52 protein-coding genes (2 of these 52 only partly in view) are annotated in these 55751 nt (G+C 74.0%); 22 read left to right on the forward strand and 30 right to left on the reverse strand.

What is annotated here, in order from left to right; all coding sequences use genetic code 11:
* Together ACLWS4_RS05680 and ACLWS4_RS05685 are read right to left on the reverse strand one after the other, a co-directional pair.
* Positions 1-89, reverse strand: partial view of a hypothetical protein gene (locus tag ACLWS4_RS05680; protein WP_380738746.1) — the 5' end (the start) only. It extends 193 nt beyond the left edge of the window; only the first 89 of its 282 coding nucleotides appear in the window; the start codon lies at positions 87-89; its stop codon lies beyond the left edge, outside the window.
* Between the two features lie 361 nt (positions 90-450).
* Complete coding sequence (locus tag ACLWS4_RS05685; RefSeq protein ID WP_387966478.1) at positions 451-933, reverse strand: SRPBCC family protein; 483 nt, start codon at positions 931-933, stop codon at positions 451-453.
* Between the two features lie 65 nt (positions 934-998).
* On the opposite strand from ACLWS4_RS05685, the gene ACLWS4_RS05690 reads away from it, so the two are divergent.
* The 3 genes from ACLWS4_RS05690 (at position 999) to ACLWS4_RS05700 (ending at position 2865) form a co-directional block, all read left to right on the forward strand.
* Positions 999-1589 (forward strand): TetR/AcrR family transcriptional regulator, encoded by a 591-nt coding sequence (locus ACLWS4_RS05690; RefSeq protein WP_416873498.1) that lies wholly within the window; start codon positions 999-1001, stop codon positions 1587-1589.
* A 9-nt stretch (positions 1590-1598) separates the two neighbouring features.
* Positions 1599-2219 carry a formylglycine-generating enzyme family protein gene (locus ACLWS4_RS05695; RefSeq protein ID WP_416873499.1) on the forward strand — a complete coding sequence of 207 codons (621 nt, stop codon included), beginning with the start codon at positions 1599-1601 and terminating at the stop codon, positions 2217-2219.
* Between the two features lie 124 nt (positions 2220-2343).
* Positions 2344-2865 (forward strand): GNAT family N-acetyltransferase, encoded by a 522-nt coding sequence (locus ACLWS4_RS05700; RefSeq protein WP_074000991.1) that lies wholly within the window; start codon positions 2344-2346, stop codon positions 2863-2865.
* 19 nt (positions 2866-2884) lie between these two features.
* Here the strand turns inward: ACLWS4_RS05700 and ACLWS4_RS05705 are convergent, their stop codons facing one another.
* The gene (locus tag ACLWS4_RS05705) at positions 2885-3808 is read right to left on the reverse strand and encodes a phosphotransferase family protein (RefSeq protein WP_416873500.1); all 924 of its coding nucleotides are present in this window, start codon (positions 3806-3808) and stop codon (positions 2885-2887) included.
* 100 nt (positions 3809-3908) lie between these two features.
* Positions 3909-4457, reverse strand: coding sequence for a redox-sensitive transcriptional activator SoxR (gene soxR, locus ACLWS4_RS05710; protein WP_074000993.1), 549 nt, complete (start codon positions 4455-4457; stop codon positions 3909-3911).
* A gap of 57 nt (positions 4458-4514) precedes the next feature.
* Here soxR and ACLWS4_RS05715 point away from each other — a divergent pair, with 57 nt between their 5' ends.
* Together ACLWS4_RS05715 and ACLWS4_RS05720 are read left to right on the forward strand one after the other, a co-directional pair.
* Positions 4515-5228 (forward strand): thiamine pyrophosphate-dependent enzyme, encoded by a 714-nt coding sequence (locus tag ACLWS4_RS05715; RefSeq protein WP_049654931.1) that lies wholly within the window; start codon positions 4515-4517, stop codon positions 5226-5228.
* Positions 5229-5299: 71 nt separating this feature from the next.
* Positions 5300-6193 (forward strand): transketolase family protein, encoded by an 894-nt coding sequence (locus ACLWS4_RS05720; protein ID WP_049654926.1) that lies wholly within the window; start codon positions 5300-5302, stop codon positions 6191-6193.
* A gap of 34 nt (positions 6194-6227) precedes the next feature.
* Here the strand turns inward: ACLWS4_RS05720 and treZ are convergent, their stop codons facing one another.
* The 3 genes from treZ to glgX all read right to left on the reverse strand — a co-directional run bounded on the left by treZ (position 6228) and on the right by glgX (position 12739).
* On the reverse strand, positions 6228-7961 hold the full coding sequence (gene treZ / locus ACLWS4_RS05725) for a malto-oligosyltrehalose trehalohydrolase (protein WP_416873501.1): 1734 nt from the start codon (positions 7959-7961) through the stop codon (positions 6228-6230).
* A complete protein-coding gene (gene treY, locus ACLWS4_RS05730; RefSeq protein WP_416873502.1) occupies positions 7961-10405 on the reverse strand; it encodes a malto-oligosyltrehalose synthase in 2445 nt (814 codons plus the stop codon). Before treY ends, treZ begins: the two co-directional genes overlap by 1 nt.
* Before the next feature lie 126 nt (positions 10406-10531).
* Positions 10532-12739: a glycogen debranching protein GlgX gene (gene glgX, locus ACLWS4_RS05735; protein ID WP_416873503.1), complete on the reverse strand. Its 2208-nt coding sequence runs from the start codon at positions 12737-12739 to the stop codon at positions 10532-10534.
* A gap of 408 nt (positions 12740-13147) precedes the next feature.
* On the opposite strand from glgX, the gene ACLWS4_RS05740 reads away from it, so the two are divergent.
* From ACLWS4_RS05740 to ACLWS4_RS05760, 5 genes are all read left to right on the forward strand, one after another.
* On the forward strand, positions 13148-14422 hold the full coding sequence (locus ACLWS4_RS05740) for an SAV2148 family HEPN domain-containing protein (protein WP_063780326.1): 1275 nt from the start codon (positions 13148-13150) through the stop codon (positions 14420-14422).
* A 60-nt stretch (positions 14423-14482) separates the two neighbouring features.
* Positions 14483-15001, forward strand: coding sequence for a GNAT family N-acetyltransferase (locus ACLWS4_RS05745; RefSeq protein WP_416873504.1), 519 nt, complete (start codon positions 14483-14485; stop codon positions 14999-15001).
* Positions 15002-15099: 98 nt separating this feature from the next.
* Complete coding sequence (locus ACLWS4_RS05750) at positions 15100-15843, forward strand: ABC transporter ATP-binding protein (RefSeq protein ID WP_416873558.1); 744 nt, start codon at positions 15100-15102, stop codon at positions 15841-15843.
* Positions 15840-17780: an FtsX-like permease family protein gene (locus tag ACLWS4_RS05755; protein ID WP_416873505.1), complete on the forward strand. Its 1941-nt coding sequence runs from the start codon at positions 15840-15842 to the stop codon at positions 17778-17780. The genes ACLWS4_RS05750 and ACLWS4_RS05755 overlap by 4 nt, the downstream gene beginning before the upstream one ends.
* Positions 17781-17963: 183 nt before the next feature.
* Positions 17964-18665 (forward strand): exonuclease domain-containing protein, encoded by a 702-nt coding sequence (locus ACLWS4_RS05760; protein ID WP_049659490.1) that lies wholly within the window; start codon positions 17964-17966, stop codon positions 18663-18665.
* A gap of 40 nt (positions 18666-18705) precedes the next feature.
* On the opposite strand, the gene ACLWS4_RS05765 is transcribed toward ACLWS4_RS05760, so the two are convergent.
* The 4 genes from ACLWS4_RS05765 to ACLWS4_RS05780 form a co-directional block, all read right to left on the reverse strand.
* A complete protein-coding gene (locus tag ACLWS4_RS05765; RefSeq protein ID WP_416873506.1) occupies positions 18706-19464 on the reverse strand; it encodes a DUF3592 domain-containing protein in 759 nt (252 codons plus the stop codon).
* A 99-nt stretch (positions 19465-19563) separates the two neighbouring features.
* The gene (locus ACLWS4_RS05770; protein ID WP_416873507.1) at positions 19564-20577 is read right to left on the reverse strand and encodes a polysaccharide deacetylase family protein; all 1014 of its coding nucleotides are present in this window, start codon (positions 20575-20577) and stop codon (positions 19564-19566) included.
* A 173-nt stretch (positions 20578-20750) separates the two neighbouring features.
* Positions 20751-21659, reverse strand: a complete 909-nt coding sequence (locus ACLWS4_RS05775) for a phosphotransferase enzyme family protein (RefSeq protein ID WP_241852726.1) — start codon at positions 21657-21659, stop codon at positions 20751-20753.
* Between the two features lie 184 nt (positions 21660-21843).
* Positions 21844-24078: an MMPL family transporter gene (locus ACLWS4_RS05780; protein ID WP_416873559.1), complete on the reverse strand. Its 2235-nt coding sequence runs from the start codon at positions 24076-24078 to the stop codon at positions 21844-21846.
* Positions 24079-24714: 636 nt separating this feature from the next.
* On the opposite strand from ACLWS4_RS05780, the gene ACLWS4_RS05785 reads away from it, so the two are divergent.
* From ACLWS4_RS05785 to ACLWS4_RS05810, 6 genes are all read left to right on the forward strand, one after another.
* Positions 24715-26847 carry an MMPL family transporter gene (locus ACLWS4_RS05785; protein ID WP_416873508.1) on the forward strand — a complete coding sequence of 711 codons (2133 nt, stop codon included), beginning with the start codon at positions 24715-24717 and terminating at the stop codon, positions 26845-26847.
* A 338-nt stretch (positions 26848-27185) separates the two neighbouring features.
* Positions 27186-27392: a cold-shock protein gene (locus tag ACLWS4_RS05790; RefSeq protein ID WP_049657493.1), complete on the forward strand. Its 207-nt coding sequence runs from the start codon at positions 27186-27188 to the stop codon at positions 27390-27392.
* 163 nt (positions 27393-27555) lie between these two features.
* Positions 27556-29223 (forward strand): DEAD/DEAH box helicase, encoded by a 1668-nt coding sequence (locus ACLWS4_RS05795; protein ID WP_074001000.1) that lies wholly within the window; start codon positions 27556-27558, stop codon positions 29221-29223.
* Positions 29224-29516: 293 nt separating this feature from the next.
* Positions 29517-30230, forward strand: a complete 714-nt coding sequence (locus ACLWS4_RS05800; protein WP_053112563.1) for a ricin-type beta-trefoil lectin domain protein — start codon at positions 29517-29519, stop codon at positions 30228-30230.
* A 149-nt stretch (positions 30231-30379) separates the two neighbouring features.
* A complete protein-coding gene (locus tag ACLWS4_RS05805) occupies positions 30380-30601 on the forward strand; it encodes a type II toxin-antitoxin system VapB family antitoxin (protein ID WP_388043539.1) in 222 nt (73 codons plus the stop codon).
* Complete coding sequence (locus ACLWS4_RS05810; protein ID WP_388043537.1) at positions 30598-31008, forward strand: PIN domain-containing protein; 411 nt, start codon at positions 30598-30600, stop codon at positions 31006-31008. Before ACLWS4_RS05805 ends, ACLWS4_RS05810 begins: the two co-directional genes overlap by 4 nt.
* 15 nt (positions 31009-31023) lie before the next feature.
* Here ACLWS4_RS05810 and ACLWS4_RS05815 read toward each other — a convergent pair whose 3' ends face one another.
* From ACLWS4_RS05815 to ACLWS4_RS05865, 11 genes are all read right to left on the reverse strand, one after another.
* Positions 31024-31752: a sirohydrochlorin chelatase gene (locus ACLWS4_RS05815; RefSeq protein WP_416873509.1), complete on the reverse strand. Its 729-nt coding sequence runs from the start codon at positions 31750-31752 to the stop codon at positions 31024-31026.
* Between the two features lie 10 nt (positions 31753-31762).
* Positions 31763-32695, reverse strand: a complete 933-nt coding sequence (locus ACLWS4_RS05820; RefSeq protein WP_074001002.1) for an ABC transporter permease — start codon at positions 32693-32695, stop codon at positions 31763-31765.
* Positions 32682-33485 carry an ABC transporter ATP-binding protein gene (locus tag ACLWS4_RS05825; RefSeq protein ID WP_416873510.1) on the reverse strand — a complete coding sequence of 268 codons (804 nt, stop codon included), beginning with the start codon at positions 33483-33485 and terminating at the stop codon, positions 32682-32684. The genes ACLWS4_RS05820 and ACLWS4_RS05825 overlap by 14 nt, the downstream gene beginning before the upstream one ends.
* A 142-nt stretch (positions 33486-33627) precedes the next feature.
* Positions 33628-34791 (reverse strand): aliphatic sulfonate ABC transporter substrate-binding protein, encoded by a 1164-nt coding sequence (locus ACLWS4_RS05830; RefSeq protein WP_416873511.1) that lies wholly within the window; start codon positions 34789-34791, stop codon positions 33628-33630.
* A gap of 246 nt (positions 34792-35037) precedes the next feature.
* On the reverse strand, positions 35038-36351 hold the full coding sequence (locus ACLWS4_RS05835; protein ID WP_074001004.1) for a sulfate adenylyltransferase subunit 1: 1314 nt from the start codon (positions 36349-36351) through the stop codon (positions 35038-35040).
* On the reverse strand, positions 36351-37310 hold the full coding sequence (gene cysD, locus ACLWS4_RS05840) for a sulfate adenylyltransferase subunit CysD (RefSeq protein WP_259316546.1): 960 nt from the start codon (positions 37308-37310) through the stop codon (positions 36351-36353). The genes ACLWS4_RS05835 and cysD overlap by 1 nt, the downstream gene beginning before the upstream one ends.
* Complete coding sequence (cysC, locus tag ACLWS4_RS05845; protein WP_049655048.1) at positions 37307-37888, reverse strand: adenylyl-sulfate kinase; 582 nt, start codon at positions 37886-37888, stop codon at positions 37307-37309. Before cysC ends, cysD begins: the two co-directional genes overlap by 4 nt.
* A 62-nt stretch (positions 37889-37950) precedes the next feature.
* Entirely contained in the window at positions 37951-38652 is a 702-nt protein-coding gene (locus tag ACLWS4_RS05850) for a phosphoadenylyl-sulfate reductase (RefSeq protein WP_117487354.1), read from the reverse strand.
* Positions 38633-38815, reverse strand: coding sequence for a hypothetical protein (locus ACLWS4_RS05855; protein ID WP_030060859.1), 183 nt, complete (start codon positions 38813-38815; stop codon positions 38633-38635). Before ACLWS4_RS05855 ends, ACLWS4_RS05850 begins: the two co-directional genes overlap by 20 nt.
* A gap of 100 nt (positions 38816-38915) precedes the next feature.
* Positions 38916-40640, reverse strand: coding sequence for a nitrite/sulfite reductase (locus tag ACLWS4_RS05860; protein WP_416873512.1), 1725 nt, complete (start codon positions 40638-40640; stop codon positions 38916-38918).
* Between the two features lie 198 nt (positions 40641-40838).
* Entirely contained in the window at positions 40839-40922 is an 84-nt protein-coding gene (locus tag ACLWS4_RS05865) for a putative leader peptide (protein WP_310593185.1), read from the reverse strand.
* A gap of 213 nt (positions 40923-41135) precedes the next feature.
* On the opposite strand from ACLWS4_RS05865, the gene ACLWS4_RS05870 reads away from it, so the two are divergent.
* Positions 41136-42539: a YihY/virulence factor BrkB family protein gene (locus ACLWS4_RS05870; protein ID WP_416873513.1), complete on the forward strand. Its 1404-nt coding sequence runs from the start codon at positions 41136-41138 to the stop codon at positions 42537-42539.
* A gap of 120 nt (positions 42540-42659) precedes the next feature.
* Here the strand turns inward: ACLWS4_RS05870 and ACLWS4_RS05875 are convergent, their stop codons facing one another.
* Positions 42660-44270 carry an FtsW/RodA/SpoVE family cell cycle protein gene (locus ACLWS4_RS05875; protein ID WP_416873514.1) on the reverse strand — a complete coding sequence of 537 codons (1611 nt, stop codon included), beginning with the start codon at positions 44268-44270 and terminating at the stop codon, positions 42660-42662.
* Positions 44271-44566: 296 nt separating this feature from the next.
* Between ACLWS4_RS05875 and ACLWS4_RS05880 the strand changes: the two genes are divergently transcribed.
* Both ACLWS4_RS05880 and rsgA read left to right on the forward strand, forming a co-directional pair.
* A complete protein-coding gene (locus tag ACLWS4_RS05880; RefSeq protein WP_416873515.1) occupies positions 44567-45703 on the forward strand; it encodes a cytochrome c oxidase assembly protein in 1137 nt (378 codons plus the stop codon).
* Positions 45704-46081: 378 nt separating this feature from the next.
* A complete protein-coding gene (gene rsgA / locus ACLWS4_RS05885) occupies positions 46082-47215 on the forward strand; it encodes a ribosome small subunit-dependent GTPase A (RefSeq protein ID WP_074001009.1) in 1134 nt (377 codons plus the stop codon).
* A gap of 59 nt (positions 47216-47274) precedes the next feature.
* Here the strand turns inward: rsgA and ACLWS4_RS05890 are convergent, their stop codons facing one another.
* On the reverse strand, positions 47275-47733 hold the full coding sequence (locus ACLWS4_RS05890) for an ASCH domain-containing protein (RefSeq protein WP_117487350.1): 459 nt from the start codon (positions 47731-47733) through the stop codon (positions 47275-47277).
* Between the two features lie 445 nt (positions 47734-48178).
* Here ACLWS4_RS05890 and ACLWS4_RS05895 point away from each other — a divergent pair, with 445 nt between their 5' ends.
* Both ACLWS4_RS05895 and ACLWS4_RS05900 read left to right on the forward strand, forming a co-directional pair.
* Positions 48179-49777, forward strand: a complete 1599-nt coding sequence (locus ACLWS4_RS05895; RefSeq protein WP_416873516.1) for a DNA-3-methyladenine glycosylase 2 family protein — start codon at positions 48179-48181, stop codon at positions 49775-49777.
* Positions 49774-50283: a methylated-DNA--[protein]-cysteine S-methyltransferase gene (locus tag ACLWS4_RS05900; RefSeq protein ID WP_049656108.1), complete on the forward strand. Its 510-nt coding sequence runs from the start codon at positions 49774-49776 to the stop codon at positions 50281-50283. Before ACLWS4_RS05895 ends, ACLWS4_RS05900 begins: the two co-directional genes overlap by 4 nt.
* A gap of 43 nt (positions 50284-50326) precedes the next feature.
* Here the strand turns inward: ACLWS4_RS05900 and ACLWS4_RS05905 are convergent, their stop codons facing one another.
* Both ACLWS4_RS05905 and ACLWS4_RS05910 read right to left on the reverse strand, forming a co-directional pair.
* Positions 50327-50836, reverse strand: a complete 510-nt coding sequence (locus ACLWS4_RS05905) for a GNAT family N-acetyltransferase (protein ID WP_117487347.1) — start codon at positions 50834-50836, stop codon at positions 50327-50329.
* Positions 50837-50940: 104 nt separating this feature from the next.
* The gene (locus ACLWS4_RS05910) at positions 50941-51459 is read right to left on the reverse strand and encodes a MarR family winged helix-turn-helix transcriptional regulator (protein WP_416873517.1); all 519 of its coding nucleotides are present in this window, start codon (positions 51457-51459) and stop codon (positions 50941-50943) included.
* Positions 51460-51650: 191 nt separating this feature from the next.
* Here ACLWS4_RS05910 and ACLWS4_RS05915 point away from each other — a divergent pair, with 191 nt between their 5' ends.
* A complete protein-coding gene (locus tag ACLWS4_RS05915; protein WP_416873518.1) occupies positions 51651-53147 on the forward strand; it encodes an MFS transporter in 1497 nt (498 codons plus the stop codon).
* Here the strand turns inward: ACLWS4_RS05915 and pth are convergent.
* The 4 genes from pth to ACLWS4_RS05935 form a co-directional block, all read right to left on the reverse strand.
* On the reverse strand, positions 53144-53734 hold the full coding sequence (gene pth, locus ACLWS4_RS05920) for an aminoacyl-tRNA hydrolase (RefSeq protein ID WP_388043520.1): 591 nt from the start codon (positions 53732-53734) through the stop codon (positions 53144-53146). The two genes, ACLWS4_RS05915 and pth, sit on opposite strands and share 4 nt — an antisense overlap.
* Positions 53735-53911: 177 nt before the next feature.
* Positions 53912-54586, reverse strand: coding sequence for a DUF305 domain-containing protein (locus ACLWS4_RS05925; RefSeq protein ID WP_375874006.1), 675 nt, complete (start codon positions 54584-54586; stop codon positions 53912-53914).
* Positions 54587-54621: 35 nt separating this feature from the next.
* Positions 54622-55287: a DUF3105 domain-containing protein gene (locus ACLWS4_RS05930; RefSeq protein WP_074001014.1), complete on the reverse strand. Its 666-nt coding sequence runs from the start codon at positions 55285-55287 to the stop codon at positions 54622-54624.
* 101 nt (positions 55288-55388) lie between these two features.
* Positions 55389-55751, reverse strand: the 3' portion of a protein-coding gene (locus tag ACLWS4_RS05935; protein ID WP_074001015.1) for a hypothetical protein. The gene runs 105 nt beyond the window's last position; only the last 363 of its 468 coding nucleotides appear in the window; its start codon lies off the right edge, out of view; the stop codon is at positions 55389-55391.

Below are 55751 nucleotides of genomic sequence, written 5' to 3' on the forward strand. Positions count from 1 at the left end.
ACGATCTCCGCGGCTTCGTCTTCGAGCCAGACTGTCGGAGAGCCACCGTTCGGCGAGTCCGGGTCGATCCCGATGAAGCGAAGTGTCATGACTGCCCCTTCCGCGAAGTTGGCTGCAAGTCCGTGTGGGTAACACCGTGTCGTGACACCGCTACAGACGTCAAGTGAGGGTGGCCTCGTGTTCGGTACGAGGCCACCCGAAAACTGACGGTCGGATACCTGCTTGAAATTCGCAACCCAAGACACAACCCGCCTCGTGGCCGGGCGTTGAGCCCACGGTGCGGTTGGCGGTTGGACCGAGGTGGGCAGCCCCGCGTTGGGCGCGGGGCTGCTTGAGGAGACGGGGCACTGGGCGGTGGGAAACCGTGCCCGCGCACGCGTTCACGTGCGCGGGCAGGCAGGGGAAGCCAGGGCCGCCTCCGGCTTCGGGCCTCGGTCGGGCAGGCGCCGGTCAGTGGGGGATCAGGCGGTGCAGGAGGCGGACGTACGGGCTCCAGTGGGCGGGGTGGGGGACGGTGCCGCCGACTGCACGTACCGCCCGGTCGAGGCAGTCCTCCAGGAGGGCGTCGTGCAGCCAGCGGAAGGCGAGGGGCCAGGCGAGCAGGGCCGGGCCGTGCAGGCGCATGGCGATGGTGTGGCGGAGGACGGTGGTGTCGCCCGCCGGGTGGACGGTGAACTCGTGGTGGCCGTCGAAGCCGCGCGGGCCGTCGAAGCGGAAGCGCACCCACTGGCCCGGTGCGTAGTCGGAGACGGTGTAGCGGACCGGGCCGTGGCCGCCGGTGGCGCCGGGGGCGAGCGGGCGGTCGAACCGCATCCGGGGCCAGCGCGGGCCCGGCCAGAGCCGGTCGTCCGGGCTCGCGAGGCTGTCGATGAGGGCGCCGACGGTCTCCGCCGGTGCCGGGACGGTGCGTTCGTGGATGTTGAGCACGGCCATGCCGGGGCTCCCCTCCTGGTTTTGGATGATCCCCTCCAATTGAATTGGAGAGTACTCTCTACTACATGCCCAGGCCACCCCGCCATGACGAATCCGCCCTCCTCGACGCCGCCGTACGGCTCGCGGCCGCCGGTGGACCGGCCGCCGTCACCATGTCCGCCGTCGCCCGGGAGAGCGGCGCGCCCAACGGGTCCGTCTACCACCGCTTCCCCCAACGCGCCGCGCTGCTGGCCGAGTTGTGGCTTCGGACGGTCGAGGAGTTCCAGGACGGCTGCCTGCCCGCCATCGACGCGCACGAGGAGCCGCACCTCGCGGCGGGCGCGGTCGCCCGGCAGGTCGTCGCCTGGTGCCGGGCCCACCGGGAGCGGGCCGTCGTCCTGCTGCACGGCCCGGATGCCTTCGGTCGGGCGGAGTGGTCCGAGGAGCAGCGGCTGCGCGACCGGCAGGGCGGCCTCCGGGTGCGGGAGGCCCTGGCCGGGCTGGCCGGGCGGCTCGGCGCCGCCACGCCGCTGGACCTCGACCGGGTCACCCTGGCCGTCACCGGCCTGCCGCTCGCCGTCGTCCGTGGCCCCCTGCACGCGGGTGCGCCGCTGCCGCCGCATGCGGAGGAGCTGGCCGAGCAGTCCGCGATCGCCCTGCTGCGGGGCGCCGCCTAGGATCGGTGGATGATCACCGTTCCGGCCGGCCGCGTCACCCTCTCCGACCGTCGTACCCAGCGCAGTTGGGCCGTCGACGTGGCCGCGTACGAGCTGGCGGCCTGTCCGGTGACCCGTGAGCAGTACGAGGGGGTGGGCGGCGACCGGCGGCCCGCGCACAGCGTCTCCTGGTTCGACGCCGTCCACTACTGCAACGAACTCTCCCGGCGCGAAGGCCTCGCCCCCGCCTACCGGGTGGACGGCGAGGAGGTCTCCTGGGACCGCGCCGCCGGCGGCTACCGGCTGCCCACCGAGGCCGAGTGGGAGCACGCCTGCCGCGCCGGTACGGACGGCCCGCGCTACGGCCCGCTGGACGAGATCGCCTGGCACCGCGGCAATTCGGACGAGCGGCCGCACCCGGTGGGCGAACTGCTCCCCAACGCCTACGGGTTGTACGACCTGCTCGGCAACGTCTGGGAGTGGTGCTGGGAGCGCTACGACCCCGAGGTGTACGGCGACTACCGCGTCCTGCGCGGCGGCGGCTGGTTCGACGAGCACTGGAGCTGCCGCGCCTCCGTCCGCCGCCGCAGCCACCCGACCCTGCGGATCGACGACGTCGGATTCCGGCTCGCCCGCTCGATCGTCCTGTGAAGGCGGCGCCGACGTCGTGCCCGGCGCGGTGAATCGCGAGGCGATGGGATGGGCGCGGGGCAGGCGCGCGGAATTTCCGGCGGAATGAGGAACCGGTGCCACCGGATCCTGCGTTGACGCCGACATGAGCGAAGAAAGCGTCACCCTGCGCCCGATGGTCGAGGCCGACCTCGGCGCCCTCGAGGAGCTGGTGAACGATCCGCAGGCGCTGGGTGAATTCCAGTGGTACGGCTGGCGGGACCCGCAGCGGCACCGTCGTCGCTGGGCGGCGAGCGGGCTGCTGGAGGACGAGCAGGTGATGCTCGCGGTCGTCGTCGACGGCGGGTTCGGCGGCTTCGTCGCCGCCAACCGCAGCGGGGTGCGGCCGTCCGCCCCGTACTGGAGCCTGGGTGTGCAGCTGGTGCCGGGGGCGCGCGGGCGGGGGATCGGTACCCGGGCCCAACGGCTGCTGGTGGACTACCTGTTCGCGCACTCGCCGGTGATGCGGCTGGAGGCGGACACCGAGGCGGGCAACCTGGCGGAGCAGCGCGTGCTGGAGAAGCTCGGCTTCACCCGGGAGGGCGTGCAGCGCGCGGTGACCTTCCGCGGCGGCGAGTGGCGCGACGTCGTCCGGTACAGCCTGCTGCGCACCGACCCGCGTCCCTGACCCGCGTCGCAAAACGTCCCTAGGAAACCCCGAACCACTCCTCGGCGAGGGCGTCCAGCGTCCGCGCCGAGGGCTTCAACTCCCGGAGGTACCACGGCAGGTTGCTGTAGACGTGGAGCAGCGTGTACGCCATCAGCAGGCGCGGGTCGACGGCGCGGCCGTAGGCGTCCAGCAGGTGGCCGAGCAGGTGCGGGTCGGCCCGGGTGGTGAAGAGGCCGACGGCGACCAGGTCGTAGGCCGGGTCGCCGATCATCGCGGGCTCGAAGTCGAGCAGGCCGGTGAGGCGCCAGTCGTCGGCCGGGTCGGTGAGCAGGTGCTCGCGCATGAACTCGGTGTGCAGCAGTGCGCGGCCGGGGGCGGTGGGGAGCGGGGCGGCGGCGAGGAAGTCCGGGATCTGCTCCAGCCACTCCTCGGCCAGCCCGCGCTCGCGCTGGCGGTCCACCGCGCCCGCCCGTTGGCGCGCGAGGAAGGCCGGCCAGTCGCCGGGACCGAGGGTGTCGGCGAGCGGTTCGGGGTCGAGGACGTGCAGGGCGGCGAGCGCCTCGCCGCAGCGGCGGGCGATCCGTTCGCGGTCGGGCCGCGGGATGCGCGGCCAGGCGAGTGCGAGGCCCTGCCCGGGCAGCCGGGACATCAGGAGGTAGCGCCAGCCGTTGGCGTCCTCGCCGGCCTGGTGGAGGGTCGGGGTGGGGATCGGCAGGGCGCCGTCCAGTTGGGTGAGCACGCGCTCCTCGACGATGCCGTCCCGGGCGCCGGCCGCCGGGAACAGCTTGAGTACGAGCGCGTCGCCGACCGCGTACACCGGGACGGAGCCTTCCGGGAACCGCTCCAGGGGTAGGCCGGCGAGGCCCAGCCGGGCGCAGAGCGCCTCCGCGCCGGGGCGCATCACCGTCTCGTCGAGGACGACCGCGTCCCACTCCTCGTCCGTCAGCACCAAGGGCAGCACGGCGGCACCGTAAGCAGGCGGGCGCCCGCAGCGCAAAGGCTTTTCAGCGCCCGCTCCGGCGGTCAGCACCGGCTCCGGCGGTCAGCGCCCGCTCCCGTGGTCAGCGCCCGCTCCGGCGGGTGCCGCAGGTCTCGACGGCCGGCGGGACCGGCTCGGGCCCGGTGTCCGGGTCGCGGGTGAGCAGGTAGCGGGCGCCGGGGCCGGCCTCGCCGGCGCGGTCGGCGGCGTTGTAGAGGGCGCAGCGGGTCAGCGAGAGGCAGCCGCAGCCGATGCAGCCGGTGAGCTTGGCCTTCAGCCGCTCCAGTTCGGCGATCTGCTCGTCGATCCGGCTCTGCCAGGACCCGGCGACCCGGTCCCACTCGGTGCCGCTGGGGGCCGGGCGTTCGGGGAGGCGGTCGAGGGCGACCCGGGCCTCGTCCAGGGAGAGGCCGACCCGCTGGGCGGCGCGGATGAAGGCGATCCGGCGCAGCGTGCCGCGGGTGTAGCGGCGCTGGCCGCCGGTGGTGCGGGTGGCCTGGATCAGGTCGAGGCTCTCGTAGTAGCGCAGCGCGGAGGGGGCGAGGCCGCTGCGGTCGGCGAGTTGGCCGATGGTGAGCAGGTCGGTGTGGTGCGGGCCGGGGGTCCGACGGCCGTCGGAATGGGCGGTCATGGGAGCCCACTGTAACCGCTTGACCTCAAGCTGGCTTTAAGTTGCACCATCGTGGTCATGACGACGAACGCGACTGCGGGCACCGCCACCGGGGCCCGGTTCGAGGACCTTTCGGCCCTGATGGGCCTGATGACCGGCGACGAGAAGCACGGCCCCGCCGCCACCTCCACCCTGGACGCGCTCTGGGTGCTGTACGACCGGGTGCTGCGGGTCACCCCCGCCACCGCCGAGGCCCAGGACCGGGACCGCTTCCTGCTCTCCAAGGGCCACGGCCCGATGGCCTACTACGCGGTGCTGGCGGCCAAGGGCTTCATCTCCCCGGAGGTGCTGCCGAGCTTCGGCGGCTACGACTCGCCGCTCGGCCACCACCCGGACCGCACGCTGGTCCCCGGCGTGGAGATCGCCTCCGGCTCGCTCGGGCACGGCCTGCCGCTGGCCGTCGGCACCGCGCTCGGGCTGCGGGCGCAGGGCCTGACCGACCCGGCGGTGTGGGTGCTGGTCGGCGACGCGGAGTTCGACGAGGGCTCCAACGCCGAGGCGGTGGCCTTCGCCGGGGCGTACGGACTGGACCGGCTGCACGTGGTGGTGATCGACAACTCCTCGGCCACGCACGGCTGGCAGGGCGGCCTTGCCCAGCGGTTCGCGGCCGAGGGCTGGTCGACCGCGACGGTGGACGGCCGCGACCACGAGGCGCTGCACCGCGCCTACACCGCCGAGCACCCGGGCCGCCCGCACGTGGTGGTCGCCCGGGTCGAGCCCAAGGACTCCTGAGCGGGCGGCCCGCCCCCGCCGGACCCGACCACCGACCGCCGACCACCCCAGTAACGAAAGGCACTTCACCGATGGACACCATGCGCGACCGCTTCGTGGACGTCACCACCCGCCTGCTGGACGAGGACCCCCGGCTGGCCGTGGTGCTCGCCGACATCACCGCGGCCGCCTTCGCCCCGGCCCAGGAGCGCCACCCCGACCGGGTCGTCAACGTCGGCATCCGCGAGCAGCTGCTGGTCGGCGCGGCCGGCGGCCTGGCCCTCACCGGGATGCGCCCGATCGCCCACACCTTCGCCAGCTTCCTGATCGAGCGGCCCTTCGAGCAGGTCAAGCTGGACCTCGTCCACCAGGGCGTCGGCGCCGTGCTGGTGAGCGCGGCGGGCTCGTACGACTGGCCGGCCGGCGGCCGTACCCACATGTCCCCGGGCGACGTCGCCCTGCTGGACACCCTGCCGGACTGGACGGTCCACGTCCCCGGCCACCCGGACGAGGCCGAGCGGCTGCTGCGCCACGCCTACGCGGACGGCGACCGCAACGTCTACGTGCGGCTCTCGGGGCACCAGAACGCGGCCGCGGTGCCGGTCGAGCCGGGCCGCTTCGCCACCGTCCGGACGGGCTCGCGCGGCGTGGTGCTCGCCGTCGGGCCGATGCTCGACGCGGTGCTCGCGGCCACCGGGGGCCTGGACGTCACCGTGCTGTACGCGGCGACCGTGCGCCCCTTCGATGCCGCCGGGCTGCGCGCGGCGCTCGGCGACCGGGCGGACGTGGTGCTGGTCGAGCCGTACCTGGCGGGCACCTCCGCCAACGAGGCGCACGCGGCGCTCGCCGACCGCCCGCACCGGGTGCTGGGCCTGGGCGTGCCGCGCGAGGAGCACCGGCACTACGGCTCGATCGAGGAGCACCTGGCCGCCTACGGCCTGGACGCCCCGTCGCTGCGGGAGCGGATCGGCACCTTCCTCTGGTAGCCGGCCGGGTGAGCCGGTCGGGTCGGCCGACGGCTCAGGTCAGCACGATCGCCACCGCGTCCGCCGCCACCCGCACCGCCGTCCCCTCCAGTTCCGCCGCCCCGAAGGCCGCGACCACCTCGCGCCCGGCGGCCCCCAGCGGCAGTGCGGCCTCCCGCGGCCCGAGGTTGACGGCGATCCGGTACGGCCCCCGGTGCACCACGAGCAGGCCCGCCGCCTCGTCGTACGTCACCCGCACCGCGCCGAGGTCGGGGTCGGACAGTTCCGGCCGCTCGCGCCGCAGCCGGATCAACTGCCGGTACCAGGCCAGGAGTTCGCTGTGCGGGGCGCGCCGGAGCTCGGTCCAGTCGAGGACCGAGCGCAGTACGGTGGCGGGTTCCTGCGGGTCGGGGACGGCCTCGGCGGCCCAGCCGTGCTCGGCGAACTCCCGCCGCCGGCCCTGTCGGACGGCCTCGGCGAGGTCCGGGTCGGTGTGGTCGGTGAAGTACTGCCAGGGGGTGGCGGCGCCCCACTCCTCGCCCATGAAGAGCATCGGGGTGAACGGAGAGGTGAGCACCAGGGCCGCGCCGCAGGCGAGCCGGCCGGGGGAGAGGCCGGCCGAGACGCGGTCGCCGAGCGCCCGGTTGCCGACCTGGTCGTGGGTCTGGAGGTAGCCGAGCAGCCGGTGGCCCGCGTCGAGCGGGGTGAACGGGCGCCCGTGGGTACGGCCGCGGAAGGAGGACCAGGTGCCGTCGTGGAAGAACCCCCGGGTGAGCGTCCGGGCGAGGGCGGCGAGCGGCTCGCGGGCGAAGTCCCGGTAGTAGCCGTGGGATTCGCCGGTGAGCGCGCAGTGCAGGGCGTGGTGGAAGTCGTCGCTCCACTGGGCGGTGAGGCCCTGCCCGCCCGCCTCGCGCGGGGTGGTGGTGGCCGGGTTGTTGCGGTCGGACTCGGCGACCAGGAACAGCGGCCGGTTGGTGGCAGCCGCCAACTTCCCTACCTCGGTGGAGAGTTCCTCCAGGAAGTGGACGGCCCGGTCGTCCGCGAGGGCGTGCACGGCGTCCAGCCGCAGCCCGTCGATCCGGTAGTCGCGCAGCCAGGCCAGCGCGCTGCCGATCAGGTAGGCGCGCACCTCGTCCGAGCCGGGCGCGTCCAGGTTGACCGCCGCGCCCCACGGGGTGTGGTGCCGGTCGGTGAAGTACGGCCCGTACGCGGGAAGGTAGTTGCCCGACGGGCCGAGGTGGTTGTGGACGACGTCCAGCACCACCCCGAGGCCCTTGCGGTGGGCGGCGTCGACGAAGCGCTTGAGCCCCTCGGGCCCGCCGTAGGGCTCGTGGACGGCCCAGGGCGAGACCCCGTCGTAGCCCCAGCCGTGCTTGCCGGGGAACGGGCAGACCGGCATCAGCTCGACGAAGTCCACGCCCAACTCGACCAGGTGGTCCAGGTGTTCGGCGGCGGCCTCGAAGGTGCCGCGGGGGGTGAAGGTGCCCACGTGCAGCTCGTACAGCACCGCGCCGGGCAGTGCCCGGCCGTGCCAGCCGGTCCGCGACCAGCGGAACCCGGCGTGGTCCACGGCGCGGCTGGGCCCGTCCGGGCCGTACGGCTGCCGGGCCGAGCGCGGATCGGGCAGCGGCGGGCCGTCGTCCAGCCGGAAGGCGTAGTCGCCCGCCGGGGCCTCGCCGGACCACCAGCCGTCCCGGTCCGGGCGGCGGGCCAACTCGTGGGCCGTGCCGTCGACTTCGACCCGTACCCGGGTGGCGGCGCGGGGCGCCCACACCTGGTAGACCGGCATCAGCCCCTCCTCGTCAGCAGCGCCACCGGCAGCGCCGTCAGCAGCTCCGCGGCCGGCACCGCGCCCGCCGGGAAGCCCCGCCCGGTCAGCTCGTCCGTCCACGGCCCGCCCGCCGGCAGCTCCAGCACGGTGTCGCGCCAGCCGCCGGCCCGCTCCAGCCCGTACGGCAGCCGGGTGACGGCGGTGACCACGTCCGCGCCCCGGGCGAAGGCCAGCAGGTGGTCGGCGGCCGGGCCGGCGGCGGGCAGCGGGCGGTAGGAGCCGAGCGGCCGGGAGCGGCGCAGGTGCAGCGCGGTGGCGGTGAGGTGCAGCTTCTCCCGGGCGAGGTCGCCGGGGCGCGGCGCGGCCGCGTCGGTGAGCCGCACGGCCAGCGCGCCGAGGTCCACCACGCCCCGGTTGTCCGGGTCCACCAGGGTGTACAGCGGCTCCTCGCCGCCCTGGTAGAGGTCCGGCACGCCCGGCACGGTGAGGTGCAGCAGCGCGGCGGCCAGGGTGTTGGCGCGGGCGTACGGGGCGAGGGCGTGCACGGCGCCCTCGACCCGGGGGAGCAGTCCGGGGTTGCCGTGGACGGAGCGGGCGCGCTGCTCCAGGGCCCGCTCGTAGCGGGGGGCGGGGGTGGTCCAGGAGGTGTGCAGCTTGGCCTCGCGGACGGCCTTGAGCAGGGCGGCGGCCAGCCGGTCCGGGTCGATCGGCCAGGCGGCGACCAGGGTGTGCCAGAGCAGCCAGTCGGCGTCCCGGTCGAGGCCGGGCGCGGCGGGGCCCGCCGCGGTGGACCAGGCGTCGACCTCGGCGGCCCAGGCGTCCGGCCGCTCGGCGAGCACGGCGAGCCGGGCCCGGGCGTCGGCGCTGCGCTTGGTGTCGTGGGTGGAGAGCACCGTCATGCCGTGCGGCCAGGTGCGCTCCTGGGCGCGGCACCAGTCGTGGAACTCCGCCGGGTGCAGTCCGGGCCGGGCCGGCTCGCCGCCGACCTCGTTGAGGCCGGGCAGGGCGTTCCAGCGGTAGAAGGCGGTGTCCTCGACGCCCTTGGCGGCCACTGCGGCGGCGGTCTGGGCGAAGCGCGCGCAGAACTCGTCCTTGTCCGCGCCGCGGCCCAGCTCCCCGAGCGCGAGCGCGGCCACCAGCCGGTCGGTCGGGTCGGCGGAGTCGTCCAGGGCGGCCCGCAGCTGCCGCGCCGAGGCGGCCGGGACGGCCTCGCCGGGCCGGGCGTACGGCCGGTACGCCGGGTAGCCGGTGAGCAGCCGGCCGAGCGCCGCGCGCAGCTGCCCCGGCGCGTGGTCGGCGTGCGCGGGCTCGGCGGCGCCGATCCGCAGCGCGATCCGGACCAGCCGCTCGACCTCGGCGGCGAGTTCGCCGTCCGGCCCGGTCATGTCGGCCCGCCCGCGCCGGGCCTCGGCGACCGCGGGGTGCGGGTCCGCGCAGAGGTCCCGGACCGGGCCGCCGTGCAGGAAGGACTCGTACGCCCCGGCCAGCCGGCAGGCGCCCGCGTGGTCGAGGAGCACGCCGTCGATCCGGCGCAGCGCGTCGTAACCGGTGGTGCCGGCCACCGGCCAGTCCTCGGGCAGCCGCTCCTCGCCGGTGAGGATCTTCTCGACCACCACGTACGCGCCGCCGGTGGCGTCGGCCAGACGCCGCAGGTAGCCGCGCGGGTCGGCGAGCCCGTCCGGGTGGTCGATCCGGAAGCCGTCCAGGACGCCGTCGGCGTGCAGGGCGAGCAGGACGGCGTGGGTGGCGGCGAACACCTCCGGGTCCTCGGCGCGCAGCGCGATCAGCTCGTTGACGGTGAAGAAGCGCCGGTAGTTGAGCTCGGTGCGGGCCAGGCGCCACCAGGCGAGCCGGTACCACTGGCGGGCGAGCAGCCCCTCCAGCGGGAGCCCGGAAGTGCCGGGGCGCAGCGGCAGCTCGTGCTCGTGGTAGCGCAGGGTGTCGCCGTCCACGGTGAGCCGGTCCAGCACGGCGCCGAGCCGGTCGCCGAGCAACGGCAGCAGCACCCGTCCGCGCCCGGGGGCGTCGGCGGGGCCCGGCTGGGCGGTCCAGTCGATGTCGAACCAGTGCGCGTACGGCGAGTCGGGCCCGTCGCGCAGCACCTGCCACAGCGGCCGGTTGAGCCGTTCGGGGGCGGGCACGGCCATGTGGTTGGGCACCACGTCGGCGATCAGGCGCAGGCCGTGGCGGTGCGCCTCGGCGGCCAGCGCGCGCAGCGCCGGTTCGCCGCCGAGCTGCTCGCTGATCCGGGTGTGGTCGACGGTGTCGTAGCCGTGGGTGGAGCCGGGGACGGCCTCCAGCAGCGGGGAGAGGTGCAGGTGGGAGACGCCGAGGGCGGCCAGGTAGGGGACGGCGGCGGTGGCGTCGCGGAGGGTGAAGCCGGGCTGGAGCTGGAGGCGGTACGACGACGAGGGGACGGCGGCGGCCGGGCGGGGCTGCGCGGGCTCGGCGGCGGGGGTCATAGCTCCATAGGTACCCGGGGGAGGCCGCCGCCAAGACCCGCTGCTGACCCGAACAGGTGACCGCCCCGGCCGTCCGACGGCCTCACGCGCCCCCGTACGAGCCGGTCCGGGGCCGCCGTCACCGTGCTACGCGGGCCGTTGCAGCACCATCAGCGAGCGGTCGGTGAGCCAGAGGGAGTCCCCGGCCTTGACCCGGGCGCCCGTCCCCGGGGCGGGCAGCCGGGACCGGGCGGTGTCGACCACGACCTGCCACTCCTGCCCGTGGTCGGCGGGCACGGTGAACTCCAGCGGCTCGAAGTGGGCGTTGAACAGCAGCAGGAAGGAGTCGTCGACGATCCGCCCGCCGCGCCGGTCCGGTTCGGAGATCGCGTAGCCGTTGAGGAAGACGGTCAGCGACTTGGCGTAGCTGGCGCCCCAGTTGCGCTTGGTCATCTCCTCGCCGGCCGGGGTGAACCAGGCGATGTCGGTGAGGTCGTCGAACCCGCCGACGGCCGGCCCGCCCGGGCCTTGCGCGCCGGGGCCGTGCCCGCCCCGGCCCAGTACGGCGGAGGCGGGCCCGGCCGCCCCCGGCCGCCCGGACACCGGCCGGCCGTGGAAGAACCGCCGCCGCCGGAACACCGGGTGGTCGCGGCGCAGCCAGATCATCCCCTGGGTGAACTCCAGCAGCCGCGCCTGCGGCCCGTCGTCCTGCGGCCAGTGCACCCAGGTGAGCTCGTTGTCCTGGCAGTAGGCGTTGTTGTTGCCCAGCTGGGTGCGGCCGAGCTCGTCGCCGTGCGAGAGCATCGGCACGCCCTGGGAGAGCATCAGGGTGGCGATGAGGTTGCGCTGCTGGCGCGCCCGCAGCTCCTCGACGGCCGGGTCGGCGGAGGGGCCCTCGACGCCGCAGTTCCAGGAGCGGTTGAAGGACTCGCCGTCCCGGTTCTCCTCGCCGTTGGCCTGGTTGTGCTTCTCGTTGTACGAGACCAGGTCGCGCAGGGTGAAACCGTCGTGGCAGGTCACGAAGTTGATCGAGGCGATCGGTCGGCGGCCGTCGTCCTGGTAGAGGTCGGAGGAGCCGGTGAGCCGGGAGCCGAACTCGGCGAGGGCGGCGGTCTCGCCGCGCCACAGGTCCCGCACGGTGTCCCGGTACATGCCGTTCCACTCCGTCCACAGCGGGGGGAAGTTGCCCACCTGGTAGCCGCCCTCGCCGAGGTCCCAGGGCTCGGCGATCAGCTTGGCCTGGGAGACCACCGGGTCCTGCTGGACCAGGTCGAAGAAGGAGGAGAGCCGGTCCACCTCGTGGAACTGCCGGGCGAGGGTGGCGGCGAGGTCGAAGCGGAAGCCGTCGACGTGCATCTCGGTGACCCAGTAGCGCAGCGAGTCCATGATCAGCTGGAGCACGTGCGGGCTGCGCATCAGCAGGCTGTTGCCGGTGCCGGTGGTGTCCTCGTAGAAGCGCTGGTCCCGGGCGAGGCGGTAGTAGGAGACGTTGTCCAGGCCGCGCAGCGACAGTGTCGGCCCCAGGTGGTTGCCCTCGGCGGTGTGGTTGTAGACGACGTCCAGGATCACCTCGATCCCGGCCGCGTGCAGCGCCTTGACCATGGACTTGAACTCCTGCACCTGCTGGCCGCGGTCGCCGGTGGAGGAGTAGGAGGAGTGCGGGGCGAAGAAGCCGACGGTGTTGTAGCCCCAGTAGTTGGCCAGGCCCAGGTCCCGCAGCCGGTGGTCGCGGACGAACTGGTGCACCGGCATCAGCTCGATCGCGGTGACGCCGAGCTTGGCCAGGTGCTCGATCACCGCCGGGTGGGCCAGGCCCGCGTACGTCCCGCGGATCTCCTCGGGGATGCCCGGGTGCAGCCGGGTGAGGCCCTTGACGTGGGCCTCGTAGATGACGGTGCGGTGGTAGTCGGTGCGCGGCGGGCGGTCGGTGCCCCAGTCGAAGTACGGGTTGATGACCACCGAGTGCATGGTGTGCGGGGCGGAGTCGAGGTCGTTGCGGCGCTCGGGGGCGCCGAAGTGGTAGCCGTAGACCGACTCGTCCCAGTCGATGTGCCCGCTCATCGCCTTGGCGTACGGGTCCAGGAGCAGCTTGGCGCTGTTGTGCCGCTGGCCCAGGCCCGGGTTGTACGGGCCGTGCACGCGGAAGCCGTAGCGCTGGCCGGGCTGGATGCCCGGGAGGTAGGCGTGCCGGACGAAGGCGTCCGTCTCGCGCAGCTCGACGGCCGTCTCGGAGCCGTCCTCGGCGATCAGGCACAGCTCGATCCGGTCGGCGCTCTCGGAGAACACCGCGAAGTTGACGCCGGCCCCGTCGTAGGTGGCGCCGAGCGGGTAGGGAGTACCGGGCCAGACCTGCATGACTCCTCAACTTCCTTGCTGCCGACGGAAACTGACGTGTAGTCCGATGAATGGCCCGGCCGTCCGCCCGGACCCGGACGCTCTCTTCCCGGCCGGACGGCCGGGCATGTGCGCAAGCGTGCGCCGTGACGCACAGCACAGTCGCCGTGACGCGCGGCACAGCGCATACTCCCCGAGCCCTCCCCCGGCGTCCGGGAGATCCGGCCCGGGTTGGGCCGAACGAGCGCCCGTCGGGCATTCGTGTGAAGAGTGCTCCCGGTGGTGCGGGAGAGCCCCCGGGCATCCGGCTGCGGGCGGCTCGCGACGGGCAGTACCCTTGATCGTCCGGCCGCCTGGGCCGACTCCCGACAGCCCGTCAACGGTCCCCGCGCCCGCGGGGGTCGGTGCGGCGACCAGATGAGGTGGCGCATGGTGTTCCCCGCCGGCGGCCGCGGCACCGGGCCCGACGGGCCCGGCCGGGGCGCGGCCCGCAGCGAGGCGCCCACGGTGGTCATGCGCCCCACCCTGACCGGCCGGGCCCTGGTGCCCGCCCAGAGCGGCCCCGTCGAGATACCCGCCCTGGCCTGGTCGGCCGCCGAGTGGGAGGACGCCTACCAGCGGGTCCGGCTGTCCGGCCGCGCCTACGTCTGGCTCAACCTGGTCGAACAGCGGCTGCGCGCCCTCGTCGACGAGGTGCTGCACCCGATCTACGCCCCCGCCCACGGCGAGGACTGGGTCACCGCCGCCGCCGGCCCGGCCGGCGAGGAGTGGGCGCACCGGGCCGGCGCCGTGCGCGAGGTCAGCCGCCGCAAGGGCTACCTGCTCGACCCCGCCGACGACGACCCGCTGGTCTTCCTCACCCTGCCCCAGCTGCGCGAACTGATGGTGCAGCACTGGCCCTGCTTCGAGCCGTACCTCGCCGACCGGCGCGAGATCGAACTGGCGCTGGACGAACTGGAGGTGGCCCGGCACGTGGTCTCCCGCAACCGGGTGCTCACCCAGACCGTGCTGGCCCAGACCGAACGCGCCGCCGCCCGGCTGCTGGCCGTCCTGGACGGCGGCGCCGGCGGGGTGCCCGCCGACGTCGTCGAGTCCCTGGTGGCCGGCCGGTACGCGGACGTCGTCGCCGTCCACGCCGACCGGGTCCGGCTCCAGCGCGACCTGCCCGTCGAGGACCTGCTGGACGGCGCCCGGCGCCTGGACGCGCTCGGCATCGGCCTCGGCATGCTCTGCCAGAACTACACCGGCAAGCGCCTGGTGCGCCTCGCCGGCGAAGGCTGCCGGGTCCGGCTGCTCTTCCTCAACCCGGCGAGCAGCGCCGTCCGCCGCCGCGAACGCGAACTCGGCCTCGGGCGCAGCGAGTTGTCCCGCTCCATCGAGATGAACATCATGCACGTACGGCGGGTCCGGGCCCGGCTGCGGGACCAGGGCGGCTTCGAGATCCGGGTCTTCGACGAGACCCCGCGCTTCACCGCCTACCTGGTCGAGGGCCCCCGCACGCCCGGCCAGGCGGGCGGCCGCCGCCAGGGCCGCGACCTCGGCGTCATCCAGCCCTACCTGCGCCGCGCCCGCGGCATGGAGTCCCCGGCCCTGGTGCTGCGCGGCGGCGCCGGCCAGCAGCCCGGCGGCACCGAGCCCGGACTGCTGGAGGTCTACCGCGAGGAGTTCGAGGGCATCTGGGCCGACTCCCGGTCCGTCTCCTAGGCCGCGCCCTTGCCCGAGGCGGCTGGTCGGGGCGGCGGCGCGGCTGCCAGACTGCGGGCCGTGAACAGCGACCCCGCCTGGAGCCTGCGCCCCGCCACCCCCGACGACCTCGAACCCGTCACGGACCTCAAGGCCCGGGTCATGCGCGCCGACCTGGAACGCCTCGGCCGCTGGGACCCGGCCCGCTCCCGCGAGCGGGTGCGGGCGTCCTTCTCGACCAGGTACACCTCCGTGCTCCTGGTCGACCGGGCCTTCGCGGGCTGCGTCACCGTCCGCCCCGACGAGCGGGGCGGACGCCACCTGGAGCTGTTCTACCTGGCCCCGCACCTCCAGGGCCGGGGCCTGGGCACCGCCGTCCTGCGCCACCTCCTCGCCGAGGCCGACGCCGCCGGAGAACCGTTTCGCCTCGTCGTCCTCCGCGGCAGCGCCGCCCAGCGGCTGTACGAACGCCACGGCTTCACCGTCGTCCACGAGGACCCGGTCGACGTCCACCTGCACCGCCCCGTCGGCGGGACCGGAGTCCGCGAAGCCGAAGCCCGCGCCGAAGTCCACGCCGGGGCACGGCGGCTGACGGTGTAACTGGCGGCGTAGCCGACGGCGTAACTGGCGGCATAACGATTCCCCCAAACGCCCTGGTCAGGGCCGTGACCCCCGTGGTAGGTGTAGCCCCCGTGAAGATCACGGGGGAGAGCGGGGCCGTACTGCGCCTCGACGACGTACACCGCACCTACGGAACCGGGCCGGAGGCCGTACGGGCACTCAGAGGGGTGGACGTCGAGTTCGCCCGCGGCGGGTTCACCGCCGTCATGGGCCCCTCCGGCTCCGGCAAGAGCACCCTGCTGCAGTGCTGCGCCGGCCTCGACCGGCCCGACAGCGGCCGGGTCACCCTGGACGGGACCGACCTCTCCGGGATGGGCGAGACCGAACTGACGGTGCTGCGCCGCGAACGGATCGGCTTCGTCTTCCAGGCCTTCAACCTGGTCGGCTCGCTCACCGCCGAACAGAACGTCGGCCTGCCGCTGCGGCTGGCCGGCCGCCGACCCGACCCCGCGCAGGTGCGCCGGGCCCTCGCCCAGGTCGGCCTTGGCGAGCGCACCGGACACCTGCCCTCCCAGCTCTCCGGCGGCCAGCAGCAGCGCGTCGCCATCGCCCGCGCCCTGATCACCCGGCCCCGGATGCTGTTCGCCGACGAGCCGACCGGCGCCCTCGACTCCGCCAGCAGCCGGGACGTCCTCGCCCTGCTGCGCGACCTCGTCGACCGCGAGGGCCAGAGCACCGTCATGGTCACCCACGACCCCGTCGCCGCCGGCTACGCCGACCGCGTCCTCTTCCTCGCCGACGGCCGGATCGTCGACGACCTGTCCCGCCCCACCGCCCAGCAGGTCGCCGAGCGGATGACCGCCCTGGAGACGGCGGCATGACCTCACCGCTCACCCTGCTGCCCGTCGCCGCCGCGAGCCTGCGCCGCCGCAAGGCCGCCTTCGCCGGCTCCTACGTCGCCCTCACCCTCGGCGTCCTGCTCGTCGCCACCACCGGCAGCCTGCTGAACGAGACCGCCGGCGACGACTCCCCGCTCGGCGCGCCCTCCCTGCACAAGGTGCTCCAGTTCACCGCCGCGATGGCCGCCTTCGTCGCGGTCTTCGTCGTCGCCGGAACCTTCGCCTTCGCCGTCGCCCAGCGCCGCCAGGAGATCGCGATGCTGCGCGCCGTCGGCGCCACACCGCGGCAGATCGTCCAGCTGATCACCGGCGAGGCCGCCGTCGTCGCCCTCGCCGCCGCCGTCAGCGGCTGCCTGCTCTCGCTGCCCGGCGCCCCCGCCCTCGCCGCCTGGCTGGCCGCCCGCGGCGCCGCCCCCGACGGGTTCACCGCGCGCCCCGCCGCCGGGCCGATGCTGCTCGCCGCCGCCGTCGGCCTGCTCGTCGCCCTGCTCGGCGCCGTCACCGCCGCCCTGCGGGCCGGCCGGGTGCGCGCCGTCGAGGCGCTCGGCGACGCCGCCGCCGACCGCCGGGTCATGACCCCGCTGCGCTGGACCGGCGCGCTGCTCGGCCTGACCGCCCTGGCCGCCACCGTCGGCTACTACCTGGCCGCGCCCACCCTGCCCGCCGCCCCCGGCGACCAGCCCGCCGACCCGCAACTCGCCTCCCAGTGGGTCCTCGGCGCCGACCTGCTCGCCATCACCGCGCTCGCCCTGTTCGCACCGGCCGTCGTACCGCCGCTGCTGCGGCTGCTCAGCGCCCCGCTCACCCGGGCCGTCGCCGCCGCCCCGCTGCTCGCCCGGCAGAACGCCCTCACCGCCGTGCGCCGCACCGTCTCCACCGCCACCCCGGCCTTCCTCACCATCGCGCTCACCGGCACCGTGATCGGCTCCACCGCCGCCTTCGCCGACGCCATGACCGCCCAGAACCGGGCCACCACCGCCGCCCGGTACGTGCTGCGCCCCGCCGCCGCCCCGCTGCCCGCCGACGCCGCCCGCCGGCTCACCGCCGCCCGGCCCGACCTGCACGCCACCGCCACCACCGCCACCGTGGTCACCGGCCTCGGCGCCGCCACCGCCGACTTCGACGACCACGGCGAGGACTCGCCCGCGAGCGTGCCCTCCGCCGCCACCGTCGTCGACGGCGACCTCGCCACCGCCTGGACCCTGCCCGCCGTCGACGGCAGCGCCGCCGACCTGCACGGCGCCACCCTCGCCGCCTCCACCGACCAGGCCCGCGGCCACGGCTGGAAGCTCGGCGACCAGGTCAACCTGCGCCTCGCCGACGGCACCGTCACCAGCCTGCGGCTCGCCCTGGTCTACCGCACCCAGCTCGGCCTGGACGAGGTCCTGCTCAGCGGCGAGGCCACCGCCGGCCACCTCGCCGACGCCCGCCCCGCCGCCGTCCACCTCGACGCCGAACCGGCCGACCGGCTCGGCGGCACCCTCACCGACGCCCGCGACCCCGGACCCGACCCCGGCGCCCACTACGCCTGGATCGCCACCACCACGATCCTCGGGCCCGCCCTGCTCTACGCGCTGATCGCCATCGTCAACACCATGGTGATGAGCACCGCCGACCGCCGCCGCGACTTCGCCGTCCTGCGGCTGGCCGGGACGGTGCGCCGCCAGGTGACGTGGATGGTCGCCCTGGAGGCCGTCCTGGTCGTCGCCACCGCCGCCCTGCTCGCCCTCGCCGTCACCGCGCTCACCCAGTACGGCACCACCGCGCTGCTCGACCACCGCGTCCTGGCCGGCCAGGCCGCCGTCCCCCTCCGCCTGCCCTGGACCCCGCTCGCCGCGAGCACCCTCCTGTGCCTGCTGCTCGCCGTCGCCTCCAGCGTCCTCCCCACCCGCCTCGCCCTCCCCGCCCGGCCCCGCTAGCGCGCCGCCCAACAGCCCTACGGGGTCGGGCGGTTGCCCCTCCCGGAGCCTCCCGGAGGCCTCCCGGACCGGCGCGGCGGGCCGCCCGGCGGGCCGCGCCCACGGCTCCCCGCGGGACGGGTTGTCGGTGGGGCGGGTGATGATAGGGGCTGTTTCGAGAGGCAGGACGGAAGGACACACCTGATGAGCTGGTGGCAGCAGCCACTGGTCGGCTTCGACCTGGAGACCACGGGCACCGACCCGGCCGTGGACCGCATCGTCACGGCCGCGCTCGTGGACACCGTCGGGGCCGCCCGGGTGGACGCCGCGCACTGGCTGATCGACCCGGGGGTGCCGATACCCGCCGAGGCGGAGGCGATCCACGGGATCGGTGACGAGGTGGCGCGGAGCAAGGGCAGGCCGGCGAAGGAGGCGGTGGAGGAGATAGCCGCCGCGCTGTGCGAGCGGATCGCCGCCGGGCGGCCGGTCGTGGCGTTCAACGCGCCGTTCGACCTGTCGCTGCTCGACGCCGAGCTGCGCCGGCACGGGCTGGCGACGCTCGCCGAGCGCCTGGGGCGGCCGGTCGGGCCGGTGCTGGACGCGCTGGTGATCGACCGGGCCGTGGACAAGTACCGCAAGGGCTCGCGCACCCTGCAACGGGTCTGCGAGCTGTACGGGGTGGAGCTGACGGACGCCCACGAGGCGGGCAGCGACGCGCTGGCCGCCGTCCGGGTCGCCGTCGCGCTGGCCGGGCGCTACCCGGCCGAGGTGGGGGCGGTGCCGCTCGCGGAACTGCACCGCCGGCAGATCGACTGGTACCGGCAGTGGGCCGAGGGCCTCCAGGCCTGGCTGCGCCGCGGCAAGGACCCGCAGGCGGTGGTCGACCCGCGCTGGCCCGCCCGGTGAGGCCCGCCGGCCGCGTCCCCGACCTCACGGGACGGAACACCTAGGCCCGCGGTCGGACACCCTCCGGCGGGGGCACGATGGCGGCCTCGGCGGTGTCCGGTGCGAGCGGGTCGTAGCGGACGGTCATCAGCTGTCCGACCCTCGGCGCGAGGTAGGCCTGGATGCGGATCGCGCAGACCAGGCTGCGCTGGACGCCGTCGGGGGTCGTGTAGCCGACGGTGAGCCGGAACTGGGGCTGGGCGTAGCCGCTGGGCTCGCCGGGTTGGACGGCGGTGACGGTGCCGGCGGTGCTCACCCCGTGGGCGGCGAGCCGGTCGGCGACCGTCCGGGCGGCGCGGTACGCGCGGTGCTGCGCGCGGAGCCGGGACTCGGAGTGGACGACCAGCGGCAGGGTGAGCGCTGCCAGGATCACGAGGGCGGGCAGGGCGGGCCGGTACGGTCCGCCGGGGCCGAAGGCCGCGCCGAGCGGCCCGAGCAGCAGGGCGAGGAACAGCACGCCGCCGGGGGGAAGCCGGTTCGGGGCCCCGGCTCCGGGGGAGCGGCCGACCCGGCCCGCCGCCAGCATGCCGGTCAGCCAGCAGAACAGGGCGCCGGCCCAGTACGCCTGGGTGGCGGCCGAGCCGAGGCAGAGCTGCTGGGTGCAGGTCTCCGGCTCCCGGTAGGCGACCACCCCGGCCGCGAACAGCCGGCCGGCCAGCGCGCACAGCGCCAGCAGGAGCAGCGCCGCGACCGCCCGGCCGAAGCCCAGGCGCGGTTCCAGGTAAGGGAGTTGCTTGCTCGACGGGGGACCGGCAGTCATGCCCGGAGGCTAGTGCGACGGCCGGGGCGGGCGGTACGCGCGCCCGCCGTCCGGTCGGTGAACGAGGGGGAAACTCCGCGGCGGCGGGCCCCGACGGCCCTACGCGGCAGGGAAGTCGAAGGTGTAGCCCTGGGCGACCAGCCAGGGCAGCAGCTGCTTGAGCGCGGCCACGGTCTGGCTGCGGTCGCCGCCCCCGTCGTGCATCAGGACCACGCCGCCGGGCTTGAGCTGCTTCTGCACGGCCGAGACGATCGCCGGCGTCCCCGGGCGGGCCCAGTCGCGCGGGTCGACGGACCAGCCGAGCGAGGACATCCCGAGGCTCGCGGTGATGTGCTCGTTGTCGGCGTTGAAGCCGCCGCCCGGGGCGCGGAACCAGCCGACCTCGGTGCCGGGGCCGCCCGCCTGGAGGATCATGTTCCGGGCGGCGGTGATCTCGTACGCGGCCTTGTCGTGGGGGAGCTTGGCGAAGGGCTGCGGGTGGTGGACGCTGTGGTCGCAGAGCCGGTGCCCGGCGGCCAGGATCCGCTTGACCATGGCGGGGTTGGCGGCGGCGTTCTGGCCGATCTGGCAGAAAGTGGCCTTGGCGTGGTACTGGGCCAGCAGGTCGAGGATCTGGCCGGTGGCCGGGCCGGGGCCGTCGTCGAAGGTGAGCGCGACGGTGCGCCCACCGGAGGCGGTGGAGCCGATCACGGTGCCCGCCCCGGTGTGCGGGGGCGGCGCGGCGGGCGAGGACGGGTCGGCGGCCGGTGCGGTCGGGGTGGCCGGTGCGGTGGGCGTGGCGGAGAGGGGGGTGCCGGTGGCCGCGGTCGGGTGCGGCTTGGCCGGCGCCGACGGGGAGGAGGGGGAGGCGGCCGGGGAGCCCGCGCCCGGCGGCACGGCGTCGGAGCCGGGGGTCGGCGTGAGGGCGGTCGCCGCCGTCCCGCTCGGCCGGGCGTCGGCCGGGGACGCCGTCCCGGTGGTCGCCGCCGCGCTCGGCGGCTGGAGCGCCCCGCTGGCGGTCCCGCACGCGGCCAGCCCCAGGGCGGCGGCCACCGCGGCACAGCCCGCGAGCAGCCGGCGCCGGGATCGGGACAGTCGGTTCGGGGCGGAGGGGCGGCGGGCGGTCCGGTGCATGGCGGCGGCTCCTGAGGTGCGAGTACGGTGCCGATCTCTCGGGTCAGGATGACTGTCCGATAGGACGCCGATCGTACGTGCACCGGTTGCCGACCGGACCGAACCGCCGTAAGAGTCTTCTCACACTCGCCCCGGTGGCGGCCCCGCGCCGCCGCGGGTACCGGAGGCGCCCGTCAGAACGGGTACCAGCGCACCTCGGTGGCCCCGTCCCGCAGCGAGTCGACCCGGCGCCGGAACTCCTTCAGCGCGGCCGGGTTGCTGGCCGCCTGCTGCGCCACCCAGGAGGCACTGGCCGTCTCCCGGGCGCCGCGCAGCACCGTGAAGCCCGGCCACTCGCGCACGTCCCAGCCGTACGCCTCGGTGAACGCGCGGTACTCCTCGGCGGGCACGCCGTACCGGTCCTGGCTGAGCGCGAGGACCACCAGGTCGTGCTCGCGCAGGTCGTTCGCCATGAACTCCAGGTCGAGCAGCACCGGCCCGTCCGGGCCGACGTGGATGTTGCGCGGCAGCGCGTCGCCGTGGATCACCCCGGGGTGCAGCCGCGGGACGAGGTCGGGCAGGGCGGCCTCGAAGGCGTTGCGGCGGTGGCGCAGGAAGGCGACGTCCGCCGGGTCGACGTGGCCCTCGGCGGAGGCCAGCCAGCGCTCGACCGGGGCCAGCAGGTCGCGCCGGCCGAGGGTGAAGGGCGGCGGCGGCAGCTGGTGCAGGGCGCGCAGCAGCGGGGCGAGGTCGACCGGGCGGGCGGGCCGGACGGCGGGCGCGAGCCGGTGCCAGAAGGTGACGGGGTGGCCGTCGGCCAGCTGCGGCTCGGGCGCCACCGCGTCGTACGGGCGGACCACCGGCACGTCCTGGCCGGCCAGCCAGTGGGCGAGCGCCAGCTCCCGGTGCGCCCGGTCGTACAGCTCGGGACCGCGGCCGACCTTGGCGACCACGGCCGGGTCGCCGAGGTCGAAGACGGCGTTCTCGCCGAGCGCGAGCAGTGTGGCCCCGTCGGGGGCGGCCAGCCCGGCCGACTCGCAGGCCTGGGCGAGGAGCAGCCGGGCGCGGCCCTCGTCGAAGGGGATCATGACTGGGGTTCCCATTCCGCCGACGTTCATCCGGGGGACCCCGGACGGTGATCATCATGACGCACGGACGCCGGGCCCCGCGCGCTGCGGGGCCCGGCACCGGACGCGTCGGGCGGGTGGGACAAGCCGGACGGGTCGGACAGGTCGAACGGGTCGGACAGGTCGGACAGGTCGAACGGGTCGGGGAGGCCGGGGAGGCTCAGACCCCGGCCCGGCGGTGGCGGGCCCCCTCCGCCGGCCCGGCCGACTGGGCGGGCAGGCCCCGGTCGGCGCCGGCCGGCTGGACGGGCTCGCCGTGCGAGAGGTCCGGCAGCCAGTTCAGCCAGCGCGGCAGGTACCAGTTGCGGTCGCCCAGCAGGGTCATCACCGAGGGCAGCAGCACCCCGCGGATCACCGTGGCGTCGATCAGCACCGCGACCGCGAGGCCGACGCCCATCTGCTTCATCACCTGCATGGACAGCGAGCCGAAGACCGAGAACACCGCCACCATGATCACCGCGGCGCTGGTGACCACCCCGGCCGTGGAGCGGATGCCGTCGGCGATCGCGGCCCGGGTCGGCAGGCCGCGGTCGTGGCCCTCCTTGATCCGGGAGACCACGAACACGTGGTAGTCCATCGAGAGCCCGAAGAGGATCACGAAGAGGAACAGCGGCACCCAGGACTCCACCGCGCCGACCCCGGCGGTGCCCAGCAGCGAGGCGCCCACGCCGTGCTGGAAGACCAGCGTCAGCACGCCGTACGCGGCGCCGACCGAGAGCAGGTTGAGCACCACGGCGGTGGCCGCGACGACCGGGGAGCGGAAGGTGGTGAGCATCAGCAGGAAGGCGAGGACGACCACGAAGCCGAAGACCAGCGGCATCGAGTCGCCCATCTTCCGGTTGAAGTCGTACGACCCGGCGGTGTCGCCGGTGACCGGGGCCTCGGTGCCGGGCACCGTGAGGACGGTGGCGGGCACCAGCTCCTCGCGCAGGGCCCTCAGGGCGTCGTTGCTGGTGGCGTCGTTGCCGGTGCCGTTGAGCGGGATGTCGACGGTGGCGACGTTCCTGTCGGCGTGCACCGTGACCTCCACCGGTCCGTGCATCCGCCCGCTCGCCAGGGCCTTCGCCTTGAGGTCGGCGATCGCGGCGGTCATCGCGGGGGAGTCGATGTCGGCGGCCTTGATCACGACGGTGGCGGGGGCGGGGCTGCCGGGGAAGGCGGCCTCGATCTTCTGCGAGGCGGCGACCAGGGCGTTGCCCGCGGGCAGCTGCTGCTGGAAGGTCAGCTTGGCGGTGTGCATGGTGAGCAGCGGCGCGGCCAGGGCCAGCAGGAAGGCGCCGGCGAGCAGGGTGGCGGCCAGCGGGCGGCGCAGCACCGGGGTCAGCACCGCGTTCCAGAACCGTCCGCCGGTCCGCGCGGCGTCCGGGCGGCGCAGCTTGGCGAGGAACGGCACCCGGCCCTTCTCGACCCGGTCGCCGAGCATCGACAGCAGCGCCGGCAGCACGGTGAGCGAGCCGAGCACGGCGGTGATCACGACCAGGATGGTGGCGAAGGCCATCGCCTTGAAGGTGGCGATCCCGGTGAGGAACATCCCGGCCATGGCGACCACCACGGTGACGCCGGAGACCAGCACCGCCCGGCCGCTGGTGGCGGCGGCCACGGCCAGCGCGGTGGCGGCGTCGCGCCCGGCGGCCCGCTCCTCGCGTTCGCGGCGCAGGTAGAAGAGGCAGTAGTCGACGCCGACGGCGAGGCCGACCAGCAGCATCACCGAGGAGGCGTCGCCGCTGGTGTGCAGGAAGCCGCTGCCGAGCGCGACCAGTCCGGCGGCCGCGACGAAGGCGGTGAGCGCGAGCACCACCGGCAGCACGGCGGCGACCAGCGCGCCGAAGGCGACCAGCAGGATGCCGAGGGCGAGCGGCACGGCCGTCCACTCGGCGCGCGCGAAGTCGTTCCCGACCTGGTCCCGCATCCACTTGCCGGAGCTGGCGTCGCCGAGCTGGACGACGGTGAGGTCCGGGTGCTGCTTCTGCACGCCGGCCACCGCGTCCAGCACCGGCTGGACCTGGTCCGCGGCCTCGGTGCGGTCGCCCTTGAGGGTCAGCGTCACCAGTGCGGAGTGGCCGTCGGCGGAGACCGCCTTGGTGTCGTACGGCGAGCGGACCTCGGCGGCCCGGCCGGTGCCGTTCACGGCGGCGACCACCTGGCCGACGGCGGTGCGGAACTCCGGGTCGTCGGCGGTGCGGGTGGCGCTCTGGACCAGGACGGTCTCGCCGGCCGGGCTCTTCAGCCCGGCCTCGTCGAGGATCCGCGCGGCCCGGGAGACCTGTCCGGGGACCGACTCGGCGTCGGTTATCTTGACGCTGCCGTGGGCGGAGCCGAGCGCGGCGGCCAGGACGACGAAGAGCAGCCAGCCGAACACGGCGGTCTTGCGGTGCCGGGCGCTCCAGGCGCCCATCGCGGCCGCCAGGCCGAGTCTGGACTTCACGGGCTTCACGGTGGTTTCCCCCCTGGGAGAGCGGCGGTCGTCGCTGGACGGGAGCGGCGGGGGCCCTGGGTCGGGGGACCGCCGCTCTGGGGTGCGCCGGCTGCGCTCCGGCGTCCCGATCGACAGTAGGGAAGCCGGTCCTGACGGGTAATCCGGCTGGCGGGTGGCCGTTTCCTGGTGCTTCCTTCGGGGCCCGGGTGGGGTTTTCCCTACCCTCCGACCCCGAGATCTCCTCCTGGGGGGTAGGGGATGCTCCTCCACCCTGAGGGGGAGATGACTCCACCCGGAGCACGAGGTCAGGAGGGGTGCGTCCGGGAGAGACTGGGCCGGGGCCGCTTCGGGCGGCCCGACGGGGGTTGAAGCACACGGGGGCTCCTTGCCGGGCGGCAAGCAAGTACTCGTAGGATGATGCCCCAAACCTACTTACCTGCCGACCGGCAAGGGAGTGCCGTCGGCACTCCCCGCGCCGGTCCTGCCGTCGCCCAGCGTCCCGTCCCCCAAGGGCTGCGGTGAACCATGCCCAGGAGGCACACGAGCATGTTCCACCGACTAGGACAATTCGTCGTTCGCCGTGCGTGGTGGGTGATCGCCGCATGGGTCGTCGCGATGATCGCCATCGTCGCGTCGGCGCCGAAGGTCACCTCGCAGACGGACGAGTCCGCGTTCCTGCCCAAGCACTACGAGTCCATCCAGGCGGCGCAGCTCCAGGGACAGGCCTTCCCGTCCAGCTTCACCCCCTCCGCGCTGCTGCTCTTCGAGCGCAACGACGGCCAGGCGCTCAACGACGGCGACCAGGCCACGATGGACAAGGTCGTCAAGGGCCTCACCGACGCGCACATCCCCGCCGTCGAGATGATCCTGCCCGTCGACCCCAAGGCCTCGAAGTCCAAGGACGGCAAGTACGCGCTGTCCATGGTCGGCATCGACAAGACCAAGATGCAGACCACGGAGTTCACCGACGCCGCGAAGAAGCTCCGCAGCGAGGGTTCCAAGCTCGCCGACGGCTCCGGGCTGAAGTTCCAGGTCGGCGGCCAGGCCGCGAGCAGCCTGGACCAGCAGGACGCCTCTGGCGCCACCGACGCCATCGTGATGCTCGGCAGCCTGCTGCTCGTCATCCTGATCGTCGGCGTCATCTTCCGCAGCATCCTGGCCGGCATCCTGCCGGTCATCCTCTCGCTGGCCATCGCCATGCCGGTGTCCAACGGCCTGATCGCCCACGCGATCGACATATTCGACCTGAAGTCCTCCCCGATGACCTCGGCGATCCTGATCATCGTGGTCCTCGGCGTCGGCACCGACTACTTCCTCTTCCTGGCCTTCCGCTACCGCGAGCGGCTGCGCCTGGGCGAGGACCGCAAGACGGCCGTGGCCAACGCCGTCGGTCGGGTCGGCGAGGCGATCGCCTCCGCCGCCGGTGCCGTCGCCGTCGCCTTCGCCGTGCTGGTCCTCTCCAGCCTGGGCATGTTCACCGCGCTCGGCCCGGCGCTGGCCATCGCGGTCGTCGCGACCGCTCTGGTCTCGCTGACCCTGGCTCCCGCCGTGCTCGCCGTCATCCCGTCCAGGGGCGTGTTCTGGCCGGGCAAGAAGTGGATGCAGGAGCCGAAGAACGCCCGCTTCGCCGCGCTGGGCCGGATCACCGGCAAGAAGCCCGGCCTGGTCGCCCTGGCCTCGGGCGGTGTCCTGGTGGTGCTGGCCCTGGCCGGCATCAACTACAACGGCACCTACGACCTGGCCGGCAGCTCGATGCCCAAGGGCAAGGAGTCGATGGTCGTCCAGGACAAGCTGATGACCGCCTTCTCGGCCGGTGCCACCGACCCGAGCCACGTCTACCTGACCAGCACCAACGGCGCCAAGCTCAGCGACTCGGCGATCAAGGACTTCGCCGGGAAGCTCCAGGGCGTCCCCGGGGTGGCCAGCGTCGTCGCGCCGTCCACCGGGGCCAAGACGGTCAACGCCGACGGCACCACCGGTGACTTCACCGTCCTGCTCAACGACGCGCCGGCCTCCAACAAGGCCATCGACACCATCGAGAAGGTCCGGGACACCGCCCACGCGTCGGCCCCGGACGGCAGCAAGGCCCTGGTCGGCGGCATCACCGCGGTGTACAAGGACATCAACACCGCGATGGTGCACGACTACACGCTGGTCTTCCCGATCGCGGCCCTGCTCATCATGATCATCCTGGGCCTCCAGCTGCGCAGCGTGGTCGCGCCCTGGTACCTGATGGCCTCGGTCGGCCTCGGCTTCGGCGCCACCCTCGGTGCCACCACCCTGCTGTTCCAGAACGTCAAGGGCGAGCCCGGCCTGATGTTCATGCTGCCGATCTTCATCTACCTCTTCGTGGTGGCGATCGGCACGGACTACAACATCCTGATCATCGCCCGCCTCCGCGAGGAGGCCCGCGAGGGCCGCAGCCCGCGCGAAGCGGCCAGCGAGGCCGTCAAGCACGGCGGCCCGACCGTCGCGGCGGCCGGCTTCATCCTGGCGGCCTCGTTCGCGACCTTCATGCTCGCGGGCAACGTCCTCTTCATGGAGCTCGGCTTCTCGCTGGCCTTCGGCATCGTGCTGGCGGCCTTCGTGATGGCGATGTTCTTCACCCCGGCGCTCACCGCGCTGCTCGGCCACCGCGCCTGGTGGCCCGGCCACGCGGACGCCCCGGGCCACGGCCACGGCCACGGCGAGGGTCCGGCCCCGGTGGCCGGCGCCCACGGGATGCCGGAGCCGGCCGGCCGGCGCTGAGCCGACCGGGTCGGTGTGAACGGTGCCCTGACCCGGCCCTGACCGGGTCGGTACGAACAGGCGGCGCCCCGCTACGGCGGGGCGCCGCTGCCCCGTTTCCGAGGCCACCAAACGTGATCTCCTGGGCGGGAAAATCCCCGGTCAACCCCCGTGCCACCGTGCTACAGTCGAAGCAGTTGCAGTTTTGGTTCCCATGAACGTGGTGTGCGCCTGCTGGTACCAACCGACAGGCGCATTTGTTTTGTCCGGTGTTTCAGTCTCCGGATGGGGATCGCGGCTACCACGGGGATCCACGAGGTGTGGATCCCTGATGCCCCCAGGATTTAGAGGAGACGGTTATGGCTACCGGCACCGTGAAGTGGTTCAACAGCGAGAAGGGCTTCGGCTTCATCGAGCAGGATGGTGGCGGCGCCGACGTGTTCGCCCACTACTCGAACATCGTTGCCCAGGGCTTCCGTGAGCTGTTCGAGGGCCAGAAGGTCGAGTTCGACGTCACCCAGGGCCAGAAGGGCCCGCAGGCCGAGAACATCCAGATCATCGGCTGACGTCAGCCTCCACGCTGACTCGCGATCATCGCGAAGCGGGGGCCCGCACCGCACGGTGCGGGCCCCCGCTCATGCCGCCGTACGGCCGGGGCGGCGCACTCCATGCATCCGACGGCCGACTCCAGCCCGCAGCCCGGGCTGTAGACCGACGGACGGAGAATCCGTGACCACCCCTGCCCGCTCGCCGCGCGACCGCGGCCCCCGCACCACCGACCAGGCCCGCCGCACCGCCGGCGGCGACCGCCCGCGCAAGCCGCGCGGCCGTAGCGGCGCCCCCAAGCAGGCCCGCCCCGCCGCCGCCCCCGAGGCCACCGACTTCACCGTGGTCCAGGGCACCCCGGCCCGGCCCCCGGCGGCGTCCTTCGCCGAGCTGGAGATGCCCAAGGCGATCCTCTCCGCGCTCGGCCGCCAGGGCGTCACCGAGCCCTTCCCGATCCAGGCCGCCACGCTGCCCGACTCGATCGCCGGGCGCGACGTCCTCGGCCGCGGCCGCACCGGCTCCGGCAAGACCCTGGCCTTCGGCCTCCCGCTGCTCGCCCGCACCGCCGGGCGCCGCGCCGACGCCCGGTACCCGCTGGCGCTCGTCCTGGTGCCCACCCGCGAGCTGGCCCAGCAGGTCACCGAGGCGCTCACCCCGTACGCGACCGCCGTCAACCTGCGGATCACCACCGTCGTCGGCGGCATGTCGATCAACAAGCAGGCCAACGCGGTGCGCCGCGGCACCGAGGTCCTGGTGGCCACCCCGGGCCGGCTGGACGACCTGATCGGGCGCGGCGACGTCAACCTCTCCGACGTCGCGATCACCGTCCTCGACGAGGCCGACCAGATGGCCGACATGGGCTTCCTGCCGCAGGTCAGCAAGCTGCTGGAGCAGGTCGCCGAGGGCGGGCAGCGGATGCTGTTCTCCGCCACCCTCGACCGCAACGTCGACCGGCTGGTCAAGCGCTTCCTGACCGACCCGGTGACCCACTCGGTCGATCCCTCGGCCGGCGCGGTCACCACCATGGACCACCACGTCCTCCAGCTGGAGCAGGCCGACAAGGCCTCCGCCACCGCGCACATCGCCTCCCGCGACGGCCGCGTGATCATGTTCGTGCACACCAAGCACGGCGCCGACCGGCTCGCCAAGCAGCTGCTCGCCAACGGCGTGAAGGCCGCCGCGCTGCACGGCGGCAAGTCCCAGCCGCAGCGCAACCGGGTCCTGGACCAGTTCCGGGACGGCCACGTCACCGCGCTCATCGCGACCAACGTCGCCGCCCGCGGCATCCACATCGACGGCCTGGACCTGGTCGTCAACGTCGACCCGCCGGTCGACCACAAGGACTACCTGCACCGCGGCGGCCGCACCGCCCGGGCCGGCGAGTCCGGGACGGTCGTCACCCTGGTGCTGCCCGAGCAGCGCCGCGAGGTCAACCGGCTGATGACGACGGCCGGCATCCGCCCGACCGTCACCAAGATCCGCCCGGGCGACGCCGACCTCACCCGGATCACCGGCGCCCGCACCCCCAGCGGCGTGGCCGTGACGCTGGCCGTACCGGTCACCGCCGACCAGGCCGCCGGGGCCAAGGGCGGCGCCGACAAGCCCGCCGGGGCCAAGTCCGGCACCCCCCGCCGCCGGCCCGGCAAGCGCTCCGCGCTGCCCGCCGACGTCGACATGAACGGCAACCCGCGCCGCCCCCGCCCCAAGCAGCGCATCGGCGGCGCCGCCCAGGGCGAGCGCCCGCAGGCGGCCGGCTTCATCGGCCGCTCCTCGGGCCGCGCCAAGCCCGGCAGCGGCACCAAGTCCGGCTCCAACTACGGCACCGGCCGCCAGCGCCGCAAGGCCGACTGACGGCCGTCCCGGCCACGCCGTACGGGCCCCGCACACCCCCTCGCAACAGGGGGCGTGCGGGGCCTCCGGCTTTTCCGGGACCGGCGCCGTGCCGTGCCCCCGGCGAAAACTGCCGCCCGGACCGACCGCCCAGCTCAGCCCCGGCGCACCCGGCAGCTGCCGGTCCACTGCCGGTTGACGGCCGACCGCGCACCCCCGAGTCTCTGACGCGGCTCACACATCCGACGCCCCGTCACCACGGAAGCGTGGATGGTGAGTCCACGTGACCCCCCACTCGGAAGGACGACCGTCCCATGCGCCGAACCTCCGCCCTGCTGACCACCGCCCTGCTCGCCGGGGCCGCCGCCCTGGCCGCCCCGGCCACCTCCGCCCAGGCCGCCCCGGCCTGCGGCGCGTGGGCCTCCGCCTGGAACGCCGTCGGCAGCTGTACCGGCCTCGACCCGATGCAGACCTGGACCGTGACCGCCAACTGCCTCTACTGGAACTCCAACCACACCGTGCAGTTCTCCCGCCCCGCCATCGGCGGCATCGCGATCGGCGACGGCACCATGTCCGCGTCCTGCGGCATCGGCGACAGCGTCCAGTTCCCGCGCGTCGTCCTCGGCGCCGTCCCGCCGGCCGGCCCGACCGGCCAGATCTCCGGCTACGCGAGCAAGTGCGTCGACGTGAAGGGCGCCAACGTCGGCAACGGCACCGCCGTCCAGATCTACGACTGCAACGGCTCCGTCGCGCAGAAGTGGCGGATCGGCGTCGACGGCACGATCCGCGCCCTCGGCAAGTGCATGGACGTCTCCGGCGGCAACACCGGCAACGGCACCAAGGTCCAGATCTACGACTGCAACGGCAGCGGCGCCCAGCAGTGGCAGGCCCGCCCCGACGGCTCGCTCCTCAACCCGCAGTCCGGCCGCTGCCTGGACGACCTCGGCTTCTCCACCGACAACGGCAACCAGCTCGGCATCTGGGACTGCAACGGCGCCGCCAACCAGAAGTGGAACCTCCCGGCCTGACGCCCGAGCCCCCTTCACCGCGGTCCGCCGCCCCCGCACCACACCGGGGGCGGCGGACCGTCTTCGGTGCCGGACCGACCGCTTCGACGGTGATGTTGGTGAGATACAATGCTATGGACATCGCCAACATCGCTCAACGGAGGTGCCGGATGTCCGTGACGCAGATCGACATCGATGAAGAGGCCCTGGAGCGGGCGATGGCCCTTGCCGGAGTGCGGACCAAGAAGGAGGCCGTGAACCTCGCTCTGCGCTTCTACGCGGAGCGGCAGGAACGCGCGGCCCGTATCGGCAGGCATTTCCAGCGGGCCCGGGCATGGGGGGCCGTCGAACACGCCGAGCAGCTGCACCGGACCGAGAAGGACGCCCGGTGATCTACCTCCTCGACACGTCCGCGCTGGTGCGGCTGCTGCGCGAGCCCAAGCTCCAGGACGCCTGGTATGACGCGATCGACGCGGGGTCGATCGCCTCGTGCTACCCGCAGCGCGCCGAGTTCCTCTACAGTGCGCGCGACGGCCGGGAGTTCGACGAGATCTCCGAGATGTACGCCGAGCTCTACCCGGACGTCTCGGTGCCGAAGAGTGCGGGACGCTGGATCGACACGGTGCAGCGGCGGATGGCCGTCGCCGGGCAGCATCGCAGTGCCTCAGCCGTCGACCTGCTGATCGCGGCGACGGCTGCGCATCACGGCCTCACGGTGCTCCACGACGACGCCGACTACCGCACTGTGGCGCGGCATGCTGCCGACCTCGACGAGCACAACATCCTGGATCACGTCTGACCGGCGTCGTGAGGGTCAGGCGGTGAGGGCCGGGGTGGTGTCCACGGCGTGGCGGGCCTGGTCGTAGCGGTGGAGGAGGAGGGCCGCGAGTTCGGGGGACGGGCCGAGGACGTCGGCCACGAGGTCCGCGTCCTCGGCGGCGGCCGCGATGCGGTCGGGGAGGAGGCCGGGGGCGAGCAGGTAGGGGGCGACGGCGGTGTGCTCGGCGCCGGCGGTGCGCAGGGCGGCGAGGGCGTCGGGGACGCGGGGGCCGGCGGCGGAGGCGTAGGCGACCTCGACGGCGGCCCAGCCGCGGGTGCGGCGCCACTCGGCGGCGACCGCGCGGGTCGCGGCGTCGGCGGCCGGGTCGGAGGAGCCGGCGGCGGCCAGGACGACGCCGGTACGGGCCCGGGCGGCGGGTGAGCCGACCGCGAGGCCGGCTTCGGCGAGGCGGCGGTCCAGGGCGGCCAGCAGCAGGGGGGAGGGGCCGAGCACGTCGGCGACCGGCAGCCGGGAGCCGGCGGCGCGCAGGGCGGCCGGGATGTCGTGCTTGGCGTGGAAGGCCCGGTTGAGCAGCAGCGGCACCGCCACCGCGTCCGCGAGCCGTCCGACGACCTGCGGGATCCGCGGCGCGCAGTGGTCCAGGTAGGCGGTGGCGACCTCGGTGCCGGGCCGCTGGGCCCGCACCTCCTCCACGAGCGCGGCCACCGTCGCGGCGTGGCGCGGGTCGCGGCTGCCGTGGGCGATCAGGAGGAGGGCGGGCATCAGCGCTGCCTCACTTGCCGGTGGCCAGCAGGCCGCGGTTGCGCAGCACCCGGCGCTCGACGGGGGTGAAGACGAGGAGCTCGATGGCGATGCCGACGAAGAGGATGAGGATGATGCCGAGCAGGACGCCGGACATGTCGGAGAACTCGCGCTGGTCCTCCAGGAAGCGGCCGAGGCCGCGGCCCAGGTCGGGGGAGGAGGCGACGAGTTCGGCGGCCATCAGGGAGCGCCAGGAGAAGGCCCAGCCCTGCTTGAGGCCGGCGAGGTAGCCGGGCAGGGCGGCGGGGATGAGGACGTGCCGGGCACCGGTGAGGCCGGTGGCGCCGAGGGTGCGTCCGGCCCGCAGGAACAGCGGGGGGACCTGGTCGATGCCGGCGACCAGGCCGTTGGCGATGGAGGGGACGGCGCCGAGCAGGATGACGGCGTACATCATCGAGTCGTTGATGCCGAGCCAGATGACGGCGGCGGGCACCCAGGCGACCGAGGGCAGCGACTGCAGGCCCTGCAGGACGGGCCCGATGGCGGTGCGCACCGGTCTGATACGGGCGACGACGAGGCCGATCGGGGTGCCGATCACCACGGCGAGGAGGAAGCCGGACAGGCCGCGCCAGACGCTGGTCCAGATGATCGAGAACAGCGTGCCCTGGTACCAGAGGTCCTGGGCGGAGCGCCACACGTCGGCGGGGCTGGGCAGCTTGTAGGAGGAGGTGAGCTCCAGGCTGTACGCGCCCTGCCAGAGCGCGAGCACGACGAGCACGCCGATGAGCGGCGGCAGGGCCTTGCTGCGCAGGGCCTCGCCGAGGGAGCCGCGCTGTGCGGTGACGGCGTCGAGGGCGTCCAGGCCGGCGCCGACGCCCGCGGTGTCGGCGGTCCTGTCGTTCCGGTCGTGCTTGTCGTTCCTGTCGTTCTTGTCCAGGACGGGGGTGGTGTCAGTGCTGGCCATGGCGACGGATCTCCCCACGAAGTTCTTCGGTGATCTCGATGGACAGGTCGGCGACGCCGGCGGACTCGATGCGGCGCGGCTGGGGCAGGTCGATGTGCCATTCGCGGGCGACCCGGCCGGGGCGGGAGGAGAGCAGCACGACCCGCTGGGCGAGGCGGACGGCCTCGCGGACGTTGTGGGTGACGAACAGGACGGTCAGCTGCCGTTCGGCCCAGATCCGGGTGATCTCGTCGTGGAGGACGTCGCGGGTGATGGCGTCGAGGGCGGCGAAGGGCTCGTCCATGAGCAGGACCTTGCTGCCCTGGGCGAGGGCGCGGGCCATGGCGACGCGCTGGCGCATGCCACCGGACAGCTCGTGGACGCGCTTGCCGTACGCGCCGTCCAGGCGGACGAGTTCGAGCAGCCGCTCGGCTTCGGCGCGGCGCTCGGGGCGGGCGACGCCGGCCAGCTTGAGGGCGAGTTCGATGTTCCTGCCGGCGGTGAGCCAGGGGAAGAGGGCGTGCTCCTGGAACATCAGCGCGGGGCGGCCGCCGGGCACCTCGATGGCGCCGGCGGTGGGCCGGTCGAGGCCGGCGACGAGGTTGAGCAGGGTGGACTTGCCGCAGCCGGAGGCGCCGAGCAGGGTGACGAACTCGCCGGGGGCGACGTCGAGGGTGATGTCGTCCAGGACGTGGGTCTGGGCGCCGGGGCGGCCGAAGGACTTGTGCACGTGCGAGATCCGGACGGCGGGCGCACCGCCGTGGGCGTCGGCGCCGGGGGCGTCCGCCGAGGTGGTCAGTGCCGGGGTCATCCGGGCACCTCCTGGATGAGTGGTCTGGCGAGGTCGGGGCCGTGGCCCGGGCCCCGCCCGTCCCGGTGGGCATCGATCGGGGATCGACCGGGCGGGCGGGGGCCGGACCGCGGAGTCGTGACGAACGGCCTTGCTGCGGGCGCTACTTGGCGCCGAGTCCGGCGTCCGCGACGGCGGGCCGGCCCTCCGCGGCGAGGACCTTGTTCAGCAGGGTGAGGTCGTAGATGCCGTTCAGGTTGGGCTTCTTGAGGAGCCCGGCGGTGACGGCGTGGTCGGCCTCGGCCTGGAGGGTGTTCGCCAGCGGGTCGTCCAGGAAGTCGATGTCGGCCCAGGCCGGGTCGAGGATGGCGGGCTCCAGGGAGTTGCCGGCCTCCTTCTTGATCGCCTCGTTGGCGTCGGCCTTGGCCTTGTCGGAGTTGTCCTTGATGAAGGCGTTGGTCTTCACCGAGCCGCGCAGCACGGCCTCCACCACGTCCGGGTGCTCCGTGAGGAACTTCTGCGAGACGATGATGTTGGTGATCACGAACTTCTTGTCGGGCCAGACGTCCTTCTCGTTGAGCAGCACCTTCGCGCCGAGCGTGACCAGCTTGGAGGCGGTGGGCTCGGGCACCCAGGCGGCGTCGATGGAGCCGGACTTGTACGCGTCGGGGGTGACCTTGTTGTCGGTGCGCACGACCGAGACGTCGCCGGCGCCGGTGGCCGCGTCGACCTTGTAGCCCTTGCCCGCCAGGTAGTTGAGCAGGGCGACGTCCTGGGTGTTGCCGAGCTGCGGGGTGGCGATCTTCTTGCCCTTGAGGTCGTCCAGGGTGGCGATCTTCTCCGGGTTGGCGACCAGCTTGACGCCGCCGGAGGCCGAACCGCCGATGATCTTCAGGGACTTGCCGTCGGACTTGGTGTAGCCGTTGATCGCGGGGGAGGGGCCGATCCAGCCGATGTCGATGGAGCCGGCGTTCAGTGCCTCGATCTCGGCCGGGCCGGCGTTGAAGACCTGGGTCTTGACCTGGGTGGCGCCGAGCTCCTTCTGGAAGAAGCCCTCCTGGAGGCCGACCAGCGGGGTGCCGTGGGTGAGGTTGGCGAAGTAGCCGATCTTCACCGTGTCCGCGGACAGCTTCGCGCCGGAACTCCCGGCGGTGGCAGCGGCGTTGGCCTTGGCGTCGGAGGACTTGTCGTCCGCCTTGGAGCCGTAGCTGCAGGACGACAGCAGGGCCGCCACGGTCAGGCCGGCCGCGGCGGCGGCCGCGGAGCGTCTGATCCGCCCGGCGTCGGGGCGGGTGCGGGTATGCGGGAGGGCCGGGTTCGGTGCCATGGCGAGAGTCCTGTTCGCGGACGGACCGTCAGGAGGCGGTCTCGGACGGACGGTTGGAAGGTGGTGCGCGCGGCAGCGGTGTGCCGGGGGCAAGCCGGGCGGCTGTGGGGGGAGACAGCCCGGTGACAGGGCGTTCTCAGCCCCGTCGGCCCGCACATCGGGTCAGGCCGCCCTGGCCGCTGCCGAGGACGCCGCTGCCGATGCGGCCGCCTTCCTTGTCCATGCCCGAGAACGCCTCGCTGGGCATCAGACCCAGTCCTCCTCGTCGGGTGTGCCGGTGGTGGGTACGGTGGCGAAGGCCTCGCCCGCCATGCCGGCGGTGAGGGTGGTGCCGTCGGCCGGGTCGATGAGCAGGAACGACCCGGTGCGGCGGTTGTCGGAGTAGCCGTCCAGGGCCAGCGGCTCGGCGGTGCGCAGGACGACCCGGCCGATGTCGTTGACGTTCAGCCCGTCGGGGGCGGGGCGCTGTTCCAAAGTGTCGATGTCGATCCGGTAGGCGACGTCCTTGACCAGCGCCCGCACGGTGCGGGTGGTGTGCTTGAGGAGGACCTTGTCGCCGGCGCGCAGCGGCCGTTCGCTGAGGTGGCTGACGGTGGCCTCGATGTCCTTGGTGGGGACGGGCACGGGCCCGGCGGCGATGAGGTCGCCGCGGGAGACGTCCAGGTCGTCGGCGAGGCGGACGGTCACCGACTGCGGGGCCCAGGCGGCGTCGGCCTGGCGGCCGAGGGCGTCGATCCCGGCGACGGTGGTGGTGTGGCCGGACGGCAGGACGGTGACGGTGTCGCCGACGCGCAGCACGCCGGACGCCAACTGGCCCGCGTAGCCGCGGTAGTCGGGGTGCTCCTCGGTCTGCGGGCGGATGACGTACTGGACCGGGAAGCGGGCCGGCTCGGCGCCCGGGTCGCTGCCGACCGGCACCGTCTCCAGGTGCTCCAGCAGGGTCGGGCCGCCGTACCAGTCCATGTGCGCGGACGGCTCGACGACGTTGTCCCCGGCGAGGGCGGAGATCGGGACGGCCAGCACGTCCTTGACGCCGAGCGAGGCGGCGTAGGCGGTGAACTCGGCGGCGATGGCGGCGAACACGGGCTCGGCGTAGTCGACCAGGTCCATCTTGTTGACGGCGAGGACGACGTGCGGCACGCGCAGCAGAGCGGCGACGGCGGCGTGCCGGCGGGTCTGCTCGACGACGCCGTTGCGGGCGTCGACGAGGACGACGGCGAGTTCGGCCGTGGAGGCGCCGGTGACCATGTTGCGGGTGTACTGCACGTGCCCGGGGGTGTCGGCGAGGATGAACCGCCGGCGGGGCGTGGCGAAGTAGCGGTAGGCCACGTCGATGGTGATGCCCTGTTCGCGCTCCGCGCGCAGGCCGTCGGTGAGCAGGGCGAGGTCGGGCGCCTCCTGGCCGCGGCTGCGGGAGGCGTGCTCGACGGCCTCCAGCTGGTCGGCGAGCACCGACTTGGAGTCGTGCAGCAGCCGGCCGACGAGGGTGGACTTGCCGTCGTCGACGGAGCCGGCGGTGGCGAAGCGCAGCAGCGAGGTGGCGTTGGTGGCGGTGCTCATTAGAAGTATCCCTCGCGCTTGCGGTCTTCCATCGCGGCCTCGGAGAGCTTGTCGTCGGCCCGCGTCGCACCGCGCTCGGTGAGGCGCGAGGCGGCGATCTCGGCGATGACGGCCTCGATGGTGGTGGCGTCGGAGTCGACGGCGCCGGTGCAGGACATGTCGCCGACGGTGCGGTAGCGGATCAGCCGCCGCTGGACCGGCTCGTGCTCCTTGGGGCCGCCCCAGTCGCCGGCGGTCAGCCACATGCCGCTGCGGGCGAAGACGTCCCGCTCGTGGGCGTAGTAGATCTCCGGCAGCTCGATGCCCTCGCGCTCGATGTACTGCCACACGTCGAGCTCGGTCCAGTTGGACAGCGGGAAGACCCGCACGTGCTCGCCCACCGCGTGGCGGCCGTTGTAGAGCGACCACAGCTCGGGGCGCTGGCGGCGCGGGTCCCAGGCGCCGAACTCGTCGCGCAGCGAGAAGACGCGCTCCTTGGCGCGGGCCTTCTCCTCGTCGCGGCGCCCGCCGCCGAACACCGCGTCGAAGCGGTTCGTCTCGATGGCGTCCAGCAGCGGCACGGTCTGCAGCGGGTTGCGGGTGCCGTCGGGGCGCTCGCGCAGGACGCCGCGGTCGATGAAGTCCTGGACGTGGGCGACGTGCAGGCGCAGGCCGTGCCGCGCGGCGACGCGGTCGCGGTAGTCGATGACCTCGGGGAAGTTGTGCCCGGTGTCGACGTGCAGCAGCGAGAAGGGGACGGCGGCGGGCGCGAAGGCCTTGAGCGCCAGGTGCAGCATGACGATGGAGTCCTTGCCGCCGGAGAACAGGATCACCGGGCGTTCGAACTCCCCCGCGACCTCGCGGAAGATGTGCACCGACTCGGCCTCCAGCGCGTCCAGGTGGGACAGCGCGAAGGGCCCCCCTGAATTCTGGTTGGGGTCGCCGGCGGTGCGGACCGGGCTGTCGGTCTCGGTGGTCATGCCAGACCCCTCTCGGTCAGGAAGGCGTGCAGCTCGGCGGCGGACTCGGCGACCGCGCGGCCCCGGGTCTGGAGGCGCAGCTCCGGCCGCTCCGGGGCCTCGTACGGGTCGTCCACGCCGGTCAGGCCGGAGATCTCGCCGGCCGCCTGCTTGGCGTACAGGCCCTTGACGTCCCGTTCGGCGCACAGCTCGACCGGGGTGGCGACGTGGATCTCCAGGAACTCGGTGCCGGCCGCCGCGTGCCGCTCGCGCACCGCGGCGCGGGAGTCCGCGAACGGGGCGATCACCGGGGCGAGCACCTTGACGCCGTTGGCCGCCAGCTTCTCGGCGACGAAGCCGATCCGGGTGACGTTGGTGTGCCGGTCCTCGCGGGAGAAGCCGAGGCCCTTGGAGAGGAACTCGCGGATCTCGTCGCCGTCCAGGACCTCGACCTTGTGGCCCTCGGCGCGCAGCCGCTCGGCGAGGGCGAAGGCCAGGGTGGTCTTGCCCGCGCTCGGCAGCCCGGTCAGCCACACGGTGGCGCCGCGCTCGCACGGGGCGGCCGTGCGGGCCGCCTCTGCGGCTCCGTCGGCGGCCAGGGTGTCAGCTGTCACGGTTCTTTCCTTACACGAGGATGGACGGACGATCAGAACGGATCGAATCAGAGGTGGATGCCGCACTCGGTCTTGCCGGAGCCGGACCAGCGGCCGGCCCGGGCGTCCTCACCCTCGCCCGGCTTGCGGGTGCAGGACAACGGGGAGCAGCCGATCGAGGTGTAGCCCTCCCACAGCAGCGGGTTGAGCAGCACGCCGTGGGCGGCGACGTAGGCGTCCACGTCCTCCTGGGTCCAGCGGGCGATCGGGGCGATCTTGACCTTGCGGCGCTTCGGGTCCCAGGACACCACGGGGGTGTTCGCCCGGGTCGGCGACTCGTCGCGGCGCAGCCCGGTCGCCCAGGCGTCGTAGCCGGCCAGGCCCCGGTTGAGCGGCTCGACCTTGCGCAGCGAGCAGCACAGGTCCGGGTCGCGGTCGTGCAGGGCCGGCCCGTGCTCGGCGTCCTGCTCGGCCACCGTCCGCAGCGGGGTGAGCGTGATGACGTTGACCGGCATGGTCGCGGCCACCGCGTCGCGCGTCCCGAGGGTCTCCGGGAAGTGGTAGCCGGTGTCCAGGAACACCACGTCCACCCCCGGGAACACCGAGGACGCCAGGTGGGCCACCACCGCGTCCTCCATCGAGGAGGTGACGCAGAACCGCGCGCCGAAGGTGTCCGCGGCCCACCGCAGGACCTCCTGCGCGGTGGCCTCCTCCAGCTCGCGGCCGGCCCGGACGGCTATCGCCTCGTGGTCAGTCGCGGTGCTGCTCATGTGACGTACCCCCGTGGTTGGTCGGTGACAGCAGGCCGAGGAACTTCAGCTGGAAGGCGCGGCGGCACCCGTGGCACTCCCAGGCGCCGTGCCCGGCCTCGGAGGGGCGCAGGTCCTCGTCCCCGCAATAGGGGCAGAAGAACGGCGCGGCTCGCTCGCTCATTGCCCACCTCGCTGCGCTCGGCGTTCGCTTCGCGAACAACGCCCTGCCTTTTTGGTTCGCTCTCCCCCAGCCTCCGGCCGGGGGTGCCCCCATCGCTCGCTCACGACAGCTGCTCCTCGGTCGCCCGGGCCGCCCACTGGGCGAAGCGCTCGCCCTCGGTGCGGTCGGCCTGGTAGCGGGTCAGCACGCGCTCGACGTAGTCGGGCAGGCCCGCGCTGGTGACCTTGAGGCCGCGGACCTTGCGGCCGAAGCCGGCCTCCAGGCCGAGCGCGCCGCCGAGGTGGACCTGGTAGCCCTCGACCTGCTCGCCGTGCTCGTCGGTGACCAGCTGGCCCTTGAGGCCGATGTCGGCGACCTGGATGCGGGCGCAGGCGTTCGGGCAGCCGTTGATGTTGATGGTCAGCGGCTCGGCGAAGTCCGGCAGACGCTGCTCCAGCTCGTCGATGAGCGTGCGGCCGCGCTCCTTGGTCTCGACGATGGCGAGCTTGCAGTACTCGATTCCGGTGCAGGCCATGGTGCCGCGGCGGAACGGCGAGGGGGTGACCCGCAGGTCGAGCGCCTCCAGGCCGGCCACCACGGAGTCGACGTGCTCCTCGGCGATGTCGAGGACGATCATCTTCTGCTCGGCGGTGGTGCGCACCCGGTCGCTGCCGTGGGCGGCGGCGAGGTCGGCGATCCGGCCGAGCAGCTTGCCGTCGACCCGGCCGACGCGCGGGGCGAAGCCGATGTAGTAGCGGCCGTCCTTCTGCCGGTGGACGCCGACGTGGTCGCGCCAGCGGGCGGCGGGCTCGGCCGGGGCGGGGCCGTCGAGCAGCGGGCGCTCGAGGTACTCCTCCTCCAGGACCCGGCGGAACTTCTCCACGCCCCAGTCGGCGACCAGGAACTTCAGCCGGGCGCGGTTGCGCAGGCGCCGGTAGCCGTAGTCGCGGAAGATGCCGATGACGCCGCCGTAGACGTCCGCGACCTCGTCCAGCGGGACCCACGCGCCCAGCCGCACGCCCAGCTTGGGGTTGGTGGACAGGCCGCCGCCGACCCACAGGTCGAAGCCGGGCCCGTGCTCGGGGTGGACCACGCCGACGAAGGAGACGTCGTTGATCTCGTGCGCGACGTCCAGCAGCGGGGAGCCGGAGACCGCGCTCTTGAACTTGCGCGGCAGGTTGGAGAAGTCCGGGTTGCCGATGAAGCGGCGCTGGATCTCCTCGATGGCGGGCGTGCCGTCGATGATCTCGTCCCCGGCGATGCCGGCCACCGGGGAGCCGAGGATGACGCGCGGGGTGTCGCCGCAGGCCTCGGTGGTGGACAGGCCGACGGCCTCCAGCTTCTGCCAGATCGCCGGGACGTCCTCGATCCGGATCCAGTGGTACTGGATGTTCTGGCGGTCGGTCAGGTCGGCGGTGCCGCGCGCGTACTGCTCGGAGACCTCGGCGACCGCCCGCAGCTGGGGGACGGTCAGCCGGCCGCCGTCGATGCGGACCCGGAGCATGAAGAACTCGGCGTCCAGCTCGTGCGGGTCCAGGATCGCGGTCTTGCCGCCGTCGATGCCCTCCTTGCGCTGGGTGTAGAGCCCCCACCAGCGCATCCGGCCGCGCAGGTCGGCGGGGTCGATGGAGTCGAAGCCCCGGTGCGCGTAGATCGTCTCAATACGTGTCCGCACATTGAGACCGTCGTCGTCCTTCTTGAACTGCTCGTTGGCGTTCAGCGGGGTGTAGTGGCCCATGCCCCACTGGCCCTCGCCGCGGTGGCGGGTCACCTTGCGGGCCGCTGCGGGGCGCCGCTCGGCGGCGCGGTCGGCCGTGGGCTCGACGGTCTCGGGGGAGGTGGCCATGGTGAAGTCCTTCTGGGCGGATGGCGCTGCTGCCGAATGGGTCGCGGGGCGTGTCCGGCCGTGCGGTACCGCTCTGACCTGCGGATTTCAAGGTCTTGAGGGCGGTGGCCGGGACCGGGCGGGCGCCTGCGCATCCGCTGCGGCGGGGATGGCGGGAAGGTCGGCGCCGGGTGCGGTGGTGCGGCGGAGACGGGGGGCTCAGGTCACCGGACAGATGGCGCTGGACACGCGAAGGAGATCGACGTGGAGTCGACCTACTAGGGTGGTTCCGGCGCTAGGCATGGCAAGAGATTCGCACGGCGCGGGACTCGCGGTCCACTAACATCCAGATACTGGACTCTGAGGTTTCGTCATGTGGGACATCCGGATGTTCCCGCCGCTCCCCGCCCGGACGTCCGGCGACGCGTCCGGCGACGCGCCCCCACCCCGCCCGGCCACGCGCCCGTACCCCCGGGGAGATCAACCGCCGGGCCCCGGCCCGATACGGTTGGCCCTGTGCAAGCAGCAGGCGATACGAGCAGAGCGAACGCCGAGCGGCCCTCCCGGCGGCGGGGCAAGGGCTCCCGGCGCGCGGCCAAACAGGCCACCTGGCGCCGCACGGCGTGGGAACTGATCAGGGACACCACCAACACCTGCGTCGAGTACCGGGTCACCGGGCTCGCCGCGGAGGCGGCCTTCTTCACCCTGCTGTCGATCCCGCCGCTGCTGCTCGGGCTGGCCGGCACCCTCGGCTACCTCGACGAGTTCGTCGGCGCGGGCACCATCGCCGGGCTCAAGAAGAGCATCCTCTCGGCCTCCGGGACGGTGCTGTCGGACTCCTCCGTCAACGAGGTCGTGGTCCCGCTGCTGGACGGGGTGTTCGACCGCACCCGGCCCGACCTCGTCTCGATCGGCTTCCTGCTGTCCCTGTGGTCCGGCTCCAGGGCCCTCTACATCTTCATCGACACCATCACCGTCATGTACGGGCTCGACGGCAAGCGGGGCATCGTCAAGACCCGGCTGATGTCGCTCAGCCTCTACTTCGGCGCCCTGGTGATCGGCTCGCTGGTGCTGCCGCTGCTGATGGTCGGTCCGGGACTGCTGGAGAACGCCGTACCGGGGGTGTCCGGGCTGGTCGGCGCGCTCTACTGGCCGGTCGCCATCGTGCTGCTGACCGTCTCGCTGACCACCCTCTACCACCTGGCCGTCCCGGTCTCGACCCCGTGGCGCGAGGACATCCCCGGCGCCCTGGTCGCCCTGGTGGTGCTGGTCTTCTGCAGCGTCGGCCTGCGGGTCTACCTGGTCAGCTCGGTCGAGGGCCCCTCGGTGTACGGCTCGCTGGCGGCGCCGGTGGCCGTCCTGCTGTGGATCTTCGTGGTGGCGCTCGCGGTGCTCATCGGCGCCGCGATGAACGCCGCGATAGACCGCCGCTGGCCCACCCTGGAGACCGCCGACGCGCGCGCCGAGAACGAGCGCGCCCACGAGGAGGCCGCCGCCGCCGTGGTCCGCGAGGTCGCCGCCCGGCGGGCCGCCGAACGGGCCCGGCGCGCCCGCGAGCTCGGGCTCGCCGAGGGCGTCGAGGAGGAGTGGGGCGAGGACGAGGGCGAGGACGTGCCCTCCGAGTACCCGGAGCGGTGGGCCGACGTGCTGGCCGCCGACAACGTGCGCGGCCGGCTCACCGCCCGCGGCGGGCCGCACCACCGGCCCGGGCCGCCGCCGCCGGACAGCGACCGGCCGGCCGGGCCGCCGCAGGCGGGCGGGACGGGGGCGGGGGCGGGGCAGCCGGGGCCGGGCGCTGGGCCTGGGCCAGGGCCTGGGCCGGGGGCGCCGTCCGGGCCGGGGCTGGGGCCGGTGCCGCCCGGGCAGCAGGTGCCGGGGTACCCGCCGAGGCCGCCCCGGCCGCCGTGGGAACAGCGGTAGGCGGGGCGGACGGACGGTGACGGCAGGGCCTCTCCCGCGGGTGCGGGGGAGGCCCCGGTGCGTCGGGGCGTGGGGTGCGCCGCGGGTGCGTCGTGGGCCGGCGGTGGGTCGGGCGGTGGGTCAGGGGGCGGACGGGTTCGGCGGGTGGCCGTACGCGGGGCGCAGCTCGGTCGGGGCGGAGGGGTCGGCGGCGCCGGGGGTGGAGGAGAGCGGTCCCGCTGGGGTCGGGTCCGTCGGGCGCTGGGCTGACGGGTCGTGCGGGGCGTCGGGGTCGGTGGGGCCGTACGGGCCGGGCGTGGACGGCTCGGTCGGGCGGGCCTGGGCCGGGAGCGGCTCGGGGGAGGGCTGGGCCGGGTCCAGGGCGGTGCGCCCGGAGGAGTCGCTCAGCTTGATCAGCAGCGCCACCATCAGCCAGTTCGCCAGCAGCGACGAACCGCCGGCGGCCAGGAACGGCAGCGCCTTGCCGGTCAGCGGGACCAGCCCGCTCACCCCGCCGACCACCACGAACACCTGGAGCGCCAGCGCCGCCGACAGACCGGTGGCCAGCAGCTTGCCGAACGGGTCGGTCAGGCCGATCGCGGTGCGCAGGCCGCGCTGGACCAGCAGCACGTAGACCAGCAGGATCGCCGTCACCCCGGCCAGGCCCAGCTCCTCGCCGATGGTGGTGAAGATGAAGTCGCTGCGCCCGGCGAAGCCGATCAGCCAGGGCCGTCCCGAGCCCAGGCCGGTCCCGGTCATGCCCCCGGTGCCCAGGCTGAACAGCGCCTCGGCGGGCTGCTCGGAGATCGCCATGTCGTGCACCGGCTTGTAGTAGTCGAGCGGGTGCAGCCAGGCCTCGACGCGGCCGTGCACATGGGGCTCCACCGTCCCGACCACTGCCGCGCCGCCGACCGCCATCAGCAGGCCGAGCACCACCCAGCTGGTGCGCTCGGTCGCCACGTACAGCATGACGATGAAGACGCCGAAGAAGATCAGCGAGGTGCCCAGGTCGCGTTCGAAGATCAGCACCAGCAGGCTGACCACCCAGATCGCCAGCACCGGGCCGGCGTGCCGGCCGCGCGGCAGGGTCAGCCCCCAGACCTTCCGCCCGGCCAGCGCCAGCGCGTCCCGGGAGGCCATCAGGTACCCCGCGAAGAAGATCGTGATCGCGACCTTCACGAACTCGTCCGGCTCGAAGGAGAGCCCGAACAGCCGGATCCAGCGCTTGGCGCCGAAGCTGTCGCCGGGGGAGAGCACCGGCGCGGCCAGCAGGATCAGCGCACCCGCCATCAGCAGGTAGACGTAGCGCTGGAAGAAGCGGTGGTGCTTGACGAAGACGATCAGCGCGAGCGCCGCCGCCACCGAGATGAACACCCACATCAGCTGGGAGGGCGCCGCCGGGAGCTTCTGGTAGTCGCCCTTGGCGGCGTGCGCGGCCTTGTAGCTGAAGTCCAGCCGGTCCAGCAGCACCAGCCCGAAGCCGGTCAGGAAGACGCCCAGCGGCAGGATCAGCGGATCGGCGTACGGCGCGAACCGGCGCACCGCCAGGTGGGCCGCCCCGGCCAGCGCGCCCAGCGACAGGCCGTGCACCAGCAGCCCGGGCGGCATCCTGCCGGTGAGCGCCAGGTCGGCGTCGATGTGTCCCGCCAGACAGACGGCCACCGCGAGGGCCAGAAGGCCCAGTTCGATGTTGCGGTGGCGCGCCGCCAGCCGGCGGCCGTCGCCGCGTGCAGTGGTTCGCACCCTTGTCATCCCCTTGTCGGCCACGTGGCGGGTCTCGCCGACGGGGCATCCTGCCAGACGTTTGTGTCTTCGCCCGCGGTTGCGGAAAAGAGGGGACGGAGGGCAGAACTTTGCCTGGGCAAAGCTTTGTTGGGGCTTGGTAAAGCTTTGTTCAGGCCCGGGTATAGAGGCGGGCCCCGGGTGCGGCGGGGGCGCGGCAGAGGGACATCATGGCCGGGCGCCGGGGTGCTCCGGTGTCGGGTTCCCGATCGGCGGGTCCCGACCGATGGGATTCGCGACAGGCGGGGACCACCGGGACGAGCGAGGTGAGCGGGCGGATGGGCGCGGTGCTGGACGGCGCGATGGGTGCTCCGGTGGGCGGCCTGATGGGCGGCCCGGCGGGCGGTCCGGTGGGCGGTCCCGCCTCGGTGCTCGCCTACAGTGGCCCGCCGCCGTGGCAGTGGTCCGACCTGGCGACCTCCTGGACGGCCGAGCCGCTGGTGCTCGCGCTGTCGGTGCTGTTCGGCGCCTGGTACCTGGCGGCGGTGCGCCGCGTCAACCGGGCCGCCGGGGCCGGGAGCGGGAGTGGGGCTGGTTCCGGGGTCGGGGTCGGGGCCGGGTCCGCCGGCGGGCGCTGGCAGCCCACCCGTACCGCCGCGTTCCTCGGCGGGCTGCTGCTGTGGATCTGGTGCACCTGCTCCGGCCTCGGCGTGTACGACCGGATCCTCTTCACCGACCGGGCCGTGCAGGTCGTGCTGCTGCTGATGGTCGTCCCGCTGCTGCTGGCGCTCGGCGCGCCGGTCTCGCTGCTGGTCGAGGCGGCACCGGCGGCCCGGCGGGAGCGCGTCCTGCGGGCGCTGCGCAGCCGGCCGTCCAAGGTGCTGATGTTCCCGGCGGTCTCCACCGCGCTGCTGATGGCGCCGCCGTGGCTGCTCTACTTCACGCCCTGGTACGAGTGGTCGGTGTCCAGCGGGCTCGGGAACGTGGTGCTGCACCTGGCGCTGGTGCTGCTCGGCCTCGCGTACTTCTGGCCGCGCCTGCAGCTCGACCCGGTCGGGCACGAGTACCCGCACCTGGTCGGGCTGTTCATCACCTTCGCCGAGGTGATCTTCGACGCGGGGCTCGGGATCGTGCTGATCTACGGCGGGCACCTGGTCGCCGAGCACTACTACCTGGCGCTCGGGCGGCCGTGGGGGCCGAGCCTGGCGCAGGACCAGACCTGGGGCGGCAACGCGTTCTGGGTGCTGGGGGACCTGGTCGGGCTGCCGTTCCTGGCCGCGCTGGTGCGGCGGATGGTGGTGCAGGGGCGGGAGGAGACCGAGGCGGTGGACGCCGAGCTGGACGCCCGCTTCGCGGCGGCGGCCGAGCGGGCGCGGGAGACGGGGCAGCCGGAGGAAGAGGAGACCGGGATGCGGCCGTGGTGGCTGGACGACCCGAACCTCAAGCACCGGTACGGGGGGTAGGGCGCGGCGGGGGCGGGTGTCTGGTGGCGGGTGGCCGGGCCTGGCGGGGTGGCCGGGTCTGGCAGGGGTGGCCGAGCGGCTGTTTGCGGCGGGCCAATTGTGGCCCTTCGATGCCTTCCCGACGGCCTCTTTCCCGCATTTCCGCAGGTCAAAAATAGGTTGGCCGGGATCCCCCGCTCCGCTAGCGTGTGACACATCCGGTTCGGGGGCCATTGGGCCGCCCGAGGAGTAGAGAGCAGGAGGTGAACCCCGTGGTCGTTGTCGCCCCGATAGCTGCCCAGGGCAGCACTCGCGTTCACCTCCTTTTCCCGGCCGCCGGCTGAGCCCTTCACGCCAGCCGTAGCCCGCCGGGACATCTCCTCCCGAAGGGCCACTGCGTTGTTCAACGCTGCCTCCGTTCCGTCGTTCTCTTCCTCCTCTTCTTCCTCGACCTCCGCTGACGCCTCCGGGCTGACCGGCTACGGCTGGACGGCCGAGCTCGCGGAGCTGTTCACCCCGTTCGGCGAGGCCGGGCTGCTCCCGGCGCGGATCGTCCGGGTCGACCGCGGCCAGTGCGATGCCGTCATCGCCGACCCGGAGACGGGCGAGCCGCGCACCGTCCGGTTCGACACCCGGCCGGTGGGCGACGCCGACATGATCAACTGCCCGTGCACGGGCGACTGGGCGGCGGTCGACCTGTACGCCCAGCCGATGGCCTCCGTCGCCGCGCTGCTGCCGCGCTCCACCGCGATCATCCGCAAGGTGGCCGGCAAGCGCTCCGACGGCCAGGTGCTGGCCGCCAACGTCGACACCGTGCTGATCGCCTCCTCCCTCGCGACCGATCCCGACCTCGGCCGGATCGAGCGCTTCCTCGCCCTGGCCTGGGAGTCCGGCGCCGATCCGCTGGTCGTCCTCACCAAGGCCGACCTCGTCGACGACGCCGACTTCATCCGGGCCGACGTCGAGGCGGTCGCCCCCGGGGTCACGGTGGTCGTGGTGAGCGCCGAGACCGGCGAGGGCATGGACGTGCTCCGCGCCTGCACCCCCGGCACCACCGCGGTGATCGGCCAGTCCGGTGTCGGCAAGTCCACGCTCACCAACGCCCTGGCCGGCTCCGTGGTGATGACCGTCCAGGAGGCCCGCGAGGTCGACCAGAAGGGCCGCCACACCACGACCACCCGCGAGCTGATCCCGCTGCCCGGCGGGGGCGTGCTGATCGACACCCCCGGGCTGCGCGAAGTCGGCCTCTACGGTGGCGAGGGCGTGGACCTGGCCTTCGCCGACATAGCCGAGCTGGCCGAGGACTGCCGCTTCCACGACTGCGGCCACCACACCGAGCCCGGCTGCGCGGTGCGGGCGGCGCTGGCCGACGGCACCCTGCCGCAGCGCCGGATGGACAGTTACCTCAAGCTCCAGCGCGAGAACGAGTGGATCGCCTCGCGGTCGGACGCCCGGGTGGCCAAGGCGCGGCTGAAGAAGTGGAAGACGATCAACAAGTCGATGCGAGCCGCGGGAGGTCCGGTGAAGCGCTGAACCCCGGCACCGGCCGGCCGTCGCGCCGCGGCCGCCGGCCTCCGCCGGGCCCACCCGGTTCAGCGGAGGTCGGCCGCCAGGCGGAAGCTCTGCAGGACCACCGGAGTGCTGTCGTCCACGGTGAAACCCGGGTCGTCGAGGGCGTCGAGCATCTCCGGACTGCGCCAGAACCGCTCGTGCACCGCACGCCACTCGGCCACGCTGGTGCACCCCTCGCCCTCGTCCAGGGCGTGCTGGAGGTCGACCTCCGCGAGCGGGACCACCCGGACGTCCGTGGTCTCGATCACGGCGACCCTGCGGCCGTCCGAGTCGAGGACCGCGGAGAGCTCACCGGGCAGCGGCAGGGGCTCGCCCTCGTGGTCGTAGTCGGCGACCAGGCCGGTGGTGCTGGTCTTGGCGCCGTCGAGGATCGCCGCGACCAGCTGGTCCCGCAGCGGGCCGGGGAACGCGAACTCGGCCGGAGGCAGGGCGACGACGCGCGGGTCGTCCGGACCGGTGTAGGAGTGCTGCTCGCTCATGCCGCGAGGGTAACGGCGGGACGGCTGGCGGGCCCGCGAATTTCGGGCCCGGGGCTCTCGGCGCCCGGTGCCCGGCCGCTGGAGCCCGGGGGCCAGGAGCCTAGGAGCCCAGGCTCCCGGTGCCCGGCCGCTGGCGCCCGGAGCCCAGGTGACAGGTGCCCGGTGCCTGGCGCCCGGAGCCCAGGTGTCAGGTGCCAGGTGCCCAGGCCCGGGGCTTGCAGGGGTGCCGTGCCGTGCGGGTGGTCTCGGGCACGGGCCGGCGAATGGGCGGGCCGGCAGGCCTCCGGGCCAAGGCGCCATGGGCCGATGGGCCATGGGGTGAGGTGGTGGGGAGGGTGGGGGCGGGGGGAGGGGGAGGGCCCCCGAAGCAGGGATCGGCGACGATCAACGGTGATGTCCGATTCCCGCCAGTCACCCCCCCGCCCAGTGCCGCAAACTGGACAACGTGATCGACGACGACATCCGGTACCGAGCCGTGGACAGCCGCGACTCCCGCTTCGACGGGGTCTTCTTCACGGCGGTCACCTCCACCGGCATCTACTGCCGTCCGAGCTGCCCCGCCGTGACCCCCAAGCGGGTCAACTGCGTCTTCTACCCCAGTGCCGCGGCCGCCCAGGGGGCGGGCTTCCGTGCCTGCCGCCGCTGCCGCCCCGACTCCGTGCCGGGCTCGCCCGAGTGGAACCAGCGCGCCGACCTGGTCGGCCGGGCGATGCGCCTGATCGGCGACGGCGTGGTGGACCGCGAGGGCGTGGCCGGCCTGGCCGACCGCCTCGGCTACAGCTCCCGCCAGCTGCAGCGCCAGCTGACCGCCGAGCTGGGCGCCGGCCCGATCGCGCTGGCCCGCGCCCGTCGCGCGCAGACCGCCCGCCTGCTCCTCCAGACCACCGAACTGCCCGTCACCGACATCGCGTTCGCGGCCGGCTTCGCCTCCGTCCGCCAGTTCAACGACACCGTGCGCGAGGTCTACGACCGCACCCCCAGCGGCCTGCGCGCCGAGGTCGCCGCCGGTCGCCGCATCGCGACTCCGGCCGGCGGTCTCACCCTGCGCCTGGCCTACCGCGGTGCGCTGGACAGCGAGCACCTGATCGACTTCCTCGCCCTGCGCGCCGTCCCCGGCGTGGAGGAGGTCGTCCCCGGCGCGCGCCCCGGCGTGCGCGTGTACCGTCGCACCCTCGCACTCCCGTACGGCCACGGCATCGCCGAGGTCGAGGGCCTGGCGCCGGGCGAGCCGCCCACCCGGGGCTGGCTGGACTGCCGCCTGCTGCTCGCCGACCTGCGCGACCTGCCGACCGCCGTCCAGCGCCTGCGCATCCTCTTCGACCTGGACGCCGACCCGCTCGCGGTCGACGAGCAGCTCGGCGCCGACTCGTTGCTCGGCCCGCTGGTCCGCGAGCGCCCCGGGCTGCGCTCGCCCGGTCACGTGGACCCGCACGAGCTCGCCGTCCGCGCCGTTCTCGGCCAGCAGATCACCGTCGTCGCCGCCCGTACCCTGGCGGGACGGCTCGCCGAGAAGTACGGCACCGCGCTGCCCGAGCCCAGTGGTGGCCTGCGCCTGCTCTTCCCGACCGCGGCGGCCCTGGCCGCCGCCGATCCGGAGGACTTCGCGATGCCCGCCGCCCGCCGTCGCGCGCTCATCGGCCTGTGCGGCGCGCTGTCCGAGGGCACGGTCCGGCTCGACAGCGGGGTCGACCGCGAGGAGGCCGCGGCCGGCCTGCTGGACCTGCCCGGCATCGGCCCCTGGACGGTCGGCTACCTGCGGATGCGGGCCCTGGCCGACCCCGATGTCTTCCTCCCGAGCGACGTGGGCGTCAAGCACGGCCTGCTCCGCCTCGGTGCCGCCGGGGATCCGAAGTCCGCCGCCCGCGCCGCCGAGTCCTGGGCCCCGTGGCGCTCCTACGCCGTCCACCGGCTGTGGGCCGGCCCCGCGACCACCGGCCCCGCAGGCACCGACACCGACACCGGGACCGACACCGACATGAGCACCAGCATCAGTACCAGCGACACCAGTAGCACCAGCACCGGAACGGAGATCGGACGAGCATGAGCACCACCGTCTACACCACCATGGAGAGCCCCTTCGGCCGGCTGCTGCTCAGCGGGGTGCTGCCGGAGGACGGCGGACCGGCCGCGCTGGCCACCGTCACCGTGCCCGGCCAGAAGTACGCGCTGGCCGAGCCCGCCGACGACTGGGTGCGCGACCCCGAGGCGCTCGCCGAGCCGGTCGCCCAGCTGACCGACTACTTCGCCGGCAAGCGCACCGGCTTCGACCTCCCGCTCGCGCCGGAGGGCACCGAGTTCCGCCGCAGGATCTGGGCCGCGCTGGACGAGATCCCGTACGGCACCACCGTCACCTACGGCGAACTCGCCGAGCTGGCCGGGCAGGAGCCGCGCATGGTCCGCGCGGTCGGTGGCGCGGTGGGCGCCAACCCGCTGCTGATCGTCAGGCCCTGCCACCGGGTGCTCGGCGCCGGTGGCGCGCTCACCGGCTTCGCCGCCGGAGTGGACCGCAAGCGCTGGCTGCTGGACCTGGAGGGCGGCACCCTGTTCTGACCGCCGACGCCCCAGGGCCCCTGCCCCAGTAGACCCCGAGGGCTCAACTCCGAAGGTCCACCCGCCAGTTGTTGCTCCGCATGAACCGCCCGGGCGGGAACTCGAAGTCCGTCTCGCCGAGCAGTGTGAACCCCGCCTTCGCGCAGACCGCGTTGGAGGCGGGGTTGTCCACCGAGGGGAAGGCGTGGAGGTGGGGGTGCGCGGCCTCGCGGCGGGCGGCCGCGACCGCCGCGCGGGTGGCGGCAACCGCGATGCCCCGGCCCTGGAAGCCGGGCAGCACGTTCCACCCCATCTCGTGGACGGTCCGGCCCTCCCACGTCCGGGTGCCGTAGCCGACCGTCCCGACCGCCTCGCCCTCGGGCAGCAGCACGATCCGGTACATGCAGCCGAGCCCGGACGGGACGAAGTCCAGGTAGCGCCGGTGCCGTACGAGCAGCCGCTCCTCGCTCTCCGGCCCGCCGACGTGCTTCTTCATCTCCGGTGTGTTGACCCGGCGCAGCAGTGCGAGGTCGTCGTCCGTCCAGGGCTCGATGCGTACGTCCGCGGTGGTCATGCCGGGGACGGTAGCGCCGGACGGGCCCCGGCGACCAGTGATTTCCGGCCGGCCGGCTTCCCGCAGGGCGGTTTCCCGCAGGCCGGTTTCCCGTCGGTGGCTTCCTAGCCGGCGGCGGGCCCCTGCTCGGGCCCGGTGCCCGGCTGGGCGAGGGCGCGGGCGAGCTGTTCCAGCGCGGGCAGCGCGTCGACGACCGCCGTGCGGTCGGCCGGGTCGAGGGTGCCGAACGCGGCGGCGATCCGGCGTTCGTGGGCGTGCTGCCAGTCGTCCAGCTGTCGGCGCCCGGCCGGGGTGAGGGCGATCCGGGCGGTGCGGCGGTCGCCGGGGTCGGCCTGGCGGTCGACGAAGCCGGCGTCGAGCAGCTTGCCGACCAGTCCGCTGACGGTGTTGGGCGCGAGCCGCTGTCGCGCGGCCAGTTCGCCGACCCGCAGCGGTGCGGCGGCCAGGGTCTGGAGGAGTTCGACCTGCGCCATCGGCAGGGACTCCCACGGGTAGTCGGTGCGGATGCTGCTGCGCAGCGCGCGGCGCAGCCGGGTGACGGTGTCGGTCAGCCGCCGGGCGTGCTCGACCGCCGGGTCGGGACTTCCGGTGGCGGGGTCGGGAACGTGTGGTGACGACGGCATGGCGGACAGCGTATCGCCTGGTACGGGGCGGTTCGGCGGCCGGTTCGGGCCTCGGGGTCGCACTGTGTTGCGGCTCTGTTGCGGGCCTCGCGGCGGGGGTCCCTCCGGCACCGTCCGTACCGTGGGACGTCTCCTGTCGCAGAGCGAGCTGCTCGTAGAAAGAACATATCTGTATCCGATATATTCGTGTCATGAATGCCACTGCCCTTGCCACGAGGCTGCTCACCGAGCGGCCCCGGCCGCGTGGCATAGCCGGCTGGCGCCACGCCCACTGGCTCGCCGTCGGCACGGTCTGTCTCGGAGCCTTCCTCGGCCAGCTCGACGCCAGCGTCATCGCCCTGGTCTTCCCCGCCCTCGGCCGCCACTTCGGCGCGGGCTTCGCCGCCGTCGAGTGGGTTGCCCTGGCCTACCTGCTGGTCCTGGTCGCCCTGCTGGCCCCGATCGGCTGGCTCTCCGACCTGGTCGGCCGCAAGACGATGTACATCGGCGGCTTCGCGGTCTTCGGCCTCTCCTCGCTGGGCGCCGGATTCGCCGGCGGCCTCTGGGTCCTGGTCGGCCTCCGCGCAGTCCAGGCGGTCGGCGCCGCGATGATGCAGGCCAACAGCGTCGCCCTGGTCGCGCGCGGCGTCCCCGGGCACGCGATGCGGCGCGCGCTCGGCATCCAGGCCTCCGCCCAGGGCCTCGGCCTGGCGCTCGGGCCCATCCTCGGCGGGATGCTGGTCGAACACGCCTCGTGGCGCTGGGTTTTCTGGGTCAACGTGCCGATCGCGGTGTTCGGCATCCTGGCCGGCTGGTACCTGCTGCCCCGCACCCGGACGACCGGCGCCCCGACCGATGCCCCGGCCGCCGTACCGGGCCCCCGCGAGGACCAGGCCGGCGCCCACGGGACAGCCGCCCACCGGACCGCCTCCCGCGAGGCCGTCCGCTTCGACCTCCCCGGCCTGCTGCTGCTCACCGGGGCGACCACCACGCTGCTGCTCGCCCTGTCCACCGCCTCCGGACTGCCCCTGCCCGGCTGGGCGGTGGCCGCCCTGCTGCTCGCCTCCGCCGTCCTGGCCCTGGCGCTGGTGCGCCAGGAGCGGCGGGCCGCCCGGCCGATCCTGGCGCCCGGGCTGGTCAACACCCCGGGCGTGCGCTCCGGCCTGGTGGTGGCGCTGATCGGCTACCTGCTGCTGTTCTGCCCGCTGGTGCTGGGCCCGGTGCTGCTCACCGGCGCGGGCGTGTCGACGGCCCACGCGGGCCTGGTGGTCACCCTGCTGCCCGCCGCGTTCGCCTTCGCCGCGACGGTCGGCGGCGGGTGGCTGCCCCGGGGCTGGTCGGACGTGACCAGGTGCCGCTTCGGCGCGCTGCTCACGGCCGTCGGGCTGCTGCTGTTCGCCCTGCTGCCGGCCTCGGACGCGGTGGCGTTCCCGCTGCTGGTCGCCGGTTACGGGCTGGGCCTGCTGCTGCCCGCCAACAACGCCCTGGTGATGCGGGCGATCCCGGCCCAGTGCTCGGCGGTCGGCGGCGGCATGGTGAACATGGCCCGCAGCCTCGGTACGGCGCTCGGCATGGCGCTGTCCGTCCTCGGTGTCCACCTGGCGGGCGCCGCGTCCGGTGGGCGGACGGTGCTGCTCGCCCTCGCCGCCGTCGCGGCCGCCGCCGCGCTGCTCACCCGGCCCGTCCGCACCCGAAGGACCGGACCCTAGGCGTCCGTACGGGCGTTCAGGGTGTCCTGGGCGCGGTTGAGGCCGCGCCGGACCAGGGTCTCCAGGGCGTCCGCGCAGCGGTCCAACTCGCCGGGCATGGCGGCCAGTTCCTCCTCCGAGAACTTCTTCAGCACGAAGTCCCCGACGCTCTGGCCCTTCGGGGGGCGGCCGATGCCGAACCGCAGCCGGACGAAGTCCCGGGTGCCGAGCACCTCGCCCACCGAGCGCACGCCGTTGTGGCCGCCGGGGCCGCCGCCGCGCTTGAGCCGGGCGGAGCCGAAGGGGAAGTCCAGGTCGTCCTGCACGACCACCAGCCGTTCGACCGGGACGCCGTGGCGGCGCAGCAGCGCGGCCACCGGGCGTCCGGACAGGTTGATGGACCACCACAGCGGCTTGGCCAGCAGCACCCGGTGGCCGTCGATGCCGATCTCGGCGGTCAGGCCGGCGAGCCCGCTCCGGCGGAAGCGGGCGCCGTGCCGTTCGGCGAGCCGGTCCACGGCGAGGAAGCCCGCGTTGTGGCGGGTGAGCCGGAACCAGGGGCCGGGGTTGCCGAGTCCGGCGATCAGCCAGGGGGCGTCGGGGGTCATGCGGGGGTGCTCCGAAGGGGGTTCTGAAGGGGGCGGGGAAGAACGGCGGACGGCCGGGGCGCGGCCGGGACGGTACGGGACCGTCCCCGCCGGCGCCCCGGCCGTCCGGGGAACGCGCGGAACGCGGAACAGGTGGAACAGCTGGAAGAGACCGGACAGGCCGAGCGGGGCGACCGCTCAGGAGGCGGGCACGCCGGGTTCGGCGCCGCGCTCCTTGAGCATGTCGGTCATCAGCTGGAGCTCGGAGGTCTGGGCGACCACCATCGACTGCGCCAGCCGCTTCTCGGTGTCGTTCCGGGCCTTGTCGACATAGCCCTGGGCCATCTCGACGCCGCCCTTGTGGTGCTCGATCATCAGCTGGAGGTAGAACACCTCGGCGTCCCGCCCGCTGAGCGTGCGCAGCTTCGCGATCTGGGTGTTGGTGGCCATGCCGGGCATCAGCGAACCGTCGTGGGCCTGGTAGTCGTGGCCCATCTTCATCCACGCCATCGGCGTGGCGGTCGAGTGCTGGGACAGCCCCCACTGGTCCAGCCAGCCCATCATCATCCCGCGCTGGTTGGCCTGGGTGTTGATGATGTCGAAGGCCAGGGTGCGGGTCGGCTCGTCGGCGGTGCGGTCCCGGACGACGAACGACAGGTCCACCGCCTGCTGGTGGTGGGTCGCCATGTCGCGGGCGAACCCGGCCTCGGGGGAGTCGTCGGCCGGGACGGACAGCGTGGAGGAGCCGGACGCCGAGGTCCCGCTCGCCACCAGGGCCGGCACCCCGAGCGCCAGCGCCACGGCGGCGGCCAGCGCGGCCGGCCACCACAGGCGGCGGCGGCGCGGGGCCGCGCCGTCCTCCGTACCGTCCAGGTCGTCCGGGCGATCCGGGCGGTCCGCGTCGGCGGTCACATCTGCCCCATGGTGCAGGAGGCGCCCGGCTCCTGGGTCTGCTTGCCCTGGACGTACTTGGTGAAGAACTCCTCCACCCGCGGGTCGCTGGCGCTGTCCACGGTCAGCTGGGTGCTCCAGGCGTTCAGGGTGATGGTGCCCTGCTCGTCCGGGTACGGGCTCATCATCGAGTACGGGGTCTTCTTGACCTTGTCGGAGAGGGTCTTGATGTCGTCCGGGGTGGCCTTGCTGTTGTACGTCACCCAGACCGCGCCGTGCTCCAGCGAGTGGACGGCGCGCTCGTTCTCGAGCGGCTGGTCGTAGACGTGGGCCATGCAGTCCGCCCAGATGGCGTTGTGGTCGCCGCCGACCGGCGGGGTCATCGGGTAGGTGACCTTGTCCTTGACGTGGGTGCGGCTCAGCTCGCCGAAGGTCTTCACGCCCGGGATGTCCGCGTTGGCGGCGGCCTGCTTGTCCTTCTTCTTCTGGTTCTGGTCCATGACGATCCAGGTGCCGGTGGCGATCGCACCGACCACCAGCACACCGGCCACCACCGAGGCGACGATCTTGTTGCGGCGGTCGCGGCGCTGCTCGGCGGCGCGCAGCTCGGCGATCCGGGCACGGCGGTCGAGGCCGTCCTGCTTGCCGCCGGGCTTGTTGGACTGCTTGGAGGAGGAACCCATGGTGGTCGTCCTTGTCCCCGCCGCACCGGTCGGTGGCGGCGGTCAGGTGGAGTGAGAGGAGGGACGGATCCGTCGGCGGCTGCGCCGGCGGTGGGTTCCGCTCAGGACCGGTGGACCTGGAGTTCGTGCAGGTCGGGAACCGGGTGCGCGCCGTCCAGCAGGCCGGCGGGCACCACCCGGGGCTGCGCGTCGGGCGCGGTCGGGGTCAGCGGTGACACGGCGGGCTGCGGCTGCGGCGGCGGGTTCGGCAGCTGGGCGTCCTGCGGGCAGTACGGGTGGCTGGAGCAGCCGTTGTTGCGCGGCGGCTGGCCGTCGGCGGTGCAGAGGATCCAGTGCCCCTGCTCCTCGGCCGTCCGGTGGTGGTCCGAGGGGTTCGCGGACTTGGCGACCTTCGCGGCACGGCCGGTGTAGGACGCGTGCCCGGTGGCGACCTGGACGCTGACCACGCTGACCACCGTGACGGA

It is taken from the genome of Kitasatospora sp. SC0581, from assembly GCF_048159585.1.
GTDB lineage: Bacteria > Actinomycetota > Actinomycetes > Streptomycetales > Streptomycetaceae > Kitasatospora.

Bases quoted from the DNA above. Each gene is read 5' to 3' on its own strand.
- ACLWS4_RS05690 (WP_416873498.1), top strand. From the start codon at position 999: ATGCCCAGGCCACCCCGCCATGACGAATCCGCCCTCCTCGACGCCGCC.
- ACLWS4_RS05890 (WP_117487350.1), bottom strand. From the start codon at position 47,733: ATGAGCGAGCAGCACTCCTACACCGGTCCGGACGACCCGCGCGTCGTC.
- ACLWS4_RS05765 (WP_416873506.1), bottom strand. From the start codon at position 19,464: ATGACTGCCGGTCCCCCGTCGAGCAAGCAACTCCCTTACCTGGAACCG.
- ACLWS4_RS05770 (WP_416873507.1), bottom strand. From the start codon at position 20,577: ATGCACCGGACCGCCCGCCGCCCCTCCGCCCCGAACCGACTGTCCCGA.
- ACLWS4_RS05780 (WP_416873559.1), bottom strand. From the start codon at position 24,078: ATGGGCGCCTGGAGCGCCCGGCACCGCAAGACCGCCGTGTTCGGCTGG.
- cysD (WP_259316546.1), bottom strand. From the start codon at position 37,310: ATGACCACCGAGACCGACAGCCCGGTCCGCACCGCCGGCGACCCCAAC.
- ACLWS4_RS05720 (WP_049654926.1), top strand. From the start codon at position 5,300: ATGGACACCATGCGCGACCGCTTCGTGGACGTCACCACCCGCCTGCTG.
- ACLWS4_RS05805 (WP_388043539.1), top strand. From the start codon at position 30,380: ATGTCCGTGACGCAGATCGACATCGATGAAGAGGCCCTGGAGCGGGCG.
- ACLWS4_RS05755 (WP_416873505.1), top strand. From the start codon at position 15,840: ATGACCTCACCGCTCACCCTGCTGCCCGTCGCCGCCGCGAGCCTGCGC.
- ACLWS4_RS05865 (WP_310593185.1), bottom strand. From the start codon at position 40,922: ATGCCTAGCGCCGGAACCACCCTAGTAGGTCGACTCCACGTCGATCTC.
- treZ (WP_416873501.1), bottom strand. From the start codon at position 7,961: ATGCCGGTCTACCAGGTGTGGGCGCCCCGCGCCGCCACCCGGGTACGG.
- ACLWS4_RS05760 (WP_049659490.1), top strand. From the start codon at position 17,964: ATGAGCTGGTGGCAGCAGCCACTGGTCGGCTTCGACCTGGAGACCACG.
- ACLWS4_RS05855 (WP_030060859.1), bottom strand. From the start codon at position 38,815: ATGAGCGAGCGAGCCGCGCCGTTCTTCTGCCCCTATTGCGGGGACGAG.
- ACLWS4_RS05815 (WP_416873509.1), bottom strand. From the start codon at position 31,752: ATGCCCGCCCTCCTCCTGATCGCCCACGGCAGCCGCGACCCGCGCCAC.
- ACLWS4_RS05700 (WP_074000991.1), top strand. From the start codon at position 2,344: ATGAGCGAAGAAAGCGTCACCCTGCGCCCGATGGTCGAGGCCGACCTC.
- ACLWS4_RS05850 (WP_117487354.1), bottom strand. From the start codon at position 38,652: ATGAGCAGCACCGCGACTGACCACGAGGCGATAGCCGTCCGGGCCGGC.
- ACLWS4_RS05910 (WP_416873517.1), bottom strand. From the start codon at position 51,459: ATGCCGTCGTCACCACACGTTCCCGACCCCGCCACCGGAAGTCCCGAC.
- ACLWS4_RS05790 (WP_049657493.1), top strand. From the start codon at position 27,186: ATGGCTACCGGCACCGTGAAGTGGTTCAACAGCGAGAAGGGCTTCGGC.
- treY (WP_416873502.1), bottom strand. From the start codon at position 10,405: ATGACCCCCGCCGCCGAGCCCGCGCAGCCCCGCCCGGCCGCCGCCGTC.
- ACLWS4_RS05830 (WP_416873511.1), bottom strand. From the start codon at position 34,791: ATGGCACCGAACCCGGCCCTCCCGCATACCCGCACCCGCCCCGACGCC.
- ACLWS4_RS05930 (WP_074001014.1), bottom strand. From the start codon at position 55,287: ATGGGTTCCTCCTCCAAGCAGTCCAACAAGCCCGGCGGCAAGCAGGAC.
- ACLWS4_RS05785 (WP_416873508.1), top strand. From the start codon at position 24,715: ATGATCGCCATCGTCGCGTCGGCGCCGAAGGTCACCTCGCAGACGGAC.
- ACLWS4_RS05835 (WP_074001004.1), bottom strand. From the start codon at position 36,351: ATGAGCACCGCCACCAACGCCACCTCGCTGCTGCGCTTCGCCACCGCC.
- ACLWS4_RS05915 (WP_416873518.1), top strand. From the start codon at position 51,651: ATGAATGCCACTGCCCTTGCCACGAGGCTGCTCACCGAGCGGCCCCGG.
- ACLWS4_RS05685 (WP_387966478.1), bottom strand. From the start codon at position 933: ATGGCCGTGCTCAACATCCACGAACGCACCGTCCCGGCACCGGCGGAG.
- ACLWS4_RS05820 (WP_074001002.1), bottom strand. From the start codon at position 32,695: ATGGCCAGCACTGACACCACCCCCGTCCTGGACAAGAACGACAGGAAC.
- ACLWS4_RS05860 (WP_416873512.1), bottom strand. From the start codon at position 40,640: ATGGCCACCTCCCCCGAGACCGTCGAGCCCACGGCCGACCGCGCCGCC.
- ACLWS4_RS05905 (WP_117487347.1), bottom strand. From the start codon at position 50,836: ATGACCACCGCGGACGTACGCATCGAGCCCTGGACGGACGACGACCTC.
- ACLWS4_RS05825 (WP_416873510.1), bottom strand. From the start codon at position 33,485: ATGACCCCGGCACTGACCACCTCGGCGGACGCCCCCGGCGCCGACGCC.
- ACLWS4_RS05800 (WP_053112563.1), top strand. From the start codon at position 29,517: ATGCGCCGAACCTCCGCCCTGCTGACCACCGCCCTGCTCGCCGGGGCC.
- ACLWS4_RS05875 (WP_416873514.1), bottom strand. From the start codon at position 44,270: ATGACAAGGGTGCGAACCACTGCACGCGGCGACGGCCGCCGGCTGGCG.
- ACLWS4_RS05900 (WP_049656108.1), top strand. From the start codon at position 49,774: ATGAGCACCACCGTCTACACCACCATGGAGAGCCCCTTCGGCCGGCTG.
- ACLWS4_RS05715 (WP_049654931.1), top strand. From the start codon at position 4,515: ATGACGACGAACGCGACTGCGGGCACCGCCACCGGGGCCCGGTTCGAG.
- glgX (WP_416873503.1), bottom strand. From the start codon at position 12,739: ATGCAGGTCTGGCCCGGTACTCCCTACCCGCTCGGCGCCACCTACGAC.
- ACLWS4_RS05775 (WP_241852726.1), bottom strand. From the start codon at position 21,659: ATGGGAACCCCAGTCATGATCCCCTTCGACGAGGGCCGCGCCCGGCTG.
- pth (WP_388043520.1), bottom strand. From the start codon at position 53,734: ATGACCCCCGACGCCCCCTGGCTGATCGCCGGACTCGGCAACCCCGGC.
- ACLWS4_RS05695 (WP_416873499.1), top strand. From the start codon at position 1,599: ATGATCACCGTTCCGGCCGGCCGCGTCACCCTCTCCGACCGTCGTACC.
- ACLWS4_RS05740 (WP_063780326.1), top strand. From the start codon at position 13,148: ATGGTGTTCCCCGCCGGCGGCCGCGGCACCGGGCCCGACGGGCCCGGC.
- soxR (WP_074000993.1), bottom strand. From the start codon at position 4,457: ATGACCGCCCATTCCGACGGCCGTCGGACCCCCGGCCCGCACCACACC.